This window comes from Nodularia sp. LEGE 04288 (genome assembly GCF_963896525.1).
In the GTDB taxonomy this organism is placed as follows: Bacteria; Cyanobacteriota; Cyanobacteriia; order Cyanobacteriales; family Nostocaceae; genus Nodularia.
The window spans coordinates 1-41,128 of record NZ_CAWQOY010000130.1 but is presented as its reverse complement, the minus strand read 5'-3'; the positions used below and the strand labels follow the sequence as shown (position 1 = coordinate 41,128).

The following is a 41,128-nucleotide window of genomic DNA, read 5'->3' as shown; positions in this document are numbered from 1 at the left end:
CCCCCAACCCCCTCCCCGCAAGCGATGAGGGGGCTAATATCTACCTTGTATAATTGGAAACTGCTGTACTGGCAAGGTTAGGTAACAATGTCTAAGTTTGTTAAAGGATATTTTGCCAGTTTAATTGAACCGAAATTGGTGACAACAGCAGTAAAAGTTGCATTGATTGTTTTCTATCTTATTTATAATTAATCATGGAAGTGCTTTGTGGCAAGGCCAAATGAGTCGCGAACGTTGGATATCTGCAACCATAAGTTACCTAGTTCCCTATTGCGTTAATATTCATGGTCAATACGTTAGTGTTTATCGTTCAACTCAAGCTAAAAAATTCAAATAATGCAGACATATCACATTTTATAAATCTGCGTTTATCACCAGCATTTTGTTGCCAGATATCTGAATAGGGTTACTATCTCGTAAGTTCCTTGAAAAAGCAAAATTAATTAATTTATATTAATAAAAATTTAATTATTTGGATTTTTTATAGTCAGGAAAAAACGAGGTGACGGGAAAAGTTATAACCACTGTCCACCTCGGAAACGCCAATGGGGAAAGATAATTCTCATCAGGCTTTGTGAGGCAGTAAAAACTGCTAGCCAAACAAAACTATAGTGTATTATAAAAGCTCCTAATGGTAGTTCGGCTTTTGGTATAGGTATTGGTAAGAAGCCAAAAAGTTTTACTCCACAGAAAATGAAGGCTAATTCCCAAATACCAGCAACCAGTTGATAAGCAGCAGGCCAGTCTCTATCCCAACGGGATTTTTGCAGATAATCATAAAGCACATCCCAAATTAAACCAAAGATGGCGACATAGCCAAGTATCCAGAAATAAACCGAGTTTGCACCAGGGCCAATTAAACCTATTGCAAAAGGTAATGATACTAATAGCCCTACAGTTATAAGTAGTAGTAATCGAGTTTGCCAACGCCCAAATAAAGTTGGTGTCATAATTCAGTGCTGAGTAAAAGACTGGAAAGAATCAAAGTTTTTCATAGATTATTTGTCAAACCAAGTTTACCAATTTCAGCAAGATTGTAACTGGTTTTGTAAACAATTGTGTAGTAAAGACATTTTACACAAATATAATGCACATTATTCAGTAGGCAACTATTAAAAATAACGTTTTTTTATCGATTTTGACGGATATATTGATAATTTTGATGATTAATTCAAAAAAAATGTGTTAAAAAGTATACAGGGTTAACTAAAATTTTGCATTTACTACATGAAAACCATCAAAAGTTTGACATCAGTTGTCTTTGGAACCGCAATTACAGCTTGTGGAATGTTGAGTTACACGCTTCCAGGACAAGCAATCACAATTTCGACTAGCGGTGGAGAAGTTGGAAATGTAGATGTTTCTACAGGTATATTTACTCCTTTTCTGACTAATTCACTAAATTTTACTGATATAGCTGTTAACGATGATGGGGAACTGTTCGGTAATACTTTTGGCCGGCTATACAGCATTAGTCCAGGTTCACCAATGGAGGTTATGGACATTGGTGCTTTACTCATCAATAATGCGAACGCATTAGGATTTGACAACAATGGCGTGCTTTATGCTGCTGGTAGTAATGATTTCTATTCTGTGAACACTTCTACAGGTAGGGCAACGGTAGTATCTAATAGTCTTACAGGTTTTCTCAGCGCTGGCGATATTGTATTTAATCCGGCAATAAATCAGTTTTTAGCGACATCAACAACTCCAGATAATAGTACTTTATTCTCTATCGCTCTAGATGGTGCAGCTACAGAAATTGGTAGTATTGGTTTCAATGAGGTGTTTGGACTAGGTTTTAATAGCGGAACTTTGTATGGCTATACAACTGCTGGAGAACAACTTATTATTGATCCGACTACAGGATTGGGGGTTTTCGACAAAAATCTTACAGGGTTGACAGGTTCGATTTTGGGTGCATCAAGTTCTCTTGACCAAGCAACGCCTCCACCGACAACTCCACCGACAACTCCACCGACAACTCCACCGACAACTCCACCTGTAACATCTGTTCCCGAACCAATGAATCTTGCCGGTATAATGATGCTTGGTTTTATGGGGTTGTGCATGAAAGGTAAGAAGAGAAAACCCTTGCAATCGGTATAGTCAGTTTCAACACATATTTTATGCCCTTTCATGCGTATCCTGAGAGGGCTTTTGACTGGCAATTAGTGATAGGCTGTTAGTGGTTGCCAATTAATTACATCTTCTAACAAAGTTTGATAGCCGAGGGTGTTGGGGTGAAGACCATCTGCACTTAAGCGTTGCAACCGCCAAAATTCATCCCGCGCCATCCATTTGTCGAAAATATCTAAATAAGGAATTTGCCGTTGACTGCAAGCTAGTTTAGTCGCTTCTTTATAACGGTATTGGTCGCTGTGATTGTAATAAAAGCAATCTAGAAACGGCATTTTGGCTTCATCGACTGGAACCATCCCCACAAATAACACGGGACAGAGTTGCTGTGCTTGTTCTAGTAAAGCAGTGATTTCAGATTCAAATAGGGCAAAATCTGTATGATTTCGTCCGTGGGGACGTGTTAATCGGGCTGTATCATTGACACCGACGGAGAGGATAATCATGTCGGGAAGACGATTTCGGAGTTCACCCCGATGGCGAAATTCTACTTCTAGCCTTTGTGCTACTTGTTGTGTGCGATCGCCTCTAACTCCCAAATTATATAATACATGACCAGAACTATCGGGTAACATCCACCACCGCCGGAGTTGCTCAACCCAACCGCCTTTTTCTGGGTCGCCAAAGCCATATACTAAGCTATCCCCCAGTGCGATAATCTTCAAAGGCTGACATTGTTTGGGTGGTTCTACCAGCTGCATTGAGGAAGAAAGCTCGAATGTTTGCATTTTAAAGGCTGTATTTTATATCTTTACAAGATTCTACACATTTCTACACCATTAAAGGGTATCTTGCTTAACCTTCATCCGGCAAGCTGCAAATATTGGCTCAATTACGAATTACGAATTATGGTGATTGATTAAAAACCCACTTTAGCCACTGTGCAGAAGAAGTTAGTATATTTAAGCGGTGAAGTCCGGGCGCACGGGAGGCGGCGATTCCATCAACAGCGACTAGTGCTGAATATTGCAAACCGAGGAAACTATCAACTGCTGCATAAGGGCCACCCAGTGTAATTGCTCCGGATGCATATATCTGTCCTTTGCCATTCCGCAGTTCTGGTATTTCAAAATTATTTGTGACAACCAAGCGCCCTAGATAATTCAGGGGCAATTTGTAATGTTCTACCAAATCTTCTAGTAAGGGGCTGGCTTCGACTTTGGCATCCAGTCCAGTAGCATCAATAATAAAGTCTGCGGCTAGTTTCATTTCTCCCAAGCCTTTTTCCTGGATATGGGTAATAGTCCGGTTTTGAGTATCCCGTTCTACAGCTTTTACTTCACCAAAGGTGATTTGATACCAGCCTTCACTTAACCCTTGCTCAGTCATTTGCTGCCAGTCGTGGCGGTCGGCGGTGGTAGTCCCGCCCCAGTCTGCTAGTAGGCGCTGGCGTTCGTCTGGGGTGGCTTTTTCGAGCATGACGCGGAGTTCTCCGCCCCAACAAGCTTTAGGCCAGTTAAAAGGCTGAAATTCGTAATGATTTTTGACTTGTCGCTGGGCTTTTTGAAATTTGTTGCCTTGGGGTTTAGGCGATCGCATCAAATGCAAAACTGTAATATGACGATTGTGCTTTCTCGCCTCATAAATTCTTTGGATAATCCGCGAAGCCACAATTCCCCGTCCACGAATCAACACAGTCCCACCCTGTTGTTCTAGTTGCTGATAAACATGGTCGTGGGCTTCATAAGCATTGACAACAGACTTAAAATCTTGATATTTTGCTCTATAAGCTTGCAAATCTGGGAGAAATTGAATTGCCGGATACCCAGTAGCTAAATGTATATAACGACTAACTATAAAAGCGTAATTTCCCGGACTGCGAGAATAGGCTACACAATATCTGCCATCATCAGTTTTGCGAATAGCCCTAACGCGCCCATAACGATAAATTTGATTCCAGCCAATGCGCTTAACTTCCCGGTCTATGGAATCGAAGACATTACCTGCACGAGGTGTATAAGTTTCTGCAAAGGTGGGTTCAGCAAATACTTGCCATAAATATTTGAATGCTGAATTGACCTTACCTTGAGTCACTTCACGCCCAGCTTCCCGCAAAGCATAACTAGGCCAACCCCAAATATTATCAGGACAAGAATCAGAATTAGATCGCAATCTTTCATGTAAGGGAATTTGCGAGTTCATACAGAGGCGCTTGTAACGCGCATAAGGTTCTGCTTCTAATCCCAAAGCCACAATTTTCTCAGCCCGGACACCACTTATTCGCAGCAAATCAACCCAGACAAAACTACCTAATCCCGCCCCAACTGCCAAATAATCGCATTCATCCACTGGCAAACCTGTGGCGTGAAGTGCTTGTAGGGGAACATTTTCTGCCTGGAATGCTGGTGGGGGAAAATTGCTCCCCAAGGGTGTTGCCTGGGCTGGTGGCAAGCCAGGTTCAGGGATATTAGTATGGGGGTTAAACTGAATCATTGACGGCGGGCTGGTAGCTTGGCTGGTGGCGTTGACACCAAACATCACCGTGATCATGTAGGGGCCAATTTGCAATGTATCGCCATGAGCTAAAACACCACGATTTTGTTGTTGACCGTTGACAAATACACCGTTAATGCTGCCTTGGTCAATTACTACTAGCTGGTTTTGTTCCCAGTCAATGAGGGCATGATAACGGGAAATTTCATGACTGTTAAGCAGCATTCTAGCCACACGCCGTCCCTGAAGTTCAGCAGGTAGACGAACGAATTCACGACCAAAAGCTATGGGCGGACTCAATGTTGGTTCTCGCCGTTCCCCCGTTGCTGGGTCTTCCCAACTTAATTGAATTTGTGGATTAGTCACGTCGCTGCGCTCCGAATTCAAAATTCAAAATTCAAAATTCAAAATTAAATACCCCACGGATAAATCTGGGGGCTTGAATAAATGTTGTTTCACTTTTTTCTTCTCCATAAATAAATTTAGTTGCTCTGTATCCTTTTTTCTTTGTTCATTAGGAAGTCAGTCACAATCTTTCCCCCCTGCACCCTGCACTCTGCCCCCCTGCCTCTTCAATGATTCGGTGCTACTAACACACTTACTGATGCTGCTAAAGATGTACCACACCAAGGACAGCCAATTTGCAGATTTTCCGCAGGGGAAACTTTATGACATTTGGGACACTCTAAGCCATAAAACCTTTGTGTTGGTGCTGGGGGTGTGGGTGGATGGTGATGATGCCTCAGTGGTTCTGGTGCTGGTGGTGGTGTTAAAATTGTTGCTGGAATGTTGTTAATAGCAATGTTAGTAACTTGAAGTTTTGCTTGACCCAAATAAATAATACTGCCCTGATTTAAAGGCATTTCACCTTGGACTAATTGCTGTCCATCGATCATTGGGGGATTAGGCGATCGCAAATTTCTGATATAAAAGCATTGCTGCTGATGATGAAAAAATATTTCTACGTGTAAACCGGATACAGTCGGGTGACTTAAAACAATATCACACCGCATGGGATCGCGACCGATGCGGACAGTACTGGGATTTTTACTAGGCTGTTGTTCATAAATGTTCTGAACTCTATCTTGGCCTGTATCGTGCCACTGTAAAGTTAGTGTGTTCATCTTTCTCAATTAAATCAGAATTATTTAGTTACTTCAACTTCTGTCTGTGCGATTCCTAACACGATTCAGCAAGACCAAGCAAGTGTTTAGCACAAACTTCAACAATCACCTTATCTCGCTGATGCCAATTTATCAGCAATGCGTGTAGTTTCGGGTAAGCGATATTTTGGTGTACAGCTTAATACATAGTCAATTGCAGTAGTTAAACTGATTTGATGACCGATGGAGACGTATACAGGCTTTACTCCTTGACGCGTTCTTAAAACTGCCCCAATAGTTTCACCTTTATGTATTAATGGTTGCCAACGACCTTTAGTGTCTGGCAATTGCTCATGCTTCCCAATTAACAATGATTTTGCTACACCAATTGTCGGCATATCCAAGATAACCCCTAGATGACTAGCTATGCCCAATCTGCGGGGATGGGCGATTCCTTGACCATCACACAAAATAATATCTGGTGTAATTTGAATTTTTTCTAGTGCATCCAGTACGGCTGGGATTTCCCGAAACGAGAGAAAACCGGGAATGTAGGGAAATGATGTGGGGCGGTAGGCTAATGAAGTTTCTACGACTTGCAAATCAGGAAAACTCAGCACTGCAACTGCTGCACGGCTAATAGTGCCATTGGACTCAAAACCCATATCTACACCAGCTACGTATTGGACAGGTTGTTTGAGTTGATCTGAGCTAATTACCTGATATCGTAAACGTTCTTGGATAGCGATCGCTTCTTCCACTGTCACAGGCCAAGGATGATGTTGATAAATCTTCATATTTAAACTGGAAATTAAAAGTGTGCTTTTCCGAAATGTTGATTAGTAACGGTGTATCTAAGATTTAAATGAATTTGCGAATTTTTGTAGCCTTTGAGAAAATTTCCGTTATTTATGGCTCAATAATTAGCAACCATAACCATTTATTTTCGGAGAAAAATATGCGTAGCGTTAGTAGTAATCTTGATCACAGATTTCAGTATGGATTTTATATCGCCGGAGGAATATTTATCTTATTTTTGGCAATGACCATCCGTCCTTTTGCCATTATAAATGCTGGTGAACGGGGTGTAATCATGAAGTTTGGCAAAGTTCAGGATCAAGTTTTAGGCGAAGGGCTACATCCAATTATGCCAATTGTCACATCAGTTAAAAGGCTCAATGTTCGCGTTCAACAAAATACTTTTAAATCTGATGCAGCTTCCAAAGACCTGCAAACAATCACGACAGAATTAGCTGTAAACTGGCATCTTGACCCGCTACAAGTAAATAAAATTTTTCAACAAGTGGGAGATGAGAAACTAATTATTGATGGCATTATTACTCCGGCGGTTTCGGAAGTCCTGAAAGCAGCTACTGCTAAAAAAACAGCCGAAGAAGTCATTACGAAAAGAACAGAATTAAAGCAAGAAATGGATAATCATCTGAAAACCCGTTTAGCATCTTACGGTATTATTATAGATGATGTTTCTTTAGTGAACTTCTCCTTTTCTCCAGAGTTTAGTAGAGCAATTGAATCGAAACAAATAGCTGAACAAGAGGCTAAACAGGCGGAATTTATTGCTCAGAAAGCGACTCAAGAAGCCCAAGCAGATATCAACCGCGCTAAAGGTCAAGCCGAAGCACAAAGATTACAACGGCTAACTTTAACGCCAGATTTATTACAAAAGCAAGCCATAGAAAAATGGGATGGTCGTTTTCCCACAGTGATGAGTGGTAATGGTGCGTTGCCTTTAATCAACATTAATCCTAGTAGTTTAACAAGTGAAAATAAGAAACAGTAATTATGAACTCTTCTTTATAGCTTTGCGTCTTTGCGCCCTTCTCCCAAAGGGAGAGGCTAGCGCCAATGCGTGAGCTTTTTATATACTCATTTAGGTAGATGTCTCAGAGCAATTGTCCTTCGCTAAGATAAAAGGAGCAATTTCGCCGCAGCCAATCATGATAAAAAAGCAAACACGGCGCAATTTTATAATTACCAGTGTTGCGGTAGCTGGTGGTATGACAGCAACTACTGCCTTTCCACAGGCTGCAAAACCAACAGCAACTATGCCAGAACGAGTCCTGGGAAGCACTGAAGTAAATTTACCTATTTTCGGGTTGGGAGGTGCAGGACAAACGCCGCTATCCTGGTATGACAGAGAAGGTGATGCTGAAGCAATTATTCAAAAAGCGTTGGAACTGGGTATCCGCTACTTTGATACGGCTGCTAATTATGGTCCTAGTGAAGATTATTTAGGAAAAGTGCTGCCACCCCATCGTTCTGGGCTGTTTCTAGCCAGCAAGACTGATCAAAGAGACTACGATGGTGCATGGCGAGAATTGGAGCGATCGCTTAAACGTCTGAATACAGATTACCTTGATTTGTGGCAGTTGCATCATGTGTCTTTTGCCTCAGAACTCGACACTATCTTTAGTGCATCTGGTGCAATTACAGCTTTAGAAGAAGCTATACAGCAGAAACTTGTCCGCTTCGCAGGTATTACCGGACATCATGACCCAGAGATAATTGCCGAAGGACTGCGCCGCTATCCCTTTCACGCTACACTGATTCCTGTGAATGCCGCCGACCAACATCATCCACGTCCTTTTCTTCCGGTAGTTCTGCCGATAGCGCAAGCCAAAAACGTGGGTGTAATTGCCATGAAAGTCCCGGCTTATGGTCGGTTGTTTAAACCCGGTGGTTTGGCAGGTATGCAGCAAGCTTTAGGATATACGATGTCTCAGCCTGGGGTTCATTGTTGCGTAATTGCGGCTGAAGACACAGCACAATTAGAGAATAATATCAAGATAGCTCGTGATTTTCAACCCCTGAGTCAACAAGAATTAAATGCGATCGCTCAACGTACTGCTAATATCTGGGAAGATAGTACATTCTTCCGGGCTTGGACTTAATTTTATTCGCAATTTGGATAATTTTGTACATCTGCTGTAAAAACTTGATCAGCAGGAAGCAATTTATTGATATTTAATTTTCTGACTCTAGGCTCTATAGTATGCGGATTCACTTGGAAGTATTTAGCGGCTTGCGTCATCCCAAAACTTAGTAAAACATCATCTCCTAAATGTTTGATAGTTGTGGGTTGATCTAAGTTTATATCTAAACATTTAATAATTTCTAAGGCGACGGCTTTAGCTAATAAAGGAGGAACAGAATTTCCTATTTGTCGAAATCCATGCCATTTTGTAACATGGAACCTAAACCAATCTGGATAAGAATGTAAACGCGCCGCTTCACGCACAGTAATACATCTGGGTATCAACGGATGAATTGGTCTAGGGGAAGTAAAAGCTCCTCGATTACTAGGAGTTCCGGCTCTGAGAGTATTACAAATTCCGTCCGGGTCAAGTTTATGGAAGCGACTAATTCTTTCCGTTTTACCATAAGCTGTAGCTGCAAATCTGGTAATAGATTCTAAATTATGCTTTGTTCTTAAACTTGAGGTCAGGATTCTAGAGTCATACTGACGTTGATATGAATAGTCATTATCTGTAGAACTCAGCCCACGAAGTAGCCGACCATAATCACTGGGCTTACCAAAATCTGCAACTACCCAATCACGTTGATATAATTTCCGATATTTTTCTATTTTGGGCAAGTCTTGAAGTGCATCCCAAACCGTAGGAGTTAAAGTCAATTCTGTAGCTCTTGTACTGAGGGTAGCCGAAGCAAGTGGGGATTTATTTTGTTTAGCAGGTTTAGTAATTATATCTGGGTAATTTGGTAATTCTAAGCCTTGACGGCAACCCAAAATAAATAATCTTTCCCGATTTTGTGGTACTCCAAAATGAGCAGCATTTAAAATTTGGTATTTTTGCCGGACTTGGTAACCATTGCTGGCAAATTTATTAATTATTTCTGCAATAAATTCTTGATGTTTTCCGGAAACCATTCCTTTAACATTTTCAATAACAAAAAATTTGGGCTGTAGTTCTAATACTAATCGAATATAATGAAATACCAGAAAATTTCTAGGGTCGTCAAAAGAACGTTTACCTATTAATGAAAAGCCTTGACATGGGGGACCACCAAACACGACATCAATTTCGCGATCGCCAATCGATGATTTTTGTCTAATTTCTTGACTGGTAATTTCTTCAACAGGCTGGCACAAAACGCTCCAAAAAGGAAAATTAAACTCGTGCGTTGCACAGTGGATGGGGTCTATTTCTACAGATGCAAGTACATCAAAACCTGCTTGTTCAAAGCCCAGGCTCATCCCACCAGCACCAGCAAATAAATCGACAGCGATAGGTCGTTGTTTTCTCATCTACCTGACCACCTTTTCAATTCCTCCCTACTCCCTACTCCCCAACACCCGGTAGCATTTGCAAAATTTCTTGAGCCACGCGATCGCATACCCCTAGTTCTCCCAAAAGCTGCCGCATTTCGGCATAATCAGCCATAGTTTGCGCTCGAACCTCAGAATTTAGCAGTAATTCCATCGATGCTTGCACAATATTCTCTGCTGTAGCTTGCTCTTGTAATAACTCCGGTATAATTGCCCTCATTACCACTAAATTAGGTGGCGAAGCAAAAACTATAGACCCTTTCAGAATTTTTCGCGCAATCCAAACAGTAATAGGATTGAGGCGATAAACTACAACTTGCGGCACATTTAATAAAGCCAGTTCCAGATTGACCGTACCAGATTTACTGATAGCAAAATCAGCTGCGGCAAATACTTCTTTTTGTTGACCAGATAAAACTGTCGCCCGCAAACCATAACTTTGAATTGCGGCTTCGATTGGCTCTCTGTAAACTTCTAACGACAGGGGAATCCAAAAATGAACTTCTGGTAATTTAGCTTGAATAGTTTGAGCAGCTGCAAAAATGACTGGTAAAAGATATTTTAGCTCTTGACGGCGAGAAGCGGGAAGCAGTGCGATCGCCTTTTGTTCTGGTGGAATTTGCAATTGAGCGCGGGCGACTGAGCGACTGGGTGCGTCTTGCATCCGGTCAACAAGGGGATGACCAACCCAGCTAACTTCTGCGCCGTTCTCGCGAAAATAACGGGCTTCTTCGGGGAAGATAGCCAAGAGTTTATCTGTAAAACCGACAATTCGGGATGTATTACGCAAACCCATTGACCAAGCCCATTCTTGGGGAGCGATGTAATAAACCACTGGGACTTGTGGCAGATGCTTTTGCATATAAGTGCCAATACCCAAGTTTGGCCCCATATAATCAATTAGTACCACTAAGTCAGGGGGATTGTCTTTGAGAAAAGCGATCGCTCGTCGTTGTACCTGAATAGTCGGGAAAATATAAGGCAGAGATTCTATCAAACCCATCGAGCCAATACCACTAGTTTTACCCAAAATAGTGGCTCCAGCTGCTGCCATTTTTTCTCCCCCCAGCGCCACAATTTCTAATTGCAAACCAGCCGCAGCAGCTTGACGCTGGATAGCTGTAATTAGCAATGAACCTTGCAAATCGCCAGATACCTCGCCAGTGCTGATAAATATCCGCATTTTATAATTACTAAAAATTAAAATTTAATTCATTAAAAGTTAGCGCTCAAGCTTTTGTAGAGACGCGATTTACCGCGTCTTTACTAATCTAGGACTCATCACTCCCGCCTGGTTTTTTCCTTCCTGGAATCAAGCCACGTCTTCCTGGCATTTGAGAAAGTAGCAAAAAACGACGCAGGTATTGCAATTGTTCCGTTTCTCCCAGCTGTTCGAGCTGTTCCAAAGCCTCCTTAAAACTTAAGCCAGATCGATAGAGAATCCGAAACGCTTTTTTGAGAACTTGCAAGTCGGTTGAGTTCATCCCAGAACGTTTGAGGCCCACTAAATTCAGGGTTCTGACCCGTGCTGGATTTCCCTCCACCAACATATAAGGAGGCACATCCCGGTCAATACGTGCCATACCCCCGACCATTGCGTGTTGACCAATGCGGACAAATTGATGCACACCTAAAACTCCACCCAGGCGGGCGCGTGACTCTATGTGGACATGACCTGCCAAAGCGACTGAGTTAGGAATAATTACGTTGTCTTCAATTATGCAGTTATGAGCTACGTGGACATAAGCCATTAAAAGGTTATTGTTGCCAATCACCGTAGCTTCACCAGCACCAGTAGCGCGGTTAATCGTGACATACTCACGAATCAAGTTATTGTCACCAATTTTGACCCAAGTCGGTTCTCCCACAAACTTTAGATCCTGGGGTTCCATACCGATAGCTGCGCCTGGAAAAATTTGATTTCGCGCCCCAATCTCACAAGGACCTTCTAGCACTACATGAGCGCCAATAATTGTTTCCAGACCGACTTTGACATGAGCTCCAATCACAGCATAGGCACCGACTTGTACTGTAGGGTGGAGTTCCGATTTAGGATGAATTACAGCAGTTGGATGAATAAGCGTCTTCAAGGGTGAATCTCCAGAACTTTTTTAAGTGTAGAGACGCGATAAATCGTGTCTGTACGATCAGTGGCCGAAAGTGTCGAGTCAAGCAAGTTATGTGTAAGGGCGACGAAAATCTAGAAATTATAAAATGCTGTTGTGGATAGTTTTTTATTGCTATTCTTAATTTAGGTGTAAGTTCAAAGTAAATCACGGCTTTACCCACCAACACCACAGCAAATTATTAGTTAATCAGAGAAAACATTAATTCGCCTTCAGCAGCGAGTTGACCGTCAACCTCAGCACGGGCTTGCATTTTACTGAAACGACGTTGTTTTATCCACAACAGTTCCACTGTCATCACTAGCTGATCTCCTGGAACTACTTGGCGGCGGAAGCGCACTTTATCGATACCAGCAAAAACGAATAGTCCATTTCCCAACTCAGAGTGTTGCTTGAGAACAATACCCCCAACCTGTGCCATAGCCTCCACAATTAGCACTCCTGGCATCAGTGGCTGTTCTGGGAAATGTCCTTGAAACTGGGGTTCGTTGACAGAGACGTTTTTAACGCCTACAGCCAATTTTCCTGGCACATAGTCAATTATTTTATCTACAAGTAAAAATGGGTATCGGTGGGGGAGCAATTTATGAATTTCTTCAGAGGAAAATGTGGTTTTAATTTCAGTAATCTGTTCGGCGGTAGATGTAGGTACAGTAGTATCGGGACTATTCACTTCAGTGACGATTGCCATTAGCGGTATGTTGATTTTTAATTGATAAATGAAGTAGGCAGGGATGAAAACCTGTCAAGAATTGAGATTTTAGACTTTAGCCTGCAATTCTAAAATTTTCCGAGCCAGTTGAATGTGTAAATTATGGCTGGCTTTATACGCTAAAAAATGAGCTTGCGGAAAAGTTCCCAATAAACTCAAATCTCCTACTAAATCTAATATTTTATGACGAACTGGTTCATTTTCAAATCTTAGTGGTGGATTTAGCCAACCTTCAGATCCACAAACCAAGGCATTATCCAAGTTACCACCTTTAATTAACCCGGTTTTTTGTAAGTGTTCGATTTGGTGCAGTAAACCAAAAGTCCGAGCCGGGGCAATTTCTTCCGCAAAACTGGCACTCAGTGACCAACTATGCCATTGGTTACCAATAGCCGATAGCTCAAAATCAATTTCGTAACTAAAACGGGTTTTTGATGCGGGGAGGGCGCAAGCAAAAGCATCATTTTCATAAATCCATATCGGCTCTTTGACAACCAAAGGAACTGGGTTGTTCATTGCTTGTGATAAGCAGCCAACTTGAGCAATACTCTCCGTCCAAATCTTTGCGGAACCGTCTAATAGTGGTACTTCTGAGCCATCAATTTCAATTCGGGCGTTATCCACCCCCATACCCACAAGTGCTGCTAATAGATGCTCTACTGTGCGAATGCAGGCTTCACCCTCACCTAATTGAGTAGAGAGCAGAGTTTGATTTACGGCGGACACTTGGGCGGGAATGATTGGTAAATCTGGCAAATCCACCCGCACAAAGTAGCGCCCAGTATCTGGTTCAGAGGGTAATATCCGGACATTGGTAATCACACCACTATGCAGTCCCACTCCAGTTTGGGTGATTTCCCCTGCTATGGTGTGCTGTGGCATGAGCAAAAAATTAATATATTTTGATTTGTATGATTCATTTGAAGTTTCGCCAAAGACCCTGACTGATCTGCAAAATACAACTGCTTCTTTTGCCTTTATGGAAACAGTATTCAGGCAAATGTGACAATTAGCAAGTACCTAGCACCGCAGGGCGTTCGTCAAAAGTCAAAAGTTTACCCTGAGCGACTCGTACTGAGCGGAGCCGAGGTAAGTCGAGGGGTCAAAAGTCAAAAGTTCAGTCACAAATGACTGATGACCAATGACCAATGACCAATGACTATTTAAAACCTTTCACCAATACCAAAATTGATGCGACTATCGCCATCATCGTTAATGCCGTAGTCAATCCGAATGGGGCCTAGGGGGGATTGTACACGCACACCGAGTCCATAGCCGTAGCCAGTACCGTTTTTGTTTAATACTTCAGCAGGTCTGGTTGTGGTTCCTAGATCACTACCGACATCAAAAAACAGTGCGCCACTGACTACTGAGAAAACCGGGAAGCGATACTCAACAGATGCTTGTACGTAACTACGTCCACTGGTTAATGCTCCTTCTTCATAACCCCGAATTGAGTTGCTACCGCCAAGGGTAAAAGCTTCGTAGGGAGGCAAGTCACCGAGTACTGTACCCCCTTGCAGGTTAAATGCTAGGGTTTGTGGCCCTGGGGCGAAGTTAGTAAAACTCACGGGTAAGTATTGGCTATAGTTACCTCTGACTCTAGTCAGAAAAATGCTACCTAGTCCTACTGGTACGGACTGATCGACCCCCAGGCGGAGGAAGGAACCGCCGGTTGGTTGTAAGGGGTTATTCCGCAGGTCGCGCTGTGCGCCTACTTGTAATAGCAGCAAATCATCTTCACCTTCACCTGAGAGGCTCAGGGGGACTCGTTCTCCGGGTACTCCATCCACGAATACGGCTCCTTCTGGTGTGACATTACCATCGGCATCACGGGTGGAAATTCGTTGATACTGCAATCCGGCGGAAGCTGTCCATTCTGATCTCTTATAGGGATCGGGAGATAGGGGACGGGTAAAAGTCACACCACCGCCTAGCCGGAGAACACGGGGGCGATCGCCATCTGTCTCCTCTGGTTGAAATGTCCTAATGTCACCATCTTGTCCATCAAAAATCAATGAAATGGAACTGCGGCGAAACAGATTAGTTGTATAAGAAGTTCTGTAGGGATCACCTGCAATCCAGGGGTCTGTAAACCGGAGGTCAAACAGCAGTTCTCGTTGTCCTACCTGTACTTCTGCGCCCAGGTTTTGGTTTCTTCCTGCGAGGTTTTGCTGCTGATAACTCACAGTCCCAAATAATCCACTGGCAGAACTAAACCCGGCTCCAGCCGCAATCGAACCGGTACTACGTTCGGCTACATTCACCACGACATCAACCTTACTAGGGTCTGTACCAGGGTCAAGGGATACGTTGACATCTTCAAATAACCCTAGTCCAAATACCCTTTGTAGGTCTCTTTGTACGATGTCGCGGTTAAATACTTGTCCTGGCTTTAATTCTAGTTCTCGCGTGATTATATATTCCTGTGTCCGACCCCGAATTGGTTCTCCTTTTTCGTCTGTCTCCTGACCTTCGCGATCGCGGAATCTGACTTTGAGATTTTCTACTACTCCTTCGGCTACTTGCAGAGTCACCACCCCAGTTTCCGCGATTTGTGGCGAGCCAATGACGTTTGCTAGTACGTAACCTTTTTCTTGATACTGCTCAGTTAACTTCTTGATGCCTTCTTGCAATTCCCGCAGGTTGAGGACTTGACCATATTGCTCGCGAAAGACTTCATCCACAGTACTAGCAGGCAGTACAGAAGGAACATCAGTTCCAGGATTAGCTTGCACTTCTACCTTCGTCAGCACGGGGTTGGGTTGGACAATAAAGCTCAACCGCACACCCAAAGGTGTATCTTCTGGCACTGCCTGAACGTTGGCGAAGAAGCCAGTACCAAAGATGGCGTTAATATCTTCTTGCAGTTGAGAGCGCGTTGTTGTCCGACCTGCTTGGGTCCGAATTACTCTGTAAACTTGGTCTTCCAGTTCCTTTGTTAGTTGTCCCGTCTCAGGTCTGACAACTACTTCTGATATCAGTACGCGAGGTTCCTCAGCATTTGGGGTGGGGGTGGGAGTATTGAAATTTTCCAGATTTGGAGTAGTTTCAGGCGTTGGTGAGGGTAGCGCCTGGCTAGGTACGGGAGGTGCAGTGTCTGGAACAGAATTAGACTCTTGGGTGAGAAAAATTGCGGTTTTCTCAGAAGAGTTTTGACCAACTTTCGGCGTTGTCAAGGAGGGAATTATGACATCTGATGTTGTCTTCTGGGCTGGTTTAACTGGGGGAAGTGTGACCACAGACTCAACCGCTTCTGATGTCGTCTTCTGGGCTGGTTTAACTGGGGAAAGTGTGACAACAGACTCAACCTCTGTGGAGTTGGAGTGAAATTCTAAACTTTCACTTGCTGGAACCGCTTGATTAATCTCAGGTACGAAAACCTCTGCTGTTTGTTCTGAACTATTAATGGTTTGGGCATTTGCACTGGGCGAGCCGCCTAATGGCGCTGCAATTGCTACAACTGCTACCCATACGGGAGATAAACGCATTTTATTTAAATTCCTCTTCACGTCCACACACCATTCCCTTGGCAATTATGCTCTGATGCCAAAGATATTAGGTCAAAATAAAGTTGGTTGCTATTGCCTATCTACTTTATAAGTCACAAAGCATCAGTCAAAAACCATGTATTCTTACCTTTTTGTTTTGACAAATTCAAGTTTTAGTTTCTACTGCTTGTAGCACTCGTTGTAAAACCTCCTGGTAAGCATTCTCTACATTCCCCAAGTCACGGCGGAAACGGTCTTTATCCATGACTCTCAAGTTAGGATCAGCTTCGGCTGTGTTCCACAAGCGGCAAGTATCAGGGCTAATTTCATCTGCCAGCAGTATCTGCTGTTGTGAATCCAAACCAAATTCTAGTTTGAAGTCTACGAGGGTAATACCGCATGAATGCCAAAAGCCACGAAGAAACTCGTTGACTTGCAATGCTAGATTGCGAATTACATCTACTTGTTCCGGTGTAGCTAGTTCGAGCAGAAATAGGCGATCGCTTGTTAACAGTGGATCTCCTAATTGGTCGTTTTTGTAATAAAACTCTACCAAAGGTTGTTTCAGCACTGTACCCACTGGTAATCCTGTTTGCTGAGACAAACTACCAGCAGCAATATTTCTGACAACCACTTCTAGCGGCAAAATCTTTACAGCCTTGACTCGCATTTGATGCGGATTAGGGCTATCAATATAGTGGGTTTTTATACCATATATTTCTAACTGCTGAAATAGGTGGCTAGAAATGGTACAGTTAATTTTTCCCTTGTCGATAATACTGCCACGTTTTTGGGCATTAAAAGCAGTGGCATCGTCTTTAAAATCAGCCAACAAGACTTCTGGATCGTCTGTTGCATAGAGAATCTTAGCTTTGCCTTCGTATAGCTGGGAATAAACAGACATGATGTGAGGTAAGGTTTTAGGCAGTTGGCAGCTTTCGCCCTTTCAGGCTTAACTATTTTATCTTTAGTTATTCAATATCCGCTATTGGTGCTGAGTTTGCTATGTTTCTCAGCTAATATCAAGCAGCTACATTTTAGCAGGGCGAGAGTCAAGGTAACTTGTCGGCAGAAGTAGAACTGAAATCTAACCCTTGATAGAAGACAATGATATTTAGTGTATGGTATTTTTTATGGCTTGGATGTAATTATTGGGGTGGGGAAAAATTCTCAAATCATTGAAAAAATACATATTCATGCAGTATGAATGGAAGTTTTTACACGATGAATTATATTGGCAAGTGGAAAAAAGTAGATTATTATCTAATGACATAAATTAGCAAGAGTCAAAATATCAACATATCATATTTTGTCAATTAAGTAAATTAATTCTTGATACTGCTTGTTGTCAAAGGATTTTAGGTTTGATCCTGATCCTTTAGATTCCCAGTCACAATTAACTATTTCTCCCATAAACCTACCAGAATGAAAGTGTTGCTCTCAATTGTTTGGTCTGGCAAAAAAGATTAAGGGAGTTAATTATTCAATTATATTCAGGGACTTCCCAGCAAAAAACCCGATCCCTTGAGACAAGGGAGACAAAGAGAAATAAGTTGTCTGGGATATGGAAGTTGGAAAATTTGTTTCTGGGAAATTTCTAAAATAGGTGCAATATTTAGATAAATGCTAAAAAAATAATGAACAAAGACGATTTTCTCTATCCTCGTGGACGCTACTATGGTCATGTAAAGCCGGAAAACTTGGTTTTTAATGCAAATTTGCAGGAATTTGCTCAACGTATTAGTTATATCTGTAATTTAGAAACAGGTGGAAAGTTAACTCCAGATGAAGCTTACGAACAAATCAAGGCTTTGTGGAAACAGTTGAAAAAAACAAAAAAACAACTGCAAATAGGTGAAAGTCCTTTTCAAGATGATGATGGAGAAAGTGCAAGCTGAGAGAGTACAAATAGACGAAAGTCTTTTTTCCAACCATTCTCTAGACACCATCCCCAAACTTTGGAGATGGTGTCTTTTGGTAATTATCAGCGCCTTCTATGTGGATATTAACCGCTTGTTCTGGCTGAATAGAGTTTCCTATCCTATTCAAGCTACTGTGGTCAGTTTTTCGGAAAATATCACCTTTTGATAGTAATCTTGCAGCTGACAAGTAGCAGATGACCATCCCCATTTTTCTGCTTCCTGACGGGCATTTTGACGGATCACCTCTCGTTCTTGTTGTTGTTGCAGAAGGCGGAAAGTAGCATTAATGGCATCTTGAATATCTGCTGTGGGGTCAAAAAGATAGCCATTTACACCGTCTGTGACAATATCAGGAATCCCCCCAGAACGGGCTGCTACTACTGGACAGCCAGCGGCCATTGCTTCTAATAGAACTAAGCCTAGTGTTTCTGTCCGAGAAGGAAAAATAAAGGCATCAGCACTAGCAAAGGCAGAACCTAACTCTTGTCCTGTAAGATACCCGACAAAATGAGTGTCAGTGCCTGCAAAATGTTTTTCCAATTCTTGACGGTGGGGGCCATCACCGACTAATGCCAATCGGGCATGAGGAATTGCCTCTAGGATGGGCTTGATGCGCTCAATTTCCTTTTCGGCGGAAAGACGGCCGACATACAGCAGTAAGGGACTTTCTGGGTGATTTTGGGATAGACGCGATCGCATTTCCAAACTAGCTAAATCAGGATGAAAGAATTCTGTATCCACACCCCTCTGCCAAACCTTCACTCGTTCAATACCGTGTCCTGAGAGTTCTTCCATCATCACTGTGGAGGTGCAAAGGTTCAAAGCGGCTTGATTATGAGCGCCTTTGAGCAATTCCCACAGAAAACCTTCGAGCATTCCCAAACCGTAATGCTGGAGATATTGAGGTAAATGAGTATGGTAAGATGCAACTAACGGTATTTTAAGCATCTTGCTATAAAAAATCCCAGCCAGTCCTAAAACAGCTGGATTCACTACATGAATAATATCTGGCTGAAATTCTTCTAAAGCATAACCAATGGCCGGGCGGGGCAAAGCCATTTTTAACTCTGGATACAATGGCAGAGGAAAGCCAGTAACGCCGTAAACTTTGGCTCCTTTATGTTCAGTAATCCCGCCATCAGGGGCAAAGACTAGTACTTGGTCACCATTGCGTTGTAGATGGTCAACGGTATGGCGCAGGCGTGTGACTATGCCGTCAATCTTGGGAAGAAAGGTTTCAGTAAATAGGGCGATTCTCATAAAAAACTAGATAAGCAGATAATCCCAGATTCTTTTACATTGCAGTCAATTACTAGCAGATGGTCAGTCTGAGGCTATACATACAGGCTCTATGGTAAGTCCGCCTTGCTAGGTAGAAGTGGGCATATTGCCCACCCCAGAAAATATATAGTTGATGCTCAACAAAAATTAACTGTCCATCATGTTTTGCTAAGACATGACGAACAGTTTCCAGCAGGCTTGATCTACTTTCTATGCCAAGAAACCTTGGGCAGAATTTGCTTGTTATCCACTCTGTTTTGATACTTGACGGCAAAGTTTAACAATGAATCAAGTAAGGAATCAGAGAGATAGTGGGGCTGTAAACCCAGATCCAGCAGTTTGGTATTTTTAGCGTTGAAGTAATGTTCTTCTCTTTCAACTCTGGGGTTATCCAGGTGATTGATATCCACACTTAGCCCGATGGCATTCCCAGCTTTTTTCACCATTAATGCCAGGTCACCAATGCTGAATAGCTCAGTAAATTGGTTAAATACCCGGAATTCGCCCGGTTCGGCTGGGTTAGCGATCGCTAGTTCTATACATCGCACTGTATCTCGAATATCCAAGAAACCACGAGTTTGCCCACCTGTCCCGTAGACGGTGAGAGGATGAGCGATCGCAGCTTGAATACAGAAACGATTCAGTGCCGTACCAAATACTCCATCATAATCAAGGCGATTAATTAACATTTCGTCCATTCCCGTTTCTTCGGTCAGAACGCCATAAACTATCCCTTGATTTAAATCAGTAGCCCGCAGCCCCCAAGTGCGGCAAGCAAAGTTGATATTGTGACTATCATGAACTTTGCTCAAGTGGTACATCGAACCCGGCTGCTTCGGATACGGTAAGGTATCTTTGCGGCCATTGTGTTCAATTGTGATGAACCCTTCTTCAATATCAATGTTGGGTGTACCATATTCACCCATTGTTCCTAGTTTGACCATGTGGCAATCTGGGAAGTCTTCTCGCATGGCGTACAGCAAGTTTAAAGTGCCGACGACATTATTAACCTGAGTGAGAACGGCGTGTTCTCGGTCAATCATGGAAAAGGGCGCTGAACGTTGTTCACCAAAATGCACGAGGGCGTTCGGCTCAAATTGGTGTAAAACTTGCTTGAGAAATTCGTAATTAGTAATATCGCCAATGAATAGGTCGATACATTTACCAGTCAAATCTTGCCAGCGCTGGAGGCGTTGCTGAATTGGTGCGATGGGAGTCAGAGTTTCGATACCCAATTCATTATCCCAGTGCCGCCGCACCAAACTATCTAGAATTCCAACTTCGTAACCTCGGTTGGAAAGGTAAAGTGCAGTTGCCCAACCGCAATATCCATCACCACCAATTACCAGGACTTTCATCTTCACCAGTTTTTACTCGCTGATAGCTAAATCTATCAGGTTTCTGTACCCTCTTCACCATCATTCTTTGAAAAATTGCTGACTCTGGGCTGGGAAATGACGACAATGAGGATGATTAGGGGGATCAGGAGTCAAAGAATTTTGGATTTTGGATTTTGGATTTGGGATTGATTCCACAGATAAATCTGGGGGCTTGTACCATCAAGTCACTATTGGTGATCATAATTTTTCAATAGACTTCCCCACTCCCTCACCTCGTCCTACTCCCGAATCCGGTACTGGTAGGCCATGTAATAGAACAAATGATAATAATCTGAAAATTCTTGATTCTGGCTGCGCGCCTGCCAGTAATATTGGACTTCATCCTGAGTTAGGCTCAATGTCATTGAGCTGATTTGCTGATCAATTTCCACAAGTAGCACTCCAGATACACCTTGATCTGTCTGAAAGTTAGGTTTGCTCGTTGTTTTGCTATTTTGTTCTATTGACTCAGGTAGCTGATGAGCCGCCCATGCCCGAATTTCCACAGAATTATTTTTGGGTGATAGCAAAACAATCCCATCATTATTTGCTTTAGCTGGTGAGGCATTCCAATTACTGGGATATGGAAACTCAAAGCCATAGCGAGAATTGTTATAAGTATTCCATGTCACCCTAGAAGGCAGCAAATTGCTGGCAGTACAACTCCACAGGCTCAATAACAGGGCAGTCTGTCCGCCAATGGTTTTAATTTTAGTATAAATTTTTAGTTTTAAACTACAGGTTTTTACTGTAGTGATAGACATGATTATATTTTTAACTAAAGTCACTTATCTTTCAAATTTACCAGATATAGCGATTTTCATCAATAAATTGACATATTTTTACTCTGACTTGATTACATGAGCATAAACGGGCAACTGTTGCATAAATGACTCACTTTCACAACTATTTTTTTCCTCAACACCAAAAAATGTAAATAAATGTAACAAAATTGCCGTCAAAACGCTTTAACGTCTTGACATCTGACAAAGTAACCGATAACGTAATATACATACCCGGGTAAGGCCGTCAAAGAGTTATATGCAAACTAAGCAAAAGGTTACTTTATATCTGTCGCCAGAACTTCACAAAAAACTGAAGATTCGTTCAGCTATTGATTCAGAACCGATGTCAGAGCTTGCCGAACGCGCCCTAGTCTTCTACCTTGCTAACTCAGAACTAGTTGAGGAAGTCGAAGCTTCTGCCTATGGACGAACGCACAGAATTTACTCCTGTCCAGAATGTGAGAGTTCATTAGTCTTACGTGATGGAGAACTGATTGCCATGAGCCATCAATCAGGAATAGGTTCTCAAGAGCATCTATCCATTGACGAAATGGAAAAAGATGAAACTCATCCCAAGGGTGAGGAAGAATTGGTTCCTTGCTAGGTAAGAATGATGAATAAACCATTCATGATTCGGTTGCCACAACCAACAAACGATGTCTTTACTGTATAAGGTCTCCAGCAGGTCGATTGTATGAAAGAAGAGCTCAATATTCTAATTCAAGCTCAATATCCTCTAATCTACCTTGTGACCTCCGAGGAAGAACGGGCGGAACAGGCAATTTCCACAATCGCCCAATTATTAAAGCCCCAACGCCGCGTATACGTCTGGACAGTAACTCACGGCATCGTGGAATATGGGCAACCCCGGAACGTCACCCAACACAATACTGTTTCGCCAGAGGCGGCTATTGAGTGGATCATCCGGCAGAAAGAACCTGGTATATTTATTCTTAAAGATTTACATCCGTTTATTGATGCGCCTGCGACAACAAGATCCTTACGTGATGCGATCGCTAGTTTCAAGGGAATGCATAAAAACATCATTTTGATGTCACCGATGCAGCAAGTTCCCATTGAATTAGAAAAAGAAGTTGTCGTTCTTGACTTCAAATTGCCAGATATGGCTGAGTTAAACAAAGTCCTAACTTACCATTTAGAGCAAAATCGAGGCAGACGGCTCACCACTGAGGCGCGAGAAAAGCTTCTCAGAGCAGCTTTAGGTCTAACTAAAGATGAATCTGAAAAAGTATACCGTAAAGCACAGGTAACAACTGGACGCTTAACGGAAGATGAAGTAGATATAGTTCTATCTGAGAAAAAACAACTCATTCGGCGCAATGGTATTTTAGAATACATCGAAGAAGATGCAACCATTGATGCTGTAGGTGGCTTAGAAGAACTAAAAAGGTGGCTCAAACAGCGCTCTAATGCCTTTACAGAAAGAGCGAGAGAGTATGGTTTGCCCCAACCCAAAGGAATGTTAATACTTGGTGTTCCAGGTTGTGGTAAGTCACTAATTGCCAAGACTACCTCCCGACTGTGGGGTTTGCCATTACTACGCCTAGATATGGGGCGAGTATATGACGGCTCAATGGTGGGACGAAGTGAAGCCAATCTACGTAATGCCTTAAAAACAGCAGAATCCATCTCTCCAGCGATTCTGTTCATAGACGAGTTAGATAAATCCTTTGCAGGTAGCTCAGGTTCATCTGATTCCGATGGTGGTACATCAAGTAGAATCTTTGGTTCTTTCCTAACTTGGATGCAAGACAAGAAATCTCCCGTATTTGTCATGGCAACCGCGAACCGAGTGGAACGCTTGCCTGGAGAGTTTCTGAGGAAAGGACGCTTTGATGAAATTTTCTTTGTGGATCTGCCCACAGCCGAAGAAAGGCAGGATATATATAATATCCACCTCACCAAACGTCGTGAAGACATTTCCCGATTCGACCTTGAGCAATTAGCCAAGATGTCTGACGGCTTCTCTGGGGCAGAAATTGAACAAGCACTTGTGGCGGCAATGTATGAAGCCTTCGCCCAAGACCGCGAGTTCACCCAATTAGATATTATTGCTGCACTGAAAGCAACTCTGCCGTTGTCACGTACCATGCAAGAACAGGTAACAGCCCTGAGAGATTGGGCCAGACAGCGCGCAAGACCCGCCGCAGCCTCCGTCGCTGAATATCAGCGCATGGAGTTTTAAAAGCTTTCCCCTGCTAATACCAGGGGCAAAGGCTAGCCCCCAAAGCTAGCAGTTAAGAGAAAAAGCCGCATTTCCATCAGCGCGGCTTCCCGAAAAAAAACCGTTGTCTTTTTCTCACTCTTCTCACTGGAGGAAACCCAAATGTCTCATTTTAGCACACTGCGTACCAAAATCACCGATGCTGAAATCCTCAAGTCTTCTTTGCGCGACTTAGGTATTAGCGTGAAGACTGAAGCGGATGTTCGTGGTTACAATGGTCAGCGCGTTCGTTCCGACATCGTAGCTGTTTTGGAAGGTGAATACGATCTAGGTTGGTCTCGCAATAGCGATGGTTCCTTTGACCTCATCGCTGACCTGTGGGGCGTTGCTAAGAAGCACAATCAAACCGAGTTGATCAACTCCATCAACCAAAAGTATGCAGTTAACAAAACCTTGTCTGAAGTAAAACAGCGCGGTCTGCAAAACGCCAATGTCAAGTTGGTATTGCAATAGAATTTTCTCAGCGCGTTCCCAAAGCTGAACGGGTTAACCACTTCATTAGCGGTTAGCCCGCTTTTTTTATTGGGACTGGGATTTATTTCTCAGTCCCCCATTTTTTTGTTGCACTGATTTTCAAGCACAAGCTATGTGTGGGTAAAATAAATGTGTTGACTTTTTTACATCCATATATGCTCTCAAACGACCTGAAAAGAAGAATCATTAACAGAATGGGGTGTTAAACAAATCACCACAAAGGGTTTTAGTGTCAATTCAGTAGGGTGGGTTAGCGTCAGCGTAACCCACCATTAACCATGAAATTTGATATGTTTGGCAATGGAAGTTTTAAAACTTACGACGACGATTGATGAATCAGGATATTTGCATCTGAATATTCCCACGCAGTTAGCGGCTGGTGAAGTAAATATTGTAGTTGTATTGAATCCAGTTTCGTCAAACGAGGAGCAGAAACACAGATATGATTTCTCTGATTTGCTAGGAAAGTTAAATTGGAAAGGAGATGCGGTAGCGATACAAAGAACTCTACGCGATGAGTGGTAATAGCTACTTGCTCGATACGAATGCAATTGTGGCTCTACTACAAGGAAATTCTCAACTTATTCAATTACTCCAAGATACTGATTGGATAGGGGTTTCAGTTATTAGCCAAATTGAATTTCTGGCGTTTGCAGGTCTAAGTCAAGCAGATATCTTGCTTTTTCAACAATTCCTTCAGCGAGTGGAGGTTGTTGGCTTAATAGTGGGTGATACAGTATTAATTGCAAAAATCATTGAAATTCGACAGCAATATAGGTTGAAATTACCCGATGCGGTGATTGCTGCAATGGCAATCCAAAATTCAGCAAGTCTGATCACGGCTGATCAAGAGTTTGCCAAGGTGACAATTTTAACTGTAATTTTACCTATATTTCTTTGCCCCAATTTTTCTATTCCTATGGGGGGATTTTTAACAGTTAGATAATCCTATATATGTATCTTTAATCTAAGATCAGCAAAAACAGCATTTATACGGTTACAATTAAATTAATAAATATTTACATTTACTTAATAAATATTTACATTTACACTGCCCTGATTTCTCAAGTATAAATCAAAGGTTTCGAGTAATTACCAAGAGCTATATAGCTAGTTTGAGGGTTTGAAGGATAAAGGAACAAACTACGTATGACCCGCACGGCACTGATGATATCGAATAATATACTTGATGAGTTTAAAACTTGTACTCAACTGCAATACAATGGCTGCTTAAAGGTTAGAAGTAGCAAAGGACACCAATGGACTTTTTTCTATCGTCTAGGACGGATAGTTTGGGCGGAGGGAGGAAGTCATCCTTTCCGGCGCTGGCGGCGAAATATGGCTCAATACTGCCCTCAAATTGATATAGATCAGTTAAATTTACGTAGAGAAGACCTAGAAATCAATCACTGGGATTATCGCATCCTGGAAATTCTCTATAAAAAACAGCAAATTCAACGAGAACAAATTCACGCTGTTATAGAAAGCACAATATCACAACTGTTGTTTGATTTAGCTCAACAAACAAATTTTGTGGCTGTAAGTTGCGATCGCACCCAGGAATTTATCATAGAAACACCAGTGAGTTTCACAAGTGCAGATGTCTTTATGAAAAAGATGCAAGACTCGTGGAAATTTTGGTCAGATGCTGGTTTGGCTAATTTTTCTCCCGACTTAGCACCAGTTGTGCGAAAACCAGAACAACTCGCGCACCATGTAAGTGAATCTGTCTACAAAAAGTTTGTAAATTTGCTCAAGGGTAAATACACTCTGCGAGATTTAGCAGCAAAAATGAATCAGAGTATTGTTCCTTTGACCCGTTCATTGCTTCCTTATATTATCTCAGGGGTCATTGAACTGGTAGAAGTACCTGATTTACCTTTGTCAGTTGCAACAGTCAAAAACAATTCTGTTTCCAGCCCAGCTACAACATCAACTGCGCCACTGATAGCTTGCGTAGATGATAGTCTTCAGATTTGTAATATGGTAGAGAGAATTATCGTCTCACATGGACTGAGATTTATCAAAATTCAAGATGCTATACAAGCTTTACCAATCTTGATTCAAAGTAAGCCAGACCTGATTTTTTTAGATTTGATTATGCCTATTGCTAATGGTTATGAAATTTGTACTCAGGTGCGCCGAGTTTCATCCTTTAGTGACACACCTGTAGTGATGTTAACGGGAAATGATGGTCTTTTTGATCGAGTCCGATCTAAGTTGGTCGGTGCAACAGATTTTATGGCAAAACCCGTAACAGCAGATAAAATCATGGGTGTAGTAGGGAAATATTTACCCGTACAGACTCAACCTCAAGTCCAAAAGACACTAGTACAGCACGGTGTAAATAAGCCGACTATTCTTTGGAATAATTAGGTCAAACAATTTGGAATTTTGGATTTTAGATTGACCCCACTGATAAATTTGGGGGCTTGTACCATTCAGGAAGTATTGGTCAGTAAGTAGGTAGATAGTTTATTGTAGGTAAGTTGTTAGTTAATCAAGATTTAGCCAGTAGTAATAGCATATAAAAAATTTTAAGGGTGGTTATAAAACCACCCCTATATTCCAATACGGTTCAGTAAAGGAACCAAATTGTTTGTCACAGTAATTTTTTTTAACGTTCGCGTAGCGCATACCGCAGAGGCACAGAGGACACAGAGAGTTAAGAAAGAGAAGAAAAATTTGCTTAACTGAACTGTATTGCCCTATATTCCCCTCTTATTTAGAATTTACTTGCTATACCCAATCAGGGTATTATATTTACTCTGAGAGATTAACTACAGTATCAACTTGAGATGAAGCTAAGGTTGGTGCAGTGAAGATAGTCGAGTACAGACTTGCTGGTTGCTGACGTGCGAATACTGGTAGGACTTGACGCGCATGGGCTGCTAATTCCACTGCCTTCACATCGTAAGTCTGCGTAACCAACTTGGGATAGAAACCAATACCGATGATGGGAATGATCAAACAAGCTGTGATAAACAATTCACGGGGTTTGATGTCAGCAACTACAGCATCTAGATGTAATTCTGCGTTTTGTTCACCGTAGAATACTTGGCGCAACATTGATAGTAGGTAAATTGGAGTTAAAATCACGCCAACCGCCGACAACACGATGACTACAATTTTGAAGCTGGAACTGTAAACATCGCTGGAGGCAATACCGAGGAACACCATCAACTCACCCACAAAGCCACTCATTCCGGGTAAAGCGAGAGAAGCCATTGCACCAATTGTAAATACGGCGAAGGTTCTGGGCATTACTTTAGCCATACCGCCCATTTTGTCCATCATTAAGGTGTGGGTACGTTCGTAAGTTACACCAGATAGGAAGAACAAGCTAGCGGCAATCAAACCGTGAGAAACCATCTGTAATACAGCACCGCTAATCCCAATCTCTGTATAAGAGGCAATCCCAATTAAGACAAATCCCATGTGGGCAATTGAAGAGTAAGCCAAGCGGCGTTTGAGATTTGTTTGGGCAAAGGCGCAACAAGCACCGTAGACTATGTTAACTACACCTAGTACTGCGAGAACTGGGGCAAAGTAAACATGGGCATTGGGCAACATTTCAACGTTGAAGCGGATGAGTGCATAACCACCCATTTTTAACAACACACCAGCCAAAATCATGGAACCAGGTGCAGATGCTTCACCGTGGGCATCAGGTAGCCAAGTGTGTAAGGGGAAGATGGGCATCTTCACACCGAAGGCAATCAAGAAACCTGCATAAGTTAATAATTCTAAAGCTTTGGGGTATTGCTTCATTCCCAGAGTTGCCATGTCGAAGGTGACAGTATCTCCTGAGAATGCCATTGCAAAACCAGCTACCAAGATAAATATTGAGGCTGCGGCTGTATAGAGAATAAATTTAGTCGCTGCGTAACGGCGGTTTTGTCCTCCCCAGATGGAAATCAGCAGGTACACAGGTACTAACTCGATTTCCCACATTAAGAAGAACAACAGCAAGTCTTGGGCGACAAATACGCCAATCTGGGCGCTGTACATCACTAACATTAAGGCATAAAACAATCGCGGCTTAGTGGTTACTTTCCAAGCCGCGAAGATTGCCAGTGTGTTAATTAAGCCGGTTAGTAGGAGTAAGGGCATCGATAAACCATCAACACCAACAGACCAGTTTAAACCTAACTCTGGAACCCAAGCATAGTTTTCTACGAGTTGCAGTGTGGGGTTTTGGAAGTCGTAGCTATACCAAAAGGCAGAAATTATCAGGGCAAAATCAGCGATCGCAACTCCTAAACCATACCACCTAACGGTTTTTCCTTCTTTATCTGGGATGAAAGGGATGGCTAAGGCAGCCACCAGGGGCAATAAAATTATGGCTGACAGCCAAGGAAATTCAATGGCATTCATTAGTTCTGACAATCGATTTACCTTTTTGGTTATGATTTCATTATATGAAGGAATTTGTACTTTTGTAAATGTTATTTATCCCTAGTATCTACTTTTTGAGTAAATTTTAGGAATAAATACTCATCAATTCCTTTCAAAACCATTCTAATTGTAAACTTTTGCAACGTCAATACAAAAAATATATAAAAAAAGTGACTAAAGTCACCAATTTAAGTTATTATATTTAACATTTTCGACAGATACGCACAATTTTAGACAATTCGATTCACAATCGTCCAAACTTCCCCATCTGAGCGCACATAGGGAACTGAGATGGTCTTAAACCCTGTAATAAAAGGCTTATAGTAGACTTGCCAATACATGGGACTCAAATAATCAGCACAAGATTTCAGCAGACGGATTTCTGTGGATAGTTCCGCCGCTAGTTGATTAATGCGTTCGGCATGAACCTGGGCTACTTCTCTGGCTTGTTCTAATTCCTGCTCTTGGGTAAGCTGTTGGGATTTATTTTGCCAATGTTCTAATTCAGCCTGTTTGTATTGTCGCTGTATTTCCAGCGCGGCGATCGCATCGTCGATGCCTTTGAGTTCTACAGATAATTGGGCATTTTCTCTGGCTTGGCGGCGACAAGCTTCCACCATTGCTGAGGGTGAATCATTCTTGCCAGATAATACATTATTAATACTCAGCGTCGCCCGTTCTTGCTGGAGTGCCTGTATTTCTGAGTTGAGGGTGGTGATTTCTGTATGAATTTGGTTAATCATTACGGTTTATCCTTGGTAGCTTGCACCTTGGGTATCCAGAGAAAGCGATCGCACTGTGGCTGTAATTCCTGTTGATTGCCAAGCTGATAACATCGCCGCTTCTACAGCCTGAGAATGCAACTTATCTACTAAAGCTAACAGTGTCGGCCCTGCACCACTAATTACCATGCCATAAGCACCGGCTTTCATTGCAGCTGCATTCACAGCATCGTAACCAGGAATCAAAGCTTGGCGATATGGTTGATGCAATCTATCTTGTAAAGCTGTGCTTAACCATTCTCCCTTACCTGTTTGCAAACCGCGTAACAATAACCCCAAATGTGCTGTGTTGAAAATTGCATCTGCACGACTCACCTGAGTAGGTAAAACTTGCCGGGCTTCACTGGTGGAAAGCTCAAAATCAGGAATAGCTAGGACTGGGACAATATTTTCATTCCAGGGAATATCACAAATCTCCCAATTATCGGCACTGGTAGCAGCGAGACGACATCCCCCCAATAGGGCTGGTACGACATTATCAGGATGTCCTTCCATTGCGATCGCTAATTCCATCACCTGTAATTGAGTCAAAGGCGCACCCGCCAGTTGATTAGCACCAACCAACCCGCCGACAATGGCTGTAGCTGAACTACCCAAACCTCTCGCCAATGGTACACCAAGCTGAATTTCCATTTTTACCGATGGCGGTGTCTGTCCTATATATTGATAGAACTTCACAAAAGCCTGATAGAGTAGATTACTTTCATCGGTTTGCACCCGTTCAGCTTCTGCACCTGTGACATCAATAATTAATCCACCCTCATCTAAGCGAGTGAATTTGAACTTGTTGTACAGCGTTAAAGCTGCACCGATACAGTCAAAACCAGGCCCCAAGTTAGCTGTAGTGGCAGGAACGGTAATAGTGATACTAGAAATAACAGACATCTGCAAATACTCTCCAATCATCAACCAGCATCTCATGTTAAGGGTTGATTTGCTCATGAGTATTGCTAATTGCGGCCAGGTGTGGTTTGTCAAACAGAATATATGAGCAAGCGATCGCTTATAAATTCTTTAACGAACTTTCTCAATTATGTGTAAAACTGCTTTGAATGAGTTTAATTGACCGTGAACTAACTCTCGACACTAAACACGTTGCCAAGCATCTCCCAGATACTCCTCAAATGCAACAGCTACTGCAAAAAGAAGGAAGCGCTCATATATTTATTGATGAAGCGACAATATATATAGTTGCTCAAGCAATCATAGAGCAAGGAGAATTTACAGGGATGATTCGCGGACATGAACGCTATGGATTATACTTTGCCGAACCAATTGGATATCGTCTCAGTATTGATGGCGGTAAAATCCCACTTTATTACGCTGAAATGAAAGTAAAAGGAAACAAATACCATGTTATCCCACGCACAAAACCTAGTAGATAATTGGGAATTTTCGGAGTTATGGATAGATCCCACTGCTTCACCTCCATACGTTCTGATTTTATTAAGCGACAGTTCCGGTAAAAGCTGTGTTTACGATCCAAATCAGAATTATCAGTTGGCGTTTTCTAGTGACAGCTACGAAGAAGCAAAACTTTGGCTACTTGAAGATGAATATGAACGAGTCGAAGGAAGATTAACAGCTTCAGTTGCAGCATGAGAAGCGTCTTGCTAGAGTTTGCCAACTTAAAGGGTGAGTATTGCTCACCCTACTTTCTGCTAGAAGTTCTCGAAGTTAGCGATCGCTTTGAGAATATCTGGATAATTTGCAGTCCTTGGGGGTTAAGATGATGAAGACAAATGAGTGCTTTTGACAGGTCTTCAACTATTGCGCTCATCTAGGAACATCTTTCATGCGCCGAGATTCCATATTTTATCAACTATTTCAACAATCACCGACTTTATTATTTGAACTATTGACAAATCCGCCAGCAAATGCTGAGGCATATCGCTTTGATTCGGTGGCTGTCAAAGAACCTAAATTTGAAATTGACGGGGTATTTTTACCACCAGAAAATGAAAGTCCAGGTGTGGTGTATTTTTGCGAAGTGCAATTTCAAAAGGACGAAAAACTCTATGAAAGAGTATTTGCTGAATCCTCATTATATTTCTACCGCAACAGTGACAGATTTAGTGATTGGCAAGCAGTAATAATTTATCCATCACGCAGTATTGAACAAAGTAATATTTATCCCCATCGTGGCTTCCTGAATGGTAACCAGGTGCATCGAGTGTATTTGGATGAATTGGGAGATATTCGTCAATTACCTTTATGGGTAGCATTGATGGTATTAACCACTGTAGACTCAGAACAAGCACCCTCTGAGGCTAAGTATTTACTTGAACGTTCCGCTTGTGAGGAAGCAGAAACCGCAAGTAGCGCCATAATTGAATTAGTTACCACAATCATGGTGTACAAGTTTGAAAAATTAAGCCGCAGGGAGGTTGAAGCGATGCTAGGAATCACACTCAAAGAAACGCGAGTTTACCGGGAAATCAAGGAAGAAGGTCGGGAAGAAGGTCGAGAAGAAGGTCGAGAAGAAGGATTACAAAGAGAAAGATCACTCATCTTAAGACTCCTAACTCGACGAGTGGGAGAATTACCCCCAGATGTGCGTCAGCGTGTGGAAACTCTCTCTTTAGAAGAATTAGAAAATCTGGGTGAAGCCTTGCTTGATTTTAGCAGTATGGCTGATTTGCAGTCGTGGTTAGACTAGGCCGCAAGGCGGAAGTCAAAAGTCAAAAGTCAAAAGTCAAAAGGCTTGTTCTATAGGCTTTTGATTTATTTCCGCCGTGCTGTACTAGCCTATTGATGGTTAGAAGTTATCGAAGTTAGCGATCGCATTCTTCATTTTATCCACCACTTCATCCACAGGAATAGCTCCCAATTCCCCAGAAGCACGGGTACGGATACTCAAGCTGTTAGATTCAACTTCTTTAGCTCCGATCACCGCCATGACTGGGATTTTTTGCTTCTCTGCATTGCGGATGAGTTTACCCAAGCGATCGCCACTGGTATCCACTTCTGCACGAATACCTTCAGCCACCATTTTCGCGGCGACATCCTTAGCAAAATCTAGCTGTGCTTCACCCACTGGTAACAATCTCGCTTGCACAGGTGCTAACCATAAAGGAAAATCACCAGCGTACTCTTCAATCAAAATCCCAATCAGCCGTTCTAAAGAACCAAACGGCGCACGGTGAATCATCACAGGACGTTGGCGGGAACCATCTTCAGCCACGTATTCCAAATCAAAGCGTTCTGGTAAGTTGTAATCTACCTGAACCGTTCCTAATTGCCATTCTCGTTCTAAAGCATCACTAAAGATAAAATCTAGTTTGGGGCCATAAAACGCCGCTTCCCCAATCCCCTCAAAGTAATTCATTCCCAACTTTTCCACCGCGCGGCGAATTGCACCTTCGGCTTTATCCCAAATTTCATCAGAACCAATATACTTATCACTGGCTGGATCGCGGAAACTGAGTCTAGCTTTAAAATTCTTCAATTGCAGACTCTTAAACACCGACAAAATCAAGTCCACCACATTGAGAAATTCATTGTCTAGCTGTTCGGGAGTGACAAACAGGTGCGAATCATCCACAGTAAAACCGCGCACTCTGGTTAAACCACCCAATTCTCCTGATTGTTCGTAGCGGTAAACAGTACCAAATTCGGCAAATCTAATTGGTAATTCCCGATAGGAACGTAACTCATTCTTGTATATTTGGATATGAAAGGGGCAATTCATCGGCTTGAGGACAAAACCTTGCTCTAAAGCTGCGGCTTCCTCATCGTCCGACATCAGGGGAAACATATCTTCCTTATACTTCTGCCAGTGTCCAGAAGTTTTAAATAAATCGACTCTCGCAATGTGCGGCGTGACTACAGGTAAATAACCCCGTTTGAGTTGTTCCTTTTTGAGGAAATCTTCTAACACACTCCGCAACAAAGTACCTTTAGGAGTCCACAAGGGTAAACCCGGCCCCACTTGCTCGGAAAATATAAATAATCCCAGTTCCTTACCAAGTTTACGGTGATCTCTTCGTAACGCTTCTTCTTTGCGCCGCTTATACTCAGCCAGTTGTTCTGGAGTTTCCCACGCAGTCGCATAGATGCGTTGTAACTGCGCCTTGGTTTCATCCCCACGCCAATAAGCACCGGCTACACTTTCTAATTCAATAGCTTTGGGGTTTAATTCGCTGGTATTTTCTACATGAGGTCCCGCGCACAAATCCCACCATTCATTCCCCAGATGGTAAATTGTGATCGGTTCTTGTTTAATATCTCCCAGGATTTCGAGTTTGTAAGGTTCCTGAATTGCTGAAATCCTTTTTTCGGCTTCTTCCCGGCTGACTTCTTCGCGCAGAACTGGTAATTTGCGATTAATAATCTTCACCATCTCTTTCTTGATGGCTTTCAAATCATTTTCGCTAAATGGTTCTGGACTATCGAAGTCGTAGTAAAAACCGTTTTCAATCCAGGGACCGATTGTAACTTGCGCTTTAGGAAACAGCTTTTGTACCGCCATTGCCATTACATGGGAAGCTGTGTGGCGAATCTGCTTTAATGTTTCCGATTCGCTGGTACGAGGTAAATAAATTTTTTCAGGTTGTTCTGATGGATTGAGAGTTGAATTTGGCGACATCGGCTGCTGAACCATTAGCGAAGTGATTACAAAAAGATAATTTTAGTAGTTGAAAGTCAGAAAAATCTACCCAGGGATTGGGAAGAGGCAGGGGGCAGGGGGGAAAAAAACTTACTCAGCACTTTCCAGTCTGCTTCAAATATAACGAGTTTACTGACTTTCATTACTGCCAAGTTAACTTTAATATTTCTCTGGAATCAACCCTTTTCTCATAAATCGCCACAAATGAGTGTTAAGGACTCAGTTTCCAACTAAGAAATTATGCACTGTTGGCTGAAGATACTTACGGTGAGATACGCTCATGCTTTGCCGAAAATACTTTATATCTGGATAGCTTTTTTTCTATTCTCAATTTTAGATAAACCTTACGGCAATAATGATTATAGTCTATTTCGTAGCCATGATTACAGATTTTTCCACAATCTATCTGAGGAAAGAGGATAGAATTATGTTAAAAATTGTAAAAAACGTTAATATTAGTGGAGAAGTTAGCAATATACTTTTTATTTATGCGAGACTCGAATTTACCAGGGGCTGAGATGCTGAAAACGGTATTAGAACCTCTGCTGGAGGATTTTAATTATTGGTTTGCGCGATCGCGTGAATTGTTGGAAACCGGGCAACTCTCATTTATGAGTCACGAAGAGCAATCAGATTTACTTTTGCGAGTCAAGCAAGCGCAAGATGAACTAAACGCAGCAAAGATGCTATTTACCGCCACGGATGGACAAGTCGGGATTGAAATGACCACCTTAATACCTTGGCACCGCTTGGTAACAGAATGCTGGAATCTATCAATGCGCTCTCGTCAGGCACATTCAGTCTCAGATTTTGCTGCTGGTTGATTTCAGCAGACTGGATTGGCATCAGAACAAGACACTATACAAGTCGCATTAAAGATTCAAATTCCTTAACATTATTTTTATTAACAAATAATGTGTCCCATGTTACTTTAGTTTGAATAGATTAACAAATTTTTCCATAAAAGTATAAACGCGCCAAGCGTGCGTTAGATATTCATCTTCGCCGGATCTGACAATATAGGCGAAGCAAAAGGTTACCGAATAAAGTTTTAAAACTTGCTGCTCTTAGAGGAAAATCCGATGTTACACCTACTTTACATTCTGGCTTTTACAATTCTTGCTTCTTTAGCCGTTGCTAACTTAATCCGCAACTTGATTATGTTCAGTTTTGATCGAGAGCGAGTTTATCCAGGTAAATATTCATCAACCGATAATCAAGGCTATCTCTCTTCCAGAAAACAATTTATTCCCCACCCAGAATTATTAGACAACGCGGGTAACTTAATTAAAGAACCTTTGTTAGTCATGCGTTCCGTCAACGTTGAAGATGCTCGTCAACAGTTAGATGCTCTTTATGAATCTTCTCCAGGACACAAAAGCGACCGTCAAGAAGAAGGTTAATTTTCGACAGTCATAATTTAGTATTTGTAGCATTGGGGGTTGAGCATTAATTGTTCAACCCCTATAACTACTGAAATTACTCCTGAACATGAGCTTTAGATTTGGGAAACCAGTTTTCATCATAGGGGTCTAAATATAATTAAACCCCTAAAATTTTGTTACCTATTCCCTGGTTACGCTTCAATAACCACCCGGAGATTACCCCGTTTCTTCACTACCCGACAAGCAGTAGTACTACCAGAGCGCTCGAACTCCAAATCCAGTATAGTAGGGCCAACTTTCAAATTATGAAATGACAGACGATTAATTGATTCTGGTAAAGTCGGATCAATAATTCGCAAGCAATTATTTTGAGCGTCAGGGACTAAATTAACCACCATTTGCAGCAGTTGAAATATAGTCCCGGTAGCCCAAGCTTGTGGTGTACAAGCCACTGGATACTGTACAGGCGCATGGTCACCATTGCGTTCGTAACCGCAGAAAAGTTCTGGCGGACGTTGATATGGTTGCTGACTAGTCATATCAAACAAACCTTGGAACACTTCTAAAGCTTGATCGATGAGACCGAGCGATCGCAATCCCATTGCAATGAGAGAATTATCGTGAGGCCAAACTGAACCAATGTGATAACCCATTGGATTATACGCTGGTGACAAACTGCTCAAAGTCCGAATCCCCCAGCCATTAAACATATCTGGCGCTCGTAATCGTTCCGCCACACTGTAGGCTTTTTCCGGTGTAAAAATCCCTAAATTCAAACAGTGACCAGGATTAGATGTAATACTTGCGACTTGCTTCCCGTCTCCATCCAAAGCTAAGGCGCAGAAATCTTGGTCTTTGATCCAAAAATCTTGATTAAAACGCACCTTGAGGTGTCTAGCCTCATCGAGCCACCGTTCTGCTAAGTCTAGGCGCTTCTTCATCTTAGCTATTTCTGCTAGGTTAATTTTAGCTGCGTAAACGTAAGCTTGCACTTCACTCAAAGCAATGGGGCCATTGGCTAACTCACCCTTATTGTCTACGATACAGTCGCCAGAATCTTTCCATCCTTGATTAGCCAGACCCCGTTTTGATTTACGGTAGTAAGTCAAATAGCTACTTTGTTTAAGATGACGATCAATCCATTCCATCGCTGCTAGAGCATTCGGCCACAGTTTCTCTAGAGTTTCTTGATCGTGAGTCCAAGCGTAGTATTCAGCATACAACATCAACCACAGGGGAGTAGCATCAACTGTGCCGTAGTAGGGTGTATGGGGAATTTCTTGACAACGCGCCATTTCCCCAAATCGTAACTCATGTAAAATTTTCCCTGGTTCTTCTTCACGCCAGTCATCCACAGTTTTACCTTGGTATGACGCTAGAATCATCAGGGTTTCTTTGGCAATTTCGGGATTTAGCATCAGGGTTTGGGACGCTGTAATTAAAGAATCTCTGCCAAATAACGCTGAAAACCAAGGAACACCGGCGGAAACAGTTTTATACTTCCCAAAAGACTGACGCAACAAATACATATCTTGCTCAGCTCGTTCAATTACACGATTGAAGATACTTTTATCTGATCTAATCTGTGTAATTTGCTGTATCCATTCTTGCTCTTCCATCAACTCAGCCGCTTTGGCTTGTACTAAGGTAAAAGCTGCACTCACCGTAGAACTGGGTTGATTGTTAGTCAACATATTGATTCGGTAACCCAGCTTTTGAGTTTCGTGAGAAGCCAAATCCAACCGCCAAATAGCAGTGTAACCCTGAAAATCGTCTGGTTGGCGATACTGGAATTGGATACGGGATTCCATTAATAAGCCATCCAAACCCTGATAGGCTAAGGTCAAAGATTTTTCTCTTGGTGGATGTACAGACGCAACGCCATGACCAGCAAAAGCTGCTTTTTCTTCAGATGTCGATTCTACTAAGCGTAAAATTTTACCCCGTTGTTCTCTTTCAACACCGCGAACTTCAAATAAATCAACAAAATCTGCATCGAAGCTGATACTTAATTCAAAGCTGACATTTGTGGTGCTGTAATTAGATATTTCAATTTCTTCAAATAGCGCCCCATTGAGGACAATTTCTCGGCGAACACCAACAGTTTCTGCTTTCAAGTGTTCGTCAATATTGGGGTTAGTACACAGAACGGAAATTGAAAATCCTTTTTCAGCAGTACTGCTCAGAAGGATAGGCGATCGCCCGGCAATTTGCAACTCTAGACGATTGAGAAATCTGGTGTCAGAGCAAAATAGTCCCACGTTGGGGTTACCATCCTGAAGGGAACAACCAGAAATGTTCCCCATTGTATCCGTCACTAAAAATAAATCATCATCTTTAACCGTCAGAGTTGGTTGTGGTCTTTCACTCACAACACAAGGCCATTCCGGTATAGGTAATTGTGCTGCGGGAGTAAAAGTTTTACCATCCAAAGAAATTTTTTCCGGGGTCGTCAGTGTATCCGGTGTCATGAGCCAAAGTTCCAGTTACAGGTGTATGTCAATGGTGTCAACAGGGAAAAGTGCTTCTACAAGGCGATTTCCATCTTTGGGAGTCAAATCAAGAGTCACATATTTTTGCCAAGGGAGTAGACAGGAAATTGATCACAAATCTTTATAAGAGTATATTGTCTATATCTAAAGTCAAGGCTGAAAAATGGTGATTTTCAGCTAATTCATCTCAGTCTCAACCTTCTCAGACCTCATGGAAAGAGAATACTTAGGCAAGATACTAAATTTGCCAATGGTGACAATTTTATTGGGAATTAAGTCCAGAAATACGATGAAATTGTTTGAATAATTTTTGTATATTATTAAATAATAATGTGTAAAATTCAGCTTTAATACAACGAATTTAATTTATCATTAATAATTACTAAATTAAAATCTATACAGCGATTTAAAATCCTTCACATCATGATTTTTGATTATTTTGATCAGAATGGGCAATTTTTTGTGTTTATAGCAGTTCTCTGAGGAGGAATTTGATGAATCGGGGTTGGAGAAATAGGAGTAATTAATTAACCATAAATGAACACAGAAAAATTTGTATTTAGCAGATTAGGAAATGCTATAAACTGTGAGAAGTATAACTACTCAAAGATTTGCCAAAAACTTGATAAAATTAGCGGCTGAAAAAAGTTTAAGCTGGCTTTGTTTGCATTTATGGGCGATTTTAGGCAAATAAACTTTAGCTCAGGCTGATATCAAAGGGGTCTGTTGAATGTATATTGAGCTTAGTAGCTTATAATTTTCAACCTGACGATGCCAGCAAATGGATCAAAAAAACTTAAAAATAAATATCAAGACAAATGTCGCAAACAACTCTTATATCCCAGGATACGTCCCATAAATATCCTATTTTTGTTGGTCTAGTTCTGGAGATTTTTTCAACACTGTCACTACCTTTGTGAAAAGTGGTGTTCAAGATTCTTTACATATTTCAACTGTCTGCTGCACTTGAGAGTCCGTTGTAATTTGTACAATGCAGCTATGACTTGAATCTTTTTTTGTGATTGGGCTTTTCTTTAACGATATTCATGAGCATTTCGTCTTCCGTGCTGAGTGATCTGCTACAATCTATACCCTACCTGCGACCCCAGCTATATTTCAAGGCTTCACTAACAGCCCTTTCCCACGCGATGGAAGATCAGGTTCTGGCGGCAACTTTGGAGCAGCCCTTGGTAATTGCTAGCTTCCAAAGAGAGCGATACTATCGCCAAGAAGCTCATCGCTATCAGCGTTTGGCTATGCGGAGTAATCAAATATACGTCTTATCCGCACCAGAGACGGACTTTGCCAACAGTTCGGAATATTATGAGAAGGTAGCCTTTGAGCCAGAAGATGCCTTGAGTCAAGAATGGCATTTGGTGGTAGTTGCGGATAACTATGCTACTTGTTTGGTGTGCCGAGAAAGTCTGGGTTCTATTGCCAAAAACCAGCAGCTACCAGAATTTAGCCCTAGTCTAGATATGGACACGGCGCGGAGGTTTGAGGGAATCTGGACATCAGAACGGGGAGTTAGCCTCAAAGCAGCTGATTTGCTATTAGACAGAATTTCGGTTTACAGGCCAGACCTGGGAGACAAAATTAAACAGGCTCGCCAGAGGTTTGGCATCGGGGAAACCAGAAATTATTCCCCAACAGAACAAGTGACTGAATTTGCTTGTGACATTGACACTGACCCCTTTGTGCAGCGCTTGGTGACTTATCTGCAAGCTAGCCAGTACAAATTGCATAAAGCCTATCGTTCCATCACTGCCCAAGCCCGAAAAGAGCGTTTAGTCAACTCTATTAGTACAGCGATTCGGCGATCGCTTGACCCCCACGAAGTCCTACAAATAGCTGCACAAGAACTAGGACAACATTTAGGGGCTAGTCGCTGTTTAATTTACCGCGCTCAAGCTACAGATGCCCAGGCAGATATTAAACATGAGTTTTTGATTCCTGGTGTTTTACCTGTGGGTGGGCAAATTTGGCAGTTAGATGAAAATCCTTTATTTGAAGAAGCAATCCAAAACGGTGAGGGCGTTTGTGTCGCTGATACGCTGAGTGATCCTCGTGTGACCAAATCCAAGAAACTGTCCGCAATTGCCCAAAAATTTGCTATTCGTTCTTGGTTAATCGAACCAGTATTTTTTCAAGGACGATTGTTAGGCATTGTGGAATTGCATTATTGCTGTTTACCGCCCCACGAATGGCAACCAGGAGAACTAGATTTGGTAAAAGCGATCGCCACCCAAATGGGCGCAGCTTTAATCCAAGCAGAGGCTTACGCTAACCTAGAAGACCTCAACCAGCAGCTAGAAGCCCTAGACCGCACCCGCAGCAACTTAATCGCCATCACAGGTCACGAACTCCGCACGCCCCTATCCACAATTCAGGTGTGCTTGGAAAGCCTCGCTAGTGAACCCGATATGCCTTTAGAGTTGCAGCAGGTAATGTTGAGTACTGCACTTTCCGACTCAGAACGAATGCGGAAACTGGTGCAAGATTTCCTCACCCTTTCTAACCTTGAAAGCGGACGGGTACAATGGCATCCAGAATCTCTGACTTTACAAGAATGTGTGGATTTAGCTCTCAGCCGACTTCGCACCCGGACTTCAAGCGAGAAACCCCCCCAAGTCAAAACTGAAATTGCCGAAAATCTACCTTTGGTGAGAGCTGATGGTGATTGGCTGGTGGAGGTAATCGCCAAACTGATCGATAATGCTTGTAAATTTACACTGCCTGACGGCAAGATTACAATTACAGCCACCCAAAACAGCAATCAGATGGTGGAGGTGACCGTGGCTGACACTGGACGTGGTATTGAACCCAATCGCCTAGAAATCGTGTTTGACCGTTTCTATCAAGAAGAAGGAGCGCTGCGGCGTACCACTGGCGGGACTGGCTTGGGACTGGCAATTAGCCGCCAAATTGTCACTGGCTGGGGGGGAGAAATTTGGGCAGAATCAAATGGTAAAGACCAAGGTAGCCAGTTTCATTTCACGATTCCTGTTGCTCAAGTGAGTCACGAGGAGAAGAGGCAGGGGGGCAGGGAGCAGGGTGCAGGGG

The 41,128-nt window shown here is 42.3% G+C and carries 38 protein-coding genes; 18 read left to right on the top strand and 20 right to left on the bottom strand.

Annotated elements, in window-relative coordinates; genetic code table 11:
• Positions 1-220: 220 nt before the first annotated feature.
• Entirely contained in the window at positions 221-337 is a 117-nt protein-coding gene (gene nrtS, locus AACX33_RS26535) for a nitrate/nitrite transporter NrtS (protein WP_416209821.1), read from the top strand.
• A 178-nt stretch (positions 338-515) separates the two neighbouring features.
• Here the strand turns inward: nrtS and AACX33_RS17875 are convergent, their stop codons facing one another.
• Complete coding sequence (locus tag AACX33_RS17875; protein WP_194001775.1) at positions 516-950, bottom strand: hypothetical protein; 435 nt, start codon at positions 948-950, stop codon at positions 516-518.
• 277 nt (positions 951-1,227) lie between these two features.
• On the opposite strand from AACX33_RS17875, the gene AACX33_RS17870 reads away from it, so the two are divergent.
• Positions 1,228-2,109: a hypothetical protein gene (locus AACX33_RS17870; protein ID WP_194001777.1), complete on the top strand. Its 882-nt coding sequence runs from the start codon at positions 1,228-1,230 to the stop codon at positions 2,107-2,109.
• A 62-nt stretch (positions 2,110-2,171) separates the two neighbouring features.
• Here the strand turns inward: AACX33_RS17870 and AACX33_RS17865 are convergent, their stop codons facing one another.
• The 4 genes from AACX33_RS17865 to nfi all read right to left on the bottom strand — a co-directional run bounded on the left by AACX33_RS17865 (position 2,172) and on the right by nfi (position 6,472).
• Complete coding sequence (locus tag AACX33_RS17865; RefSeq protein ID WP_194001779.1) at positions 2,172-2,867, bottom strand: GDSL-type esterase/lipase family protein; 696 nt, start codon at positions 2,865-2,867, stop codon at positions 2,172-2,174.
• Positions 2,868-2,985: 118 nt separating this feature from the next.
• On the bottom strand, positions 2,986-4,938 hold the full coding sequence (locus AACX33_RS17860) for an FHA domain-containing protein (protein WP_194001781.1): 1,953 nt from the start codon (positions 4,936-4,938) through the stop codon (positions 2,986-2,988).
• Between the two features lie 206 nt (positions 4,939-5,144).
• Entirely contained in the window at positions 5,145-5,696 is a 552-nt protein-coding gene (locus tag AACX33_RS17855; protein ID WP_194001783.1) for an FHA domain-containing protein, read from the bottom strand.
• Positions 5,697-5,806: 110 nt separating this feature from the next.
• Positions 5,807-6,472, bottom strand: a complete 666-nt coding sequence (nfi, locus tag AACX33_RS17850) for a deoxyribonuclease V (protein WP_194001785.1) — start codon at positions 6,470-6,472, stop codon at positions 5,807-5,809.
• Between the two features lie 161 nt (positions 6,473-6,633).
• On the opposite strand from nfi, the gene AACX33_RS17845 reads away from it, so the two are divergent.
• On the top strand, positions 6,634-7,476 hold the full coding sequence (locus AACX33_RS17845; RefSeq protein WP_194001787.1) for a prohibitin family protein: 843 nt from the start codon (positions 6,634-6,636) through the stop codon (positions 7,474-7,476).
• Positions 7,477-7,633: 157 nt separating this feature from the next.
• Entirely contained in the window at positions 7,634-8,587 is a 954-nt protein-coding gene (locus AACX33_RS17840) for an aldo/keto reductase (RefSeq protein WP_194001788.1), read from the top strand.
• A gap of 2 nt (positions 8,588-8,589) precedes the next feature.
• On the opposite strand, the gene AACX33_RS17835 is transcribed toward AACX33_RS17840, so the two are convergent.
• From AACX33_RS17835 to purC, 7 genes are all read right to left on the bottom strand, one after another.
• Positions 8,590-9,963 (bottom strand): DNA cytosine methyltransferase, encoded by a 1,374-nt coding sequence (locus AACX33_RS17835; protein ID WP_194001790.1) that lies wholly within the window; start codon positions 9,961-9,963, stop codon positions 8,590-8,592.
• A gap of 34 nt (positions 9,964-9,997) precedes the next feature.
• Positions 9,998-11,167, bottom strand: coding sequence for a lipid-A-disaccharide synthase (gene lpxB, locus AACX33_RS17830; RefSeq protein ID WP_194001792.1), 1,170 nt, complete (start codon positions 11,165-11,167; stop codon positions 9,998-10,000).
• Between the two features lie 88 nt (positions 11,168-11,255).
• Positions 11,256-12,074, bottom strand: coding sequence for an acyl-ACP--UDP-N-acetylglucosamine O-acyltransferase (gene lpxA / locus AACX33_RS17825; protein ID WP_194001794.1), 819 nt, complete (start codon positions 12,072-12,074; stop codon positions 11,256-11,258).
• Between the two features lie 217 nt (positions 12,075-12,291).
• The gene (gene fabZ, locus AACX33_RS17820) at positions 12,292-12,801 is read right to left on the bottom strand and encodes a 3-hydroxyacyl-ACP dehydratase FabZ (RefSeq protein ID WP_194001796.1); all 510 of its coding nucleotides are present in this window, start codon (positions 12,799-12,801) and stop codon (positions 12,292-12,294) included.
• A 69-nt stretch (positions 12,802-12,870) separates the two neighbouring features.
• Positions 12,871-13,704 carry a UDP-3-O-acyl-N-acetylglucosamine deacetylase gene (gene lpxC / locus AACX33_RS17815; RefSeq protein ID WP_194001798.1) on the bottom strand — a complete coding sequence of 278 codons (834 nt, stop codon included), beginning with the start codon at positions 13,702-13,704 and terminating at the stop codon, positions 12,871-12,873.
• Between the two features lie 281 nt (positions 13,705-13,985).
• A complete protein-coding gene (locus AACX33_RS17810) occupies positions 13,986-16,313 on the bottom strand; it encodes a BamA/TamA family outer membrane protein (protein ID WP_194001800.1) in 2,328 nt (775 codons plus the stop codon).
• Positions 16,314-16,479: 166 nt separating this feature from the next.
• Positions 16,480-17,217, bottom strand: a complete 738-nt coding sequence (gene purC / locus AACX33_RS17805) for a phosphoribosylaminoimidazolesuccinocarboxamide synthase (protein WP_194001802.1) — start codon at positions 17,215-17,217, stop codon at positions 16,480-16,482.
• Between the two features lie 733 nt (positions 17,218-17,950).
• Here purC and AACX33_RS17800 point away from each other — a divergent pair.
• On the top strand, positions 17,951-18,211 hold the full coding sequence (locus tag AACX33_RS17800; protein WP_194001804.1) for a DUF7219 family protein: 261 nt from the start codon (positions 17,951-17,953) through the stop codon (positions 18,209-18,211).
• A 147-nt stretch (positions 18,212-18,358) separates the two neighbouring features.
• Here AACX33_RS17800 and AACX33_RS17795 read toward each other — a convergent pair whose 3' ends face one another.
• The 3 genes from AACX33_RS17795 to AACX33_RS17785 all read right to left on the bottom strand — a co-directional run bounded on the left by AACX33_RS17795 (position 18,359) and on the right by AACX33_RS17785 (position 21,659).
• Positions 18,359-19,495 (bottom strand): glycosyltransferase family 4 protein, encoded by a 1,137-nt coding sequence (locus AACX33_RS17795; protein WP_194001806.1) that lies wholly within the window; start codon positions 19,493-19,495, stop codon positions 18,359-18,361.
• 224 nt (positions 19,496-19,719) lie between these two features.
• The gene (locus AACX33_RS17790; RefSeq protein ID WP_194001946.1) at positions 19,720-20,874 is read right to left on the bottom strand and encodes an NAD-dependent epimerase/dehydratase family protein; all 1,155 of its coding nucleotides are present in this window, start codon (positions 20,872-20,874) and stop codon (positions 19,720-19,722) included.
• Positions 20,875-21,134: 260 nt separating this feature from the next.
• Entirely contained in the window at positions 21,135-21,659 is a 525-nt protein-coding gene (locus AACX33_RS17785; protein ID WP_194001808.1) for a hypothetical protein, read from the bottom strand.
• Between the two features lie 277 nt (positions 21,660-21,936).
• Here AACX33_RS17785 and AACX33_RS17780 point away from each other — a divergent pair, with 277 nt between their 5' ends.
• From AACX33_RS17780 to AACX33_RS17755, 6 genes are all read left to right on the top strand, one after another.
• On the top strand, positions 21,937-22,284 hold the full coding sequence (locus AACX33_RS17780; protein WP_194001810.1) for a hypothetical protein: 348 nt from the start codon (positions 21,937-21,939) through the stop codon (positions 22,282-22,284).
• Between the two features lie 90 nt (positions 22,285-22,374).
• Positions 22,375-23,886, top strand: coding sequence for a stress-responsive protein Ycf46 (ycf46, locus tag AACX33_RS17775; RefSeq protein ID WP_194001812.1), 1,512 nt, complete (start codon positions 22,375-22,377; stop codon positions 23,884-23,886).
• A 141-nt stretch (positions 23,887-24,027) separates the two neighbouring features.
• A complete protein-coding gene (locus AACX33_RS17770; protein WP_089090590.1) occupies positions 24,028-24,378 on the top strand; it encodes a DUF1257 domain-containing protein in 351 nt (116 codons plus the stop codon).
• A 321-nt stretch (positions 24,379-24,699) separates the two neighbouring features.
• On the top strand, positions 24,700-24,924 hold the full coding sequence (locus tag AACX33_RS17765) for a hypothetical protein (protein ID WP_194001814.1): 225 nt from the start codon (positions 24,700-24,702) through the stop codon (positions 24,922-24,924).
• Positions 24,914-25,345 (top strand): type II toxin-antitoxin system VapC family toxin, encoded by a 432-nt coding sequence (locus tag AACX33_RS17760; protein ID WP_194001816.1) that lies wholly within the window; start codon positions 24,914-24,916, stop codon positions 25,343-25,345. Before AACX33_RS17765 ends, AACX33_RS17760 begins: the two co-directional genes overlap by 11 nt.
• A gap of 203 nt (positions 25,346-25,548) precedes the next feature.
• Entirely contained in the window at positions 25,549-26,775 is a 1,227-nt protein-coding gene (locus AACX33_RS17755; protein WP_194001818.1) for a response regulator, read from the top strand.
• Positions 26,776-27,162: 387 nt separating this feature from the next.
• Here AACX33_RS17755 and AACX33_RS17750 read toward each other — a convergent pair whose 3' ends face one another.
• The 3 genes from AACX33_RS17750 to thrB all read right to left on the bottom strand — a co-directional run bounded on the left by AACX33_RS17750 (position 27,163) and on the right by thrB (position 30,464).
• Positions 27,163-28,776 (bottom strand): NAD(P)H-quinone oxidoreductase subunit 4, encoded by a 1,614-nt coding sequence (locus AACX33_RS17750; protein ID WP_194001820.1) that lies wholly within the window; start codon positions 28,774-28,776, stop codon positions 27,163-27,165.
• A gap of 251 nt (positions 28,777-29,027) precedes the next feature.
• Positions 29,028-29,540: a hypothetical protein gene (locus tag AACX33_RS17745; RefSeq protein ID WP_194001822.1), complete on the bottom strand. Its 513-nt coding sequence runs from the start codon at positions 29,538-29,540 to the stop codon at positions 29,028-29,030.
• Between the two features lie 6 nt (positions 29,541-29,546).
• Positions 29,547-30,464 (bottom strand): homoserine kinase, encoded by a 918-nt coding sequence (thrB, locus tag AACX33_RS17740; protein WP_194001824.1) that lies wholly within the window; start codon positions 30,462-30,464, stop codon positions 29,547-29,549.
• Positions 30,465-30,631: 167 nt separating this feature from the next.
• Between thrB and AACX33_RS17735 the strand changes: the two genes are divergently transcribed.
• The 4 genes from AACX33_RS17735 (at position 30,632) to AACX33_RS17720 (ending at position 32,238) form a co-directional block, all read left to right on the top strand.
• The gene (locus AACX33_RS17735) at positions 30,632-30,964 is read left to right on the top strand and encodes a DUF6972 family protein (RefSeq protein ID WP_194001826.1); all 333 of its coding nucleotides are present in this window, start codon (positions 30,632-30,634) and stop codon (positions 30,962-30,964) included.
• The gene (locus AACX33_RS17730) at positions 30,933-31,181 is read left to right on the top strand and encodes a hypothetical protein (RefSeq protein WP_006198566.1); all 249 of its coding nucleotides are present in this window, start codon (positions 30,933-30,935) and stop codon (positions 31,179-31,181) included. The genes AACX33_RS17735 and AACX33_RS17730 overlap by 32 nt, the downstream gene beginning before the upstream one ends.
• The gene (locus AACX33_RS17725) at positions 31,178-31,312 is read left to right on the top strand and encodes a hypothetical protein (protein ID WP_265338663.1); all 135 of its coding nucleotides are present in this window, start codon (positions 31,178-31,180) and stop codon (positions 31,310-31,312) included. The genes AACX33_RS17730 and AACX33_RS17725 overlap by 4 nt, the downstream gene beginning before the upstream one ends.
• 62 nt (positions 31,313-31,374) lie before the next feature.
• Positions 31,375-32,238 carry an Rpn family recombination-promoting nuclease/putative transposase gene (locus AACX33_RS17720; protein WP_194001828.1) on the top strand — a complete coding sequence of 288 codons (864 nt, stop codon included), beginning with the start codon at positions 31,375-31,377 and terminating at the stop codon, positions 32,236-32,238.
• A 99-nt stretch (positions 32,239-32,337) separates the two neighbouring features.
• On the opposite strand, the gene thrS is transcribed toward AACX33_RS17720, so the two are convergent.
• A complete protein-coding gene (thrS, locus tag AACX33_RS17715; RefSeq protein ID WP_194001830.1) occupies positions 32,338-34,182 on the bottom strand; it encodes a threonine--tRNA ligase in 1,845 nt (614 codons plus the stop codon).
• A 494-nt stretch (positions 34,183-34,676) separates the two neighbouring features.
• On the opposite strand from thrS, the gene AACX33_RS17710 reads away from it, so the two are divergent.
• Positions 34,677-35,012: a DUF2605 domain-containing protein gene (locus tag AACX33_RS17710; RefSeq protein ID WP_194001832.1), complete on the top strand. Its 336-nt coding sequence runs from the start codon at positions 34,677-34,679 to the stop codon at positions 35,010-35,012.
• 258 nt (positions 35,013-35,270) lie between these two features.
• A complete protein-coding gene (locus tag AACX33_RS17705; protein ID WP_194001834.1) occupies positions 35,271-35,591 on the top strand; it encodes a DUF2973 domain-containing protein in 321 nt (106 codons plus the stop codon).
• Between the two features lie 173 nt (positions 35,592-35,764).
• Here AACX33_RS17705 and AACX33_RS17700 read toward each other — a convergent pair whose 3' ends face one another.
• Positions 35,765-38,044: an amylo-alpha-1,6-glucosidase gene (locus tag AACX33_RS17700; protein WP_194001836.1), complete on the bottom strand. Its 2,280-nt coding sequence runs from the start codon at positions 38,042-38,044 to the stop codon at positions 35,765-35,767.
• A gap of 1,067 nt (positions 38,045-39,111) precedes the next feature.
• On the opposite strand from AACX33_RS17700, the gene AACX33_RS17695 reads away from it, so the two are divergent.
• Positions 39,112-41,128 (top strand): DICT sensory domain-containing protein (locus AACX33_RS17695; protein ID WP_227789159.1); only part of this gene is annotated, 2,017 nt, incomplete at its 3' end.

Excerpts from the sequence above, each read along its gene's own strand:
- nrtS (WP_416209821.1), top strand. The coding sequence starts at position 221 with ATGAGTCGCGAACGTTGGATATCTGCAACCATAAGTTACCTAGTTCCC.
- AACX33_RS17875 (WP_194001775.1), bottom strand. The coding sequence starts at position 950 with ATGACACCAACTTTATTTGGGCGTTGGCAAACTCGATTACTACTACTT.
- AACX33_RS17870 (WP_194001777.1), top strand. The coding sequence starts at position 1,228 with ATGAAAACCATCAAAAGTTTGACATCAGTTGTCTTTGGAACCGCAATT.
- AACX33_RS17865 (WP_194001779.1), bottom strand. The coding sequence starts at position 2,867 with ATGCAAACATTCGAGCTTTCTTCCTCAATGCAGCTGGTAGAACCACCC.
- AACX33_RS17855 (WP_194001783.1), bottom strand. The coding sequence starts at position 5,696 with ATGAACACACTAACTTTACAGTGGCACGATACAGGCCAAGATAGAGTT.
- nfi (WP_194001785.1), bottom strand. The coding sequence starts at position 6,472 with ATGAAGATTTATCAACATCATCCTTGGCCTGTGACAGTGGAAGAAGCG.
- AACX33_RS17845 (WP_194001787.1), top strand. The coding sequence starts at position 6,634 with ATGCGTAGCGTTAGTAGTAATCTTGATCACAGATTTCAGTATGGATTT.
- AACX33_RS17840 (WP_194001788.1), top strand. The coding sequence starts at position 7,634 with ATGATAAAAAAGCAAACACGGCGCAATTTTATAATTACCAGTGTTGCG.
- AACX33_RS17835 (WP_194001790.1), bottom strand. The coding sequence starts at position 9,963 with ATGAGAAAACAACGACCTATCGCTGTCGATTTATTTGCTGGTGCTGGT.
- lpxB (WP_194001792.1), bottom strand. The coding sequence starts at position 11,167 with ATGCGGATATTTATCAGCACTGGCGAGGTATCTGGCGATTTGCAAGGT.
- fabZ (WP_194001796.1), bottom strand. The coding sequence starts at position 12,801 with ATGGCAATCGTCACTGAAGTGAATAGTCCCGATACTACTGTACCTACA.
- lpxC (WP_194001798.1), bottom strand. The coding sequence starts at position 13,704 with ATGCCACAGCACACCATAGCAGGGGAAATCACCCAAACTGGAGTGGGA.
- AACX33_RS17810 (WP_194001800.1), bottom strand. The coding sequence starts at position 16,313 with ATGCGTTTATCTCCCGTATGGGTAGCAGTTGTAGCAATTGCAGCGCCA.
- purC (WP_194001802.1), bottom strand. The coding sequence starts at position 17,217 with ATGTCTGTTTATTCCCAGCTATACGAAGGCAAAGCTAAGATTCTCTAT.
- AACX33_RS17800 (WP_194001804.1), top strand. The coding sequence starts at position 17,951 with ATGAACAAAGACGATTTTCTCTATCCTCGTGGACGCTACTATGGTCAT.
- AACX33_RS17795 (WP_194001806.1), bottom strand. The coding sequence starts at position 19,495 with ATGAGAATCGCCCTATTTACTGAAACCTTTCTTCCCAAGATTGACGGC.
- AACX33_RS17790 (WP_194001946.1), bottom strand. The coding sequence starts at position 20,874 with ATGAAAGTCCTGGTAATTGGTGGTGATGGATATTGCGGTTGGGCAACT.
- AACX33_RS17785 (WP_194001808.1), bottom strand. The coding sequence starts at position 21,659 with ATGTCTATCACTACAGTAAAAACCTGTAGTTTAAAACTAAAAATTTAT.
- AACX33_RS17780 (WP_194001810.1), top strand. The coding sequence starts at position 21,937 with ATGCAAACTAAGCAAAAGGTTACTTTATATCTGTCGCCAGAACTTCAC.
- ycf46 (WP_194001812.1), top strand. The coding sequence starts at position 22,375 with ATGAAAGAAGAGCTCAATATTCTAATTCAAGCTCAATATCCTCTAATC.
- AACX33_RS17770 (WP_089090590.1), top strand. The coding sequence starts at position 24,028 with ATGTCTCATTTTAGCACACTGCGTACCAAAATCACCGATGCTGAAATC.
- AACX33_RS17765 (WP_194001814.1), top strand. The coding sequence starts at position 24,700 with ATGGAAGTTTTAAAACTTACGACGACGATTGATGAATCAGGATATTTG.
- AACX33_RS17760 (WP_194001816.1), top strand. The coding sequence starts at position 24,914 with ATGAGTGGTAATAGCTACTTGCTCGATACGAATGCAATTGTGGCTCTA.
- AACX33_RS17755 (WP_194001818.1), top strand. The coding sequence starts at position 25,549 with ATGACCCGCACGGCACTGATGATATCGAATAATATACTTGATGAGTTT.
- AACX33_RS17750 (WP_194001820.1), bottom strand. The coding sequence starts at position 28,776 with ATGAATGCCATTGAATTTCCTTGGCTGTCAGCCATAATTTTATTGCCC.
- AACX33_RS17745 (WP_194001822.1), bottom strand. The coding sequence starts at position 29,540 with ATGATTAACCAAATTCATACAGAAATCACCACCCTCAACTCAGAAATA.
- thrB (WP_194001824.1), bottom strand. The coding sequence starts at position 30,464 with ATGTCTGTTATTTCTAGTATCACTATTACCGTTCCTGCCACTACAGCT.
- AACX33_RS17735 (WP_194001826.1), top strand. The coding sequence starts at position 30,632 with ATGAGTTTAATTGACCGTGAACTAACTCTCGACACTAAACACGTTGCC.
- AACX33_RS17730 (WP_006198566.1), top strand. The coding sequence starts at position 30,933 with ATGTTATCCCACGCACAAAACCTAGTAGATAATTGGGAATTTTCGGAG.
- AACX33_RS17725 (WP_265338663.1), top strand. The coding sequence starts at position 31,178 with ATGAGAAGCGTCTTGCTAGAGTTTGCCAACTTAAAGGGTGAGTATTGC.
- AACX33_RS17720 (WP_194001828.1), top strand. The coding sequence starts at position 31,375 with ATGCGCCGAGATTCCATATTTTATCAACTATTTCAACAATCACCGACT.
- thrS (WP_194001830.1), bottom strand. The coding sequence starts at position 34,182 with ATGGTTCAGCAGCCGATGTCGCCAAATTCAACTCTCAATCCATCAGAA.
- AACX33_RS17710 (WP_194001832.1), top strand. The coding sequence starts at position 34,677 with ATGCGAGACTCGAATTTACCAGGGGCTGAGATGCTGAAAACGGTATTA.
- AACX33_RS17705 (WP_194001834.1), top strand. The coding sequence starts at position 35,271 with ATGTTACACCTACTTTACATTCTGGCTTTTACAATTCTTGCTTCTTTA.
- AACX33_RS17700 (WP_194001836.1), bottom strand. The coding sequence starts at position 38,044 with ATGACACCGGATACACTGACGACCCCGGAAAAAATTTCTTTGGATGGT.